This is a genomic window from Rhizobium anhuiense bv. trifolii, assembly GCF_024346605.1.
Classification (GTDB): domain Bacteria; phylum Pseudomonadota; class Alphaproteobacteria; order Rhizobiales; family Rhizobiaceae; genus Rhizobium; species Rhizobium anhuiense.
On the sequence record NZ_CP098803.1, the window covers coordinates 4,147,672 to 4,203,539 of the forward strand.

General features: G+C 61.7%; 57 protein-coding genes and 1 other RNA gene (2 of these 58 only partly in view). 36 read left to right on the top strand and 22 right to left on the bottom strand.

All coding sequences use genetic code 11. From position 1 onward, the window contains the following. From tolA to ybgC, 4 genes are all read right to left on the bottom strand, one after another. Positions 1-857, bottom strand: partial view of a cell envelope integrity protein TolA gene (tolA, locus tag NE851_RS29065; protein WP_047616750.1) — the 5' portion only. It extends 286 nt beyond the left edge of the window; only the first 857 of its 1,143 coding nucleotides appear in the window; the start codon lies at positions 855-857; its stop codon lies off the left edge, out of view. A gap of 8 nt (positions 858-865) precedes the next feature. Beyond that, positions 866-1,321 carry a protein TolR gene (gene tolR / locus NE851_RS29070; protein WP_003542730.1) on the bottom strand — a complete coding sequence of 152 codons (456 nt, stop codon included), beginning with the start codon at positions 1,319-1,321 and terminating at the stop codon, positions 866-868. Positions 1,322-1,339: 18 nt separating this feature from the next. Then, a complete protein-coding gene (gene tolQ, locus NE851_RS29075) occupies positions 1,340-2,059 on the bottom strand; it encodes a protein TolQ (RefSeq protein ID WP_047616526.1) in 720 nt (239 codons plus the stop codon). 376 nt (positions 2,060-2,435) lie between these two features. Further along, on the bottom strand, positions 2,436-2,891 hold the full coding sequence (gene ybgC / locus NE851_RS29080) for a tol-pal system-associated acyl-CoA thioesterase (RefSeq protein ID WP_012485098.1): 456 nt from the start codon (positions 2,889-2,891) through the stop codon (positions 2,436-2,438). 141 nt (positions 2,892-3,032) lie between these two features. Here ybgC and NE851_RS29085 point away from each other — a divergent pair, with 141 nt between their 5' ends. The 7 genes from NE851_RS29085 to NE851_RS29115 all read left to right on the top strand — a co-directional run bounded on the left by NE851_RS29085 (position 3,033) and on the right by NE851_RS29115 (position 9,308). Continuing rightward, positions 3,033-4,253, top strand: a complete 1,221-nt coding sequence (locus NE851_RS29085) for an NAD-dependent epimerase/dehydratase family protein (protein WP_047616745.1) — start codon at positions 3,033-3,035, stop codon at positions 4,251-4,253. 30 nt (positions 4,254-4,283) lie between these two features. Continuing rightward, positions 4,284-5,108: a glycosyltransferase gene (locus tag NE851_RS29090; RefSeq protein ID WP_254959517.1), complete on the top strand. Its 825-nt coding sequence runs from the start codon at positions 4,284-4,286 to the stop codon at positions 5,106-5,108. Next, a complete protein-coding gene (locus NE851_RS29095) occupies positions 5,105-6,022 on the top strand; it encodes an NAD-dependent epimerase/dehydratase family protein (RefSeq protein WP_254959518.1) in 918 nt (305 codons plus the stop codon). The genes NE851_RS29090 and NE851_RS29095 overlap by 4 nt, the downstream gene beginning before the upstream one ends. Before the next feature lie 59 nt (positions 6,023-6,081). Continuing rightward, positions 6,082-6,774 carry a hypothetical protein gene (locus NE851_RS29100; RefSeq protein WP_097543116.1) on the top strand — a complete coding sequence of 231 codons (693 nt, stop codon included), beginning with the start codon at positions 6,082-6,084 and terminating at the stop codon, positions 6,772-6,774. A gap of 118 nt (positions 6,775-6,892) precedes the next feature. After that, the gene (locus NE851_RS29105) at positions 6,893-7,480 is read left to right on the top strand and encodes a 5-formyltetrahydrofolate cyclo-ligase (RefSeq protein ID WP_254959519.1); all 588 of its coding nucleotides are present in this window, start codon (positions 6,893-6,895) and stop codon (positions 7,478-7,480) included. Positions 7,481-7,483: 3 nt separating this feature from the next. Further along, positions 7,484-8,308, top strand: coding sequence for a TIGR00282 family metallophosphoesterase (locus NE851_RS29110; RefSeq protein WP_047616512.1), 825 nt, complete (start codon positions 7,484-7,486; stop codon positions 8,306-8,308). A gap of 154 nt (positions 8,309-8,462) precedes the next feature. Then, positions 8,463-9,308, top strand: a complete 846-nt coding sequence (locus tag NE851_RS29115; protein WP_254959520.1) for an MBL fold metallo-hydrolase — start codon at positions 8,463-8,465, stop codon at positions 9,306-9,308. Between the two features lie 132 nt (positions 9,309-9,440). Here the strand turns inward: NE851_RS29115 and NE851_RS29120 are convergent, their stop codons facing one another. Beyond that, the gene (locus NE851_RS29120) at positions 9,441-9,944 is read right to left on the bottom strand and encodes a pyridoxamine 5'-phosphate oxidase family protein (protein ID WP_028756321.1); all 504 of its coding nucleotides are present in this window, start codon (positions 9,942-9,944) and stop codon (positions 9,441-9,443) included. A gap of 140 nt (positions 9,945-10,084) precedes the next feature. Here NE851_RS29120 and NE851_RS29125 point away from each other — a divergent pair, with 140 nt between their 5' ends. Then, positions 10,085-10,831, top strand: coding sequence for a YebC/PmpR family DNA-binding transcriptional regulator (locus NE851_RS29125; protein ID WP_047616509.1), 747 nt, complete (start codon positions 10,085-10,087; stop codon positions 10,829-10,831). 78 nt (positions 10,832-10,909) lie between these two features. On the opposite strand, the gene NE851_RS29130 is transcribed toward NE851_RS29125, so the two are convergent. Together NE851_RS29130 and NE851_RS29135 are read right to left on the bottom strand one after the other, a co-directional pair. Then, entirely contained in the window at positions 10,910-11,911 is a 1,002-nt protein-coding gene (locus NE851_RS29130) for an LLM class flavin-dependent oxidoreductase (RefSeq protein WP_063475354.1), read from the bottom strand. Positions 11,912-12,037: 126 nt separating this feature from the next. Beyond that, positions 12,038-14,353: a methyl-accepting chemotaxis protein gene (locus NE851_RS29135; protein WP_254959521.1), complete on the bottom strand. Its 2,316-nt coding sequence runs from the start codon at positions 14,351-14,353 to the stop codon at positions 12,038-12,040. Between the two features lie 241 nt (positions 14,354-14,594). Between NE851_RS29135 and ruvC the strand changes: the two genes are divergently transcribed. The 8 genes from ruvC (at position 14,595) to NE851_RS29175 (ending at position 19,582) form a co-directional block, all read left to right on the top strand. Then, the gene (gene ruvC, locus NE851_RS29140; RefSeq protein ID WP_028755540.1) at positions 14,595-15,104 is read left to right on the top strand and encodes a crossover junction endodeoxyribonuclease RuvC; all 510 of its coding nucleotides are present in this window, start codon (positions 14,595-14,597) and stop codon (positions 15,102-15,104) included. Between the two features lie 42 nt (positions 15,105-15,146). Then, entirely contained in the window at positions 15,147-15,761 is a 615-nt protein-coding gene (ruvA, locus tag NE851_RS29145; protein WP_028755539.1) for a Holliday junction branch migration protein RuvA, read from the top strand. 74 nt (positions 15,762-15,835) lie between these two features. Further along, a complete protein-coding gene (locus NE851_RS29150; RefSeq protein ID WP_028755538.1) occupies positions 15,836-16,120 on the top strand; it encodes an AbrB/MazE/SpoVT family DNA-binding domain-containing protein in 285 nt (94 codons plus the stop codon). Next, entirely contained in the window at positions 16,117-16,521 is a 405-nt protein-coding gene (locus tag NE851_RS29155) for a type II toxin-antitoxin system VapC family toxin (protein ID WP_049810847.1), read from the top strand. Before NE851_RS29150 ends, NE851_RS29155 begins: the two co-directional genes overlap by 4 nt. Further along, positions 16,518-17,558: a Holliday junction branch migration DNA helicase RuvB gene (gene ruvB, locus NE851_RS29160; RefSeq protein WP_003552548.1), complete on the top strand. Its 1,041-nt coding sequence runs from the start codon at positions 16,518-16,520 to the stop codon at positions 17,556-17,558. Before NE851_RS29155 ends, ruvB begins: the two co-directional genes overlap by 4 nt. Beyond that, the gene (locus NE851_RS29165) at positions 17,559-18,461 is read left to right on the top strand and encodes a metallophosphoesterase (protein WP_254959522.1); all 903 of its coding nucleotides are present in this window, start codon (positions 17,559-17,561) and stop codon (positions 18,459-18,461) included. It begins immediately after the preceding gene. A gap of 6 nt (positions 18,462-18,467) precedes the next feature. Continuing rightward, on the top strand, positions 18,468-18,980 hold the full coding sequence (locus NE851_RS29170; protein ID WP_047616500.1) for an NUDIX hydrolase: 513 nt from the start codon (positions 18,468-18,470) through the stop codon (positions 18,978-18,980). A 38-nt stretch (positions 18,981-19,018) separates the two neighbouring features. Continuing rightward, entirely contained in the window at positions 19,019-19,582 is a 564-nt protein-coding gene (locus NE851_RS29175) for a DinB family protein (RefSeq protein WP_097543112.1), read from the top strand. Positions 19,583-19,722: 140 nt separating this feature from the next. Here the strand turns inward: NE851_RS29175 and NE851_RS29180 are convergent, their stop codons facing one another. Then, a complete protein-coding gene (locus tag NE851_RS29180) occupies positions 19,723-21,105 on the bottom strand; it encodes a virulence factor family protein (RefSeq protein WP_028755534.1) in 1,383 nt (460 codons plus the stop codon). Next, positions 21,102-23,708 (bottom strand): bifunctional lysylphosphatidylglycerol flippase/synthetase MprF, encoded by a 2,607-nt coding sequence (gene mprF / locus NE851_RS29185; protein ID WP_063475351.1) that lies wholly within the window; start codon positions 23,706-23,708, stop codon positions 21,102-21,104. The genes NE851_RS29180 and mprF overlap by 4 nt, the downstream gene beginning before the upstream one ends. A gap of 235 nt (positions 23,709-23,943) precedes the next feature. Here mprF and NE851_RS29190 point away from each other — a divergent pair, with 235 nt between their 5' ends. Further along, complete coding sequence (locus tag NE851_RS29190; protein ID WP_028755532.1) at positions 23,944-24,321, top strand: DoxX family membrane protein; 378 nt, start codon at positions 23,944-23,946, stop codon at positions 24,319-24,321. Positions 24,322-24,325: 4 nt separating this feature from the next. Here the strand turns inward: NE851_RS29190 and NE851_RS29195 are convergent, their stop codons facing one another. The 3 genes from NE851_RS29195 to NE851_RS29205 form a co-directional block, all read right to left on the bottom strand. Next, entirely contained in the window at positions 24,326-26,440 is a 2,115-nt protein-coding gene (locus NE851_RS29195; protein WP_254959523.1) for a mechanosensitive ion channel family protein, read from the bottom strand. 204 nt (positions 26,441-26,644) lie between these two features. Then, a complete protein-coding gene (gene gnd / locus NE851_RS29200) occupies positions 26,645-27,676 on the bottom strand; it encodes a phosphogluconate dehydrogenase (NAD(+)-dependent, decarboxylating) (RefSeq protein ID WP_028755530.1) in 1,032 nt (343 codons plus the stop codon). A gap of 134 nt (positions 27,677-27,810) precedes the next feature. Next, positions 27,811-28,293 (bottom strand): SRPBCC domain-containing protein, encoded by a 483-nt coding sequence (locus NE851_RS29205; protein ID WP_028755529.1) that lies wholly within the window; start codon positions 28,291-28,293, stop codon positions 27,811-27,813. A gap of 68 nt (positions 28,294-28,361) precedes the next feature. On the opposite strand from NE851_RS29205, the gene NE851_RS29210 reads away from it, so the two are divergent. From NE851_RS29210 to NE851_RS29220, 3 genes are all read left to right on the top strand, one after another. Beyond that, positions 28,362-28,694 (top strand): ArsR/SmtB family transcription factor, encoded by a 333-nt coding sequence (locus NE851_RS29210; protein ID WP_028755528.1) that lies wholly within the window; start codon positions 28,362-28,364, stop codon positions 28,692-28,694. Positions 28,695-28,770: 76 nt separating this feature from the next. Continuing rightward, entirely contained in the window at positions 28,771-29,307 is a 537-nt protein-coding gene (locus tag NE851_RS29215) for a helix-turn-helix transcriptional regulator (RefSeq protein ID WP_028755527.1), read from the top strand. Between the two features lie 98 nt (positions 29,308-29,405). Continuing rightward, entirely contained in the window at positions 29,406-30,389 is a 984-nt protein-coding gene (locus NE851_RS29220) for an NAD-dependent epimerase/dehydratase family protein (RefSeq protein WP_254959524.1), read from the top strand. A 429-nt stretch (positions 30,390-30,818) separates the two neighbouring features. On the opposite strand, the gene ssrS is transcribed toward NE851_RS29220, so the two are convergent. The 3 genes from ssrS to NE851_RS29235 all read right to left on the bottom strand — a co-directional run bounded on the left by ssrS (position 30,819) and on the right by NE851_RS29235 (position 31,825). Further along, positions 30,819-30,977, bottom strand: a non-coding RNA gene (gene ssrS, locus NE851_RS29225) — 6S RNA. Between the two features lie 69 nt (positions 30,978-31,046). Then, entirely contained in the window at positions 31,047-31,424 is a 378-nt protein-coding gene (locus tag NE851_RS29230) for a cell division protein ZapA (protein ID WP_028755524.1), read from the bottom strand. A 125-nt stretch (positions 31,425-31,549) separates the two neighbouring features. Continuing rightward, positions 31,550-31,825 carry a DUF4164 domain-containing protein gene (locus NE851_RS29235; RefSeq protein WP_012758879.1) on the bottom strand — a complete coding sequence of 92 codons (276 nt, stop codon included), beginning with the start codon at positions 31,823-31,825 and terminating at the stop codon, positions 31,550-31,552. A 333-nt stretch (positions 31,826-32,158) separates the two neighbouring features. Here NE851_RS29235 and tkt point away from each other — a divergent pair, with 333 nt between their 5' ends. From tkt to NE851_RS29275, 8 genes are all read left to right on the top strand, one after another. Further along, positions 32,159-34,132 (top strand): transketolase, encoded by a 1,974-nt coding sequence (tkt, locus tag NE851_RS29240; protein WP_168332521.1) that lies wholly within the window; start codon positions 32,159-32,161, stop codon positions 34,130-34,132. 82 nt (positions 34,133-34,214) lie between these two features. Beyond that, the gene (gap, locus tag NE851_RS29245) at positions 34,215-35,225 is read left to right on the top strand and encodes a type I glyceraldehyde-3-phosphate dehydrogenase (protein WP_028755522.1); all 1,011 of its coding nucleotides are present in this window, start codon (positions 34,215-34,217) and stop codon (positions 35,223-35,225) included. Positions 35,226-35,454: 229 nt separating this feature from the next. Beyond that, on the top strand, positions 35,455-35,769 hold the full coding sequence (locus NE851_RS29250) for a hypothetical protein (RefSeq protein WP_028755521.1): 315 nt from the start codon (positions 35,455-35,457) through the stop codon (positions 35,767-35,769). Positions 35,770-35,859: 90 nt separating this feature from the next. Then, positions 35,860-36,039: a hypothetical protein gene (locus NE851_RS29255; RefSeq protein WP_028755520.1), complete on the top strand. Its 180-nt coding sequence runs from the start codon at positions 35,860-35,862 to the stop codon at positions 36,037-36,039. 493 nt (positions 36,040-36,532) lie between these two features. Beyond that, positions 36,533-38,407, top strand: coding sequence for a potassium/proton antiporter (locus tag NE851_RS29260; RefSeq protein ID WP_047616477.1), 1,875 nt, complete (start codon positions 36,533-36,535; stop codon positions 38,405-38,407). 69 nt (positions 38,408-38,476) lie between these two features. Then, complete coding sequence (locus NE851_RS29265; protein WP_254959525.1) at positions 38,477-39,676, top strand: phosphoglycerate kinase; 1,200 nt, start codon at positions 38,477-38,479, stop codon at positions 39,674-39,676. A gap of 224 nt (positions 39,677-39,900) precedes the next feature. Continuing rightward, positions 39,901-40,926, top strand: coding sequence for a class I fructose-bisphosphate aldolase (locus tag NE851_RS29270; protein ID WP_028755517.1), 1,026 nt, complete (start codon positions 39,901-39,903; stop codon positions 40,924-40,926). Positions 40,927-41,061: 135 nt separating this feature from the next. Beyond that, positions 41,062-41,985 (top strand): PhzF family phenazine biosynthesis protein, encoded by a 924-nt coding sequence (locus tag NE851_RS29275; RefSeq protein ID WP_063475343.1) that lies wholly within the window; start codon positions 41,062-41,064, stop codon positions 41,983-41,985. Positions 41,986-42,022: 37 nt separating this feature from the next. Here the strand turns inward: NE851_RS29275 and NE851_RS29280 are convergent, their stop codons facing one another. After that, positions 42,023-42,187, bottom strand: coding sequence for a hypothetical protein (locus NE851_RS29280; protein ID WP_088930352.1), 165 nt, complete (start codon positions 42,185-42,187; stop codon positions 42,023-42,025). A 173-nt stretch (positions 42,188-42,360) separates the two neighbouring features. Between NE851_RS29280 and NE851_RS29285 the strand changes: the two genes are divergently transcribed. From NE851_RS29285 to rcdA, 3 genes are all read left to right on the top strand, one after another. Beyond that, positions 42,361-43,659: an MFS transporter gene (locus NE851_RS29285; protein ID WP_097543103.1), complete on the top strand. Its 1,299-nt coding sequence runs from the start codon at positions 42,361-42,363 to the stop codon at positions 43,657-43,659. Positions 43,660-43,735: 76 nt separating this feature from the next. Further along, on the top strand, positions 43,736-43,927 hold the full coding sequence (locus NE851_RS29290; RefSeq protein ID WP_028755514.1) for a DUF1192 domain-containing protein: 192 nt from the start codon (positions 43,736-43,738) through the stop codon (positions 43,925-43,927). A 388-nt stretch (positions 43,928-44,315) separates the two neighbouring features. Then, positions 44,316-44,831 (top strand): protease adaptor protein RcdA, encoded by a 516-nt coding sequence (rcdA, locus tag NE851_RS29295; protein WP_028755513.1) that lies wholly within the window; start codon positions 44,316-44,318, stop codon positions 44,829-44,831. 207 nt (positions 44,832-45,038) lie between these two features. Here the strand turns inward: rcdA and rpmE are convergent, their stop codons facing one another. Beyond that, on the bottom strand, positions 45,039-45,260 hold the full coding sequence (gene rpmE, locus NE851_RS29300) for a 50S ribosomal protein L31 (RefSeq protein ID WP_028755512.1): 222 nt from the start codon (positions 45,258-45,260) through the stop codon (positions 45,039-45,041). Positions 45,261-45,453: 193 nt separating this feature from the next. Between rpmE and NE851_RS29305 the strand changes: the two genes are divergently transcribed. From NE851_RS29305 to NE851_RS29325, 5 genes are all read left to right on the top strand, one after another. Further along, positions 45,454-47,256 (top strand): ABC transporter transmembrane domain-containing protein, encoded by a 1,803-nt coding sequence (locus NE851_RS29305; protein ID WP_063475341.1) that lies wholly within the window; start codon positions 45,454-45,456, stop codon positions 47,254-47,256. Positions 47,257-47,400: 144 nt separating this feature from the next. Further along, a complete protein-coding gene (locus NE851_RS29310; RefSeq protein ID WP_254959526.1) occupies positions 47,401-48,393 on the top strand; it encodes a Bug family tripartite tricarboxylate transporter substrate binding protein in 993 nt (330 codons plus the stop codon). Positions 48,394-48,630: 237 nt separating this feature from the next. After that, the gene (locus tag NE851_RS29315; protein WP_028755509.1) at positions 48,631-48,819 is read left to right on the top strand and encodes a YegP family protein; all 189 of its coding nucleotides are present in this window, start codon (positions 48,631-48,633) and stop codon (positions 48,817-48,819) included. Positions 48,820-49,089: 270 nt separating this feature from the next. Further along, the gene (locus NE851_RS29320) at positions 49,090-49,428 is read left to right on the top strand and encodes a YciI family protein (protein ID WP_028755508.1); all 339 of its coding nucleotides are present in this window, start codon (positions 49,090-49,092) and stop codon (positions 49,426-49,428) included. Positions 49,429-49,435: 7 nt separating this feature from the next. Continuing rightward, positions 49,436-50,674, top strand: a complete 1,239-nt coding sequence (locus NE851_RS29325; RefSeq protein ID WP_254959527.1) for an RNA polymerase sigma factor — start codon at positions 49,436-49,438, stop codon at positions 50,672-50,674. Here NE851_RS29325 and NE851_RS29330 read toward each other — a convergent pair whose 3' ends face one another. The 5 genes from NE851_RS29330 to NE851_RS29350 form a co-directional block, all read right to left on the bottom strand. After that, on the bottom strand, positions 50,675-51,706 hold the full coding sequence (locus NE851_RS29330; protein WP_028755506.1) for a peptidoglycan -binding protein: 1,032 nt from the start codon (positions 51,704-51,706) through the stop codon (positions 50,675-50,677). 3 nt (positions 51,707-51,709) lie between these two features. After that, a complete protein-coding gene (locus tag NE851_RS29335) occupies positions 51,710-52,813 on the bottom strand; it encodes a hypothetical protein (protein WP_028755505.1) in 1,104 nt (367 codons plus the stop codon). 111 nt (positions 52,814-52,924) lie between these two features. After that, a complete protein-coding gene (locus NE851_RS29340; RefSeq protein ID WP_028755504.1) occupies positions 52,925-53,725 on the bottom strand; it encodes an inositol monophosphatase family protein in 801 nt (266 codons plus the stop codon). A 245-nt stretch (positions 53,726-53,970) separates the two neighbouring features. Continuing rightward, positions 53,971-55,068 (bottom strand): protein-glutamate methylesterase/protein-glutamine glutaminase, encoded by a 1,098-nt coding sequence (locus NE851_RS29345; RefSeq protein ID WP_028755503.1) that lies wholly within the window; start codon positions 55,066-55,068, stop codon positions 53,971-53,973. A gap of 120 nt (positions 55,069-55,188) precedes the next feature. Continuing rightward, positions 55,189-55,868 carry the 3' portion of a CheR family methyltransferase gene (locus NE851_RS29350; protein ID WP_028755502.1) on the bottom strand. It continues 175 nt past the right edge of the window, so 680 of the gene's 855 nt are visible here — the last part of the coding sequence; its start codon lies beyond the right edge, outside the window; its stop codon occupies positions 55,189-55,191.

Here is a 55,868-nt window from a genome sequence, read left to right on the forward strand (position 1 = left end):
CGGACCGCATCAATCTCGCTCTGGCTAAGTGCAGCGCCACCATTACTCTTCTTGTTGCCAAGCGATGCTTCCTGCGTCGAGCGCTTTGCACCGCCGGCGGAAGGGTCGGTCTTGTTCAGCAAGGCCGAAATCTCGTCGGCATTGAAATCGCTCTTCATCGTCGAGGCCGATTTCGCCACTTCCTGCTTCTTGTCGGCCTTCTTCTTGTCCGTCGGCTTTTCGGCAGCCTTCGGCTCGTCCGGAGTCTTTTCCGGCGGCTTCTCGGCAGGCTTCTCTGGCTCCGGCGGTTTTACCTGCGGCTTGGCGACAGGGGTCGGCACGTTGTCCGGCAGCGCCTCGGCATCCGGCTTCGGCGGCTCCTCAGGCTTGGCCTGCTCTTCCGGCGGCTTCTCCTCTGGCTTCGGCGGCGTCACTTCCACAGGCTTCGGCGGCGGAATGGAGGCGACCTCCTTCGGCTGCTCAACCTCGGTCTCTTCCTTGTTGACTTCCTTGACGTCGTTCGGCTTGGGATCAACCTGCGGCATCGGCTTTTCGCTCGAATTCGCTGCCGCAGCCTCGGTGGTGCTCGGCTTGGCGTTCGGGACCGGCGGCGTCTTCAGATCGACATTGTTGTCGCCGGCATTCTCGGCCGGCTGTGCGATCGGTGGCCGTGTCGTCGGCACGGGCGCGGAAGTCTCCTTCTTCGGAGCCTTCTTATCGCCCTGCTGCATCTGGGTGATGGATTCCACCGGCACGAGATCGACCGGCATCGCCTCGAAATCCTCCACCTTGAAGGATTCCGGGGCACTGAGCGACACCATCGCCCAGGTGAGCACCAGGCCATGCAAAACAGCAGATGTGATGACACTGGCCTTCATTTTGAGCGCTATTGGTCCTTCTTCTGCTGCGTCACGAGGCCGATATTCTTGAAGCCTGCGCCCTGAATACGGGCCATGACGTCGGCGATGACGCCGTAAGGCGCGGTCGCGTCGCCGCGCACGAAGATACGTTCGTTATAACCGGTGGTGGCGATCGCCTCGAGTTTGGCGGCGATCTCCGCGGCCGGGATCGGTGTCTCCTGCAGGAACACCTCGCCGTCGTTCTTGACGGAGATGGTGATCGGCTGCGTCTCGGAATTCAGCGCCTTGGCCTGCGTTTCCGGCAGGTCGATCGGCACGCCGACGGTCATCATCGGTGCCGCGACCATGAAGATGATTAGAAGCACGAGCATGACGTCGACGAGCGGCGTCACGTTGATTTCGGAGATCACGGCCCTGTTCCGACCGCCGCGACGGCGGCGTCCGCCGCCCCCGCCGCCATTGCCTCCAACAGCCATACCCATGTCAGAATACTCCGTTGGTTACTGAGCGGCAGCGCGCGGCTGCAGCTTCTCGTCGATCTGGCGCGAAAGTATGGCGGAGAATTCATCCGCGAAACCTTCCATGCGGCCCGAAAGCTTGCCGGCATCGGCAGAGAACTTGTTGTAGGCGATAACCGCCGGGATAGCGGCGACGAGGCCGATCGCGGTGGCAAGCAGCGCTTCGGCGATGCCGGGCGCGACGACCGCAAGGTTGGTCGACTTCGAACCGGCGATCGCCTGGAACGAGGTCATGATGCCGACGACCGTGCCGAAGAGACCGATGAACGGACCGGCCGAGCCGATGGTCGCGAGCGATCCGAGGCGGGCGCCGAGATATTCGGTCTCACGGGCGAGCGTCACGTCCATCGCGCGGTCGATGCGCATCTGCAGGCCGATCGGGGAGCGGGCGCCGCGTTCGAAGGATTTCTTCCACTCGCGCATGGCCGCCACGAAGATCGCCGCCAGCCCGGTATTGTTGCGTTCCGACAGCGAACGGTAGAGTTCTTCCAGCGATTGGCCCGACCAGAAGACCTGCTCGAACTTGTCGAACTGGCGCCGTGCGCGGCCATAAGCCAGGTATTTGTCGATGACGATCGCCCACGTCCACACCGAGGCCGCGATGAGCCCGAGCATGACGAGCTTGACGACGATGCCGGCCTGCATGAAAAGCGACCAGAGGCTGACGTCCGCCGTTGCTGCTGCCAATCCTACTTGTTCCATTGATCCAAAATCCCCGAATCCAAACGCCCGGTGCTAGACCGGGCGGCACAAAGTGATCTCGCAAGAAGTGTTCCGGCGGCCGCCGCCCAAAGCCCTGGTCAAACTTCCAAGCTCATCTTCCGCCTTCTTGCCGTCAAATTTGGTCAAAGGAAGGCGTGCACCGCACAAACTCTGACTTTCCCAGTAAGACACTATTATGGTTAATAGATCGTTAGTGCCGGACTGTGACAGTAAGCCTGGTTTTGGAAGATTTTCGTCCATGGATTACTTGACCGGAGCAAGGTCCGGCTGCCGAAAGAGCGCTCATCCTGCGGCGCGGGAATTCCTTCACATAAAGTTCAAGTTTTGACAAGCCTGAAATCTGGGCGATTCGTGGCTATAGCGGCGTGCTGCCTTCCAGGAATTTCGCCGCCAGTGTTTCCGGCAGTCGCCTCGGGCGCCCCCGAGCGTTGATGACGGCGATGATCACCTTGGCGGCGATCAGCAGCGTCTCGCCGGAGCGGATTTGCTGATTGAGCACCATCTTGGCGCCGCCGGCCTTTTCCGTGTGCGTCAGGATCGTCAGCACATCATCCATGCGCGCCGGGCTCTTGAAGTCGATCTCCATGCGGTGGACGACGAAAACGAGGCCCTCCTCATCGGCGCTGACGAGCTCGCGCTGCTCGACGCCGAGGCAGCGCAGATAGTCGGTGCGGCCGCGCTCCAGGAAATGCAGGTAACGGGCGTGATAGACCAGGCCGGAGAAGTCCGTATCTTCATAATAGACCCGCTGGACGAGGCGATGTCCGGCCTCCGTCAACTCTCCCGAAATGGAAAAAGGGCGTTCCGTCATAATTTTCTCCAAACTGAGGTGCCCTCTTTGGCGCAACGCTTCAAGACAGGCAAGCATTGAATGCCCGGCCGGCAGGCATTGAATGATTGTCATAATTCCTAACTATTCCCGATAATGAGCGACCGATCAGGAGACGATGTGATGAAGATTGCGGTTATGGGCGGAGACGGTTTCATTGGTTGGCCAACGTCGCTGCATCTCTCCGATGCCGGGCATGACATTCATATCCTCGACAACCTCTCACGCCGCTGGATCGACACCGAACTTGGCGTTCAGTCGCTGACCCCGATGGATTCGATCCAGGAGCGCACCCGCATCTGGCATGCCGAAACCGGACGCCGCATCCACTTCAATCTGATCGATCTCGCCAGGGATTACGAACTTCTGAAGAACTGGCTTTCCGAAAACCGCCCGGACGCCGTCATCCATTTCGCCGAACAGCGGGCCGCGCCCTACTCGATGAAAAGCGACCGCCACAAGAACTACACCGTCAACAACAATGTCAGCGCCACGCACAACCTGCTGAACGCGCTGACGGAACTTAACCTGGACGCCCATCTCATTCATCTCGGCACCATGGGCGTCTACGGCTATTCGACGGTCGGCGCGGCGATCCCCGAAGGTTACCTGCCGGTGGGCATCGAAACCACAGGCGGCGAGACGGCCAGCCAGGAGATCCTCTATCCCTCCAATCCCGGCTCGATCTATCACATGACCAAGTGCCTGGATCAGCTTCTCTTCCAGTTCTACGCCAAGAACGACGGCCTCAGGATCACCGATCTGCACCAGGGCATCGTCTGGGGCACACATACCGAGCAGACGCGCCGCCACGCGCAGCTCATCAACCGTTTCGACTATGACGGTGATTACGGCACGGTGCTGAACCGCTTCCTCATCCAGGCGGCGATCGGCTATCCGCTGACGGTGCACGGCACCGGCGGCCAGACCCGCGCCTTCATCCATATCCAGGATTCGGTGCGCTGCATCGAACTGGCGCTCGAGAACCCGCCGGCGCGCGGCGCGCGTGTCGAGATCTTCAACCAGATGACGGAAACCCACCGGGTACGCGACCTCGCCGAGATGATCGCCAGGATGAGCGGCGCCCAGATTGCCTGGCTGCCGAACCCGCGCAAGGAAGCCGCTGAAAACGATCTGATCGTCCGGAACGAAAAATTCCGCAATCTCGGCCTCGAACCGATCACGCTGGAAGCGGGCCTGCTCGGCGAGATCGTCGACGTGGCGAAGAAATTCGCCTATCGCGTCGACCGCTCGCGCGTTCCGGCCGTCTCCGCCTGGACCAAGGACATCGCCGCGACGATCAATCACGATCCGGAAGGCAAGCGACTGAAGTCGGTTTCATGAGCGGTATCTTTTGGTGAAGCCCCTGCAGCGATGACTTTTACCTCAAACCTCGCCTATGTCACCCTCGTCACCAATGCCGACTACGCCATGGGCGCCACCGCCCTGGCAAATTCGCTTCGTCGCACGGGCACAAGCGCCGACATCGTCGTCCTCCACACCGGCGGCGTCGATGCAGGCGCCCTCGCCCCCCTGAAAGCGCTCGACTGTCGCCTGATCGAGGTCCAGCACCTGCCGCTCTCCGACGCCTTCAACGAACGCCATGCGCATCGCCAGCTCCATTCCGCAGCCCCCTTTACCAAGGGCCGCAAGCCAGATTTCCATTCGCCGCTCGACAATTTCTGCAAGCTCAGGCTGTGGCAGCTCGTCGAATACGAGCGTTGCGTCTTCATCGATGCCGACGCCCTCGTGCTGAAGAATGTCGACAGGCTCTTCCTCTATCCGGAATTTTCCGCCGCCCCCAATGTCTATGAGAGACTCGCCGACTTCCGCCGCATGAATTCCGGCGTCTTCGTCGCCACGCCCTCGCATGACACATTCCGGCACATGCTCGAACGGCTCGACAGGCCGGACGCTTTCTGGCGGCGCACCGATCAGACGTTTCTTGAGACGTTCTTCCCGGATTGGCACGGCCTGCCGGTTTATTTCAACATGCTGCAATATGTATGGTTCACCATGCCGGAGCTTTGGGACTGGAAGAGCATTTCGATCCTGCATTACCAGTATGAAAAACCGTGGGAAAAGGATCATCCCAAGGCAGCGCGACTACAACCTTTGATCGATCTGTGGCACCGTTTCCACGATGACGATGATGTGCCTGAGATCACGGCGCTGAACAATCCGGAAGGGGCAGCATGAAGGTATTGGTATCTGGCGGAACGGGTCTCGTCGGCCGGTATGTCGTCGAGGAACTGCTGGCCGCCGGATATCAGGTGATCGTTGGCGGGCGCCGCGCGCCGCTGCCCCGCCTCTTCTCCCGCCCGGTCGAGTTCGCAGCGCTTTCGCTCGATCCCGACAAGGATCAGATCGACGCTTTCGACGATGCCTATTTCTTCGTCCATGCCGCCTTAAGCCATGTTCCGGGCAAATATCGCGGCGGAGAGGGTGACGACCCCAAGACCTTCCACAGATTGAACCTTGACGGCACCGTCCGGCTTTTCGAAGCCGCCAAACGCGCCGGCACGCGCCGCTGCATCTTCCTGTCCAGCCGCGCCGCCTATGGCGAACATCCCGTGGGAACCGAACTGGCGGAGACGATGCTGGCCAAGCCCGAAACACTCTACGGCCAGGTCAAGCTCGATGCCGAACGCGCACTCGCCCACCTCGCAGCACCCGGTTTTGCCGGCGTCAGCCTGAGGGCGACCGGCGTCTATGGCGATCTCTCGCCGAACAAATGGGACGGACTCATCGCCGACTACCTCGCCGGCCAACCGGTTGTCGCCCGCGTGGGAACGGAGGTTCACGGCCGCGACCTCGGGCGGGCGGTACGGCTGATGCTGGAGACGGAAAGCACCCGCATCTCCGGCGAGGTCTTCAACGTCTCGGACATCGCGATCGACACGCACGATATCCTTTCCGCTATTCGCCGCGAGACGAGCTGTCGACACGCGCCGCCGGCTCCTGCCGACAGGGCGGCGCTCAACCCCATGAGCACAGCGAAAATCCGCGCGCTCGGCTGGATGCCCGGGGGAACCTCTCTGTTCGAAGAGACGATGCAGCGGCTGGCCGCTGTATTGCCGACGTCCCGCAGACACAGGTCCACACAAGCCTGACGTTGCAGAATGCGCCGAATTGCAATCGGGAGCCCGAATTGAAAATCGGGGGATTGTCCATGCAGGTCGCAACCATGTCTGCCTCCATCATCTTGCGCGGCGCGTCTTCGACGGCAGCCACATCGGTCGCCGGAAGCGAGGCCGGTCAGGGTGTGCTCAAGCTGCAGCGCACCACTCAGGCGCTGCAGCAGATGCGCCAGACCCTGGCGAACTCGGGGGATGAAGCCAAGGCGAAGGCGCAACGCAAGCTCGAAGAGGCACAGCAGCAGTTGCAGATGCTGCGCAGTTCCAACATGCCGCCTGAGGTGGTCACCCGGCTGGCCGTCGAACTGGCGCGCAAGGTCGGCACCGCCGCCTCCGAATTCGCATCATCAGTCGCGACCGGCAGCCCGGCAACGGCGGTTCCGGTGGATACAGCGGCGGTCGCAACCAGCGGGACCGATGCCGCGCTGACGGATATCTCAGGAGACACTCGGACCGGCGAGACCGGCTCGCAGGAACCGGACGCCGCAGCCAACGCCCGCAAGGCCTATGAAAGCGTTGCCGAGGATGCCCCGAAATTCTCCAACATCTCGGCTGGTGATCGCGAAACGATGGAAGCGTTCAAGGCGGTTGTGCGCGAACTCAAACAACTGCTCGAAAAGGCGATGCGCGATCTGCAGCAGAACCGGCAGGCCGGGGTCAATGCCATTCCCGACATCGCTGGCTTCTCCATCGCCGCCGCGACGATACCGACAAGTATCGTCGTCTGACGATCCGCAGCCGCCGGCGGGCGAGGCGTGAAACCGGCGTGATGCTGTCGCATCCGGCATTTGCATCGGAGATCCAGCCGTCTATGCTCGGCCAAATCTCTCAGAACCGGCAGATCGAATGACCGCGAAAGAATTGAAGGCGCAGCTGCGCAACGAACGGCTGTCCGCACGCGACGCCATCCCCGCCGAAAAACGTGCCGCCAAAAGTCTCGCGATGGCCGATCATGCCGGCGAGGCCGTTGGTTTTGCGCTGGGTACGATCATCTCCGGCTTCCTGCCGATCCGTTCGGAGGCCGATCTCAGGCCGCTGATGGCACGCTTTGCCGTGCGCGGTGCGCGGCTCTGCGTACCGGCGATCCTCGACCGGCAGACCATCGTCTTTCGCGAGCTGACCGAAGATGCGCCGCTTGTCGATACCGGTTTCGGTACGGTCGGCCCCGGCGCCGATGCCGCCATTCTCGATCCCGAAATCATGCTGGTGCCGCTTTCGGCCTTCGATATCAGAGGCCACCGTATCGGCTATGGCGCCGGCCACTACGACCGCGCCATCAGCCGGCTAAGGCAAAAAGGCCTGCATCCGAAGCTGATCGGCATTGCATTCGACTGCCAGGAAGTGGCACATGTGCCCGCTGAGCCGCACGACATAAGCCTGGATGCCATCCTGACAGAAAGCGGCCTTCGCTTTTTTGCCTCTTGGATTGGATAGGGAATGCGGCTGCTTTTTCTGGGTGACATGGTCGGCAAGACGGGACGCACGGCGGTCTGGGACCGCCTCCCCGGCCTGATCTCCGACCTCAAGCTCGATTTCGTCGTCGTCAACGGCGAGAACGCCGCCGGCGGCTTCGGTATCACCGAGGACATTTTTCTGGAGACGATCAATGCCGGCGCCGATGTGGTGACGACAGGCAATCATGTCTGGGACCAGAAGGAAGCCGTTGCTTTTGCCGGGCGGCACGATCAATTCCTGCGGCCGGCCAACTATCCGCAAGGCACGCCCGGCCGCGGCTCCGGCCTTTTCTATGCCCGGAACGGCGCGCGTGTACTCGTCGCCAACGTCATGGGCCGGGTCTTCATGCATCCGGAGCTCGACGATCCCTTCAAATCGGCGGAGGCGATCCTCGACGCCTGCCCGCTGAAGGAGCAGGCCGATGCGATCATCTTCGATTTCCATGCGGAAGCGACCAGCGAGAAGCAGTGCTTCGGCCATTTCGTCGACGGCCGCGCCAGCTTCGTCGTCGGCACCCACACGCATGTGCCGACGGCCGATGCGCAGATCCTGAACGGCGGCACGGCCTATATGTCGGATGCCGGCATGTGCGGCGATTACGACTCCTCCCTCGGCATGGACAAGGAGGAGCCGCTCAACCGCTTCATCTCCAAGATGCCGAAGGGCCGCATGGAAGCAGCCAACGGCCCCGCGACGATCTGCGGCGTCGGTGTCGAGATTTCCGACAGCACCGGACTGGCCGAAAAGATCGCGCCGCTCCGGCTCGGACCGCGGCTGGCCGAGACGGTGCCGGAGTTCTGGCGGTAATTCACCCGCGACCAACACGCAATTGTGAGCATCCCCAGTCTAGACCCCTGCGACCACTTGCCGCATTCTCCGGCCGCCAATTCAAAGTGATCGAGCGTCGTTAGCGCGCCCTTCGGACGTGCGGCGCTCTCTGTGAAAGCGCCGGAGGGGTGGCATGAAGCCGCAATATCTTGTCCTCGCTATCGCATGCCTAGCAGCCTTCGCCGCGTCGGGTCCTGCCAGGACACAGGAGCAGCGAACGCCCGTCAGCCAATGCCAGGCGATCGCGCAGACTATTCCCAAGGCGACCTTTGCAAGCTTTTCCGGCGCCCCGCCGCCGATACCTGCTGTCTCCGAGGGCGAAGACGTCAAATTCACCTTCCTCGGCCATTCCACCTTCGAAATCGACACGCCCGGCGGCATCATCATCGCCACAGACTATAACGGCTGGTACAGGCCGGCGACGTTGCCCGATGTGGTGACCATGAACAAGGCGCACACCACCCACTTCACCTTGACTCCCGATCCCGGCATCAAACATGTTCTGCATGGGTGGAGCGACGTTCCCGGCGAAAAGGCCGACATCGATCTCGTCGTCGGCGATGCCTATATCCGCAACGTTCCGACGGATATCCGCTTCAGCTACGGCCTCGGCGGCTCGCAGGAGAACGGCAATTCCATCTTCATTTTCGAGATCGCCGGCCTCTGCATCGGCCATCTCGGCCACCTGCATTACGAACTGACGGATACCCATTATATCGAGATCGGCCGCCTCGATGTCGTCATGGTGCCGGTCGATGGCGGCCTGACCATGGGCGCCGACAGCATGAGCCGCGTCATCAAGCGGCTGCGCTCGTCGCTGATCCTGCCGATGCACCGCCGCGGCCCGCCGGTCGATGCCTTCGTTTCGATGTTCGGCAAGGATTTCGACGTCGGCTATGCGCCCGACGACAGCATCACCGTCTCGATGCGCACGCTGCCGAAAAAACCGCTGATCTATGTGCTGAAGGGTGTGCGGTAAAAGGCCCGGCGGTTTCCCTCCTGCAGCGCCGCGCGTCTTTTAGACGCGCAAAGGACGCTGTAGCACTGTGAATTGCTGCAATTTTATCCTTAAATCGGTTCCGATTTAAGAATTATGCAGGAGCCTTGCGCGTCAGGCAAATTGCAGATGACGCTTGATGCCGACATCCGGCATCTTGTCGTCGTCTAGATTGGCCTTGGCGATTTCCCAGCCGAATTTCAGCTTGTTGCCTGTGGAAACCCAGATCTCGGCATCGTCGACGTGGAGGGAAAGCATGGTGAGCTTGGGGTCCTTCTTGCCGCCGTCGTACCAGGCGGCAATGATCGAACTCCAGTACTCCTCGATCTTGGAAGGGTCGGGGCGCACTTCGATCACGCCGGCAAGGCAGGCGTGATAATCGTGATCCTTGCCGATGACACAGAAATGTGCGCGGCTGCCGGGCTTGATGGCGCGCACGATGTCGGCATCGGTCTTGGTATAGAACCAGATGGTATTGGTGGTGGGATCGGCATGCGGCGCCATCGGCTGCATGTGCATGTCCAGCCCCGAAATTCCGAGCATGCCGGCATGAACATCGTTGACCTGATCCCAGAGCTGACGTGCTGGATGTTCCTGCGCCTCGCTGAGACTTGCCATGACCGTTCCTTTCGTTGGGTGGAGTTCGATTGAAACGTCATCCCCTCGCCTTTGTTCCGAACTGCTTTTTCCTTGAACGGGTGCCGTTTCGCTCTTATAAGGCGGCCCATTCCGAACAATGAGACGTGAACAGGGGTGCCATGGCTGGCCATTCACAGTTTAAAAACATCATGCACCGCAAGGGCCGTCAGGACGCCGTGCGGTCGAAAATGTTCTCCAAGCTCGCACGCGAAATCACCGTTGCCGCCAAGGCCGGCCTGCCCGACCCGACGATGAACGCCCGCCTCCGCCTGGCGATCCAGAACGCCAAGGCCCAGTCCATGCCGAAGGACAATATCGACCGCGCCATCAAGAAGGCAGCCGGCGCCGACGGCGAAAACTACGATGAAGTCCGTTACGAGGGCTATGGCCCGGGCGGCACGGCGATCATCGTCGAGGCGCTGACCGACAACCGCAACCGCACCGCCTCCAACGTCCGCTCGATCTTCACCAAGGCCGGCGGCGCTCTCGGCGAAACCGGTTCCGTTTCCTTCTCCTTCGACCATGTCGGCGAAATCACCTACAAGCTTTCCGTCGGTGATGCCGACAAGGTGATGGAAGCCGCGATCGAAGCCGGCGCCGACGACGTCGAGACCGACGAAGACGGCCACTACATCACTTGCGGCTTCGAAGCCCTCGGCGAAGTGGCGAAAGCGCTGGAATCGAGCCTCGGCGAAGCCGAAACCGTCAAGGCCATCTGGCGTGCTCAGAACAACGTGCCGGTGGACGAGGAAAAAGCCCAGTCGCTGATGAAGCTCATCGACTCGCTCGAAGACGATGACGACGTGCAGAACGTCTATTCCAACTTCGAAGTCTCGGAAGAAGTGCTGGCGAAGCTCTCCGCCTGAGTTTCCTCAGACAGGTGTTAAATAAAACCCGGCCGCAACGCCGGGTTTTTTCTTGCGGGCAAGATCCTTGTGTAGATCCTAAGCGGCGGCTCGCATGAAGCTCCCCAGCCCCGCGAAGAGCTCCACCGATTTCAGCCGCGCCTCGATGTCATGGATCGGCATCGAGATGATCACCTCGTCGGCCTCTGTTTCCCGCAGAAACTCCGTCAGTTTCGCTTCGGCCGTCTTTGGCGAGCCGACGACGGCATAACGCAGCGTGTGTTCGACATTCATCTTCTCCATCGGCGACCAGAAGTCCTCCATATCGGCCACCGGACGCGGGAACGGCCCGCGGACATTGCGGCGCAGATTGACGAACTGCTGCTGGGCGGAGGTGAAATGGTACCGCGCCTCCTCGTCCGTCGCCGCCACCGCGCCCATGACGCCGACCATCACATAGGGCTTGTCGAGTGTCGCCGAAGGCTGGAAACGGTCACGGTAGATGGCGATCGCATCGAGCAGCATGTCGGGTGCGAAATGCGAGGCGAAGGCGTATGGAAGCCCGAGCATGGCGGCGAGCTGCGCACTGTAAAGGCTGGAGCCGAGCAGCCAGATCGGGATATGCGAGCCATTGCCGGGAACGGCGAGGATCGCCTGGTTCTCGACCGGTGTGCCAAGGAGTTGCTGCAATTCCACCACGTCGTTGGGGAAGCTGTTTGCGCCGGCTTCGAGGTTGCGCCGCAGCGCCTGTGCCGTGCGCATATCCGTTCCCGGCGCGCGCCCGAGGCCGAGATCGATGCGGCCGGGGAAAAGCGCCTCCAGCGTGCCGAACTGCTCGGCGATGACGAGTGGCGAATGATTGGGCAGCATGATGCCGCCCGAGCCGATGCGGATGCGCTTGGTCGCAGCCCCGACATGGCCGATGACGACTGATGTGGCGGCACTGGCGATCCCCGGCATGCCGTGATGTTCGGCGAGCCAGAAGCGCTTGTAGCCGAACTCCTCGGCCTTCTCAGCCATCCGCGCCGAACTTTCGAGGGACTGACGCACGGTGCTGCCTTCGGCAACGGGGGAAAGGTCGAGTATGGAGAAGGGAACCATGGAAAACCTGCCGGGCAGTTGAAGGATGCAGCCTATGTAGGTTCGCCCTCGCACCATTCCAAACCATGCGCGCAAACAAAAAGGGCCGCGCGAGCGCGACCCCTGCCAGATGCTGGAAGCGATAGCTTAGCGGTGACGGCGCAGCACATGCACCTCGGCGCTCGGCTGGTGGTGGCCTTGCGGCAGCGTGAAATTGCCGAGCTGGCGGTCCATTTCCAGGGCTTCCGTCGCCAGCCGGTGGATCGCCGCCGTCGTCTCCTCGACCATCGAGGCGTTCTGCTGCGTCATCGCGTCGAGTTCGGCGACAGCGCTATTGATCTCACGCAGCGTATTGGCCTCCTCGCGGGTCGCGCCCATGATCTCGTTGATCTGTCCGTTGATCGCCTCGACATGGGCGCCGATGCCCGTGAGAGCAACGCCCGCCCTTTCCACCAGCGTAACGCCGCTTTCGACCTCATGCGTCGATTTCTGCAGCAGGTTGGAGATCTCCTTCGCCGCGCTCGATGAGCGCTGGGCGAGCTCGCGCACTTCCATGGCGACGACGGCGAAGCCCTTGCCGGATTCACCGGCGCGCGCCGCCTCGACGCCGGCATTGAGCGCCAGGAGGTTGGTCTGAAAGGCGATGTCGTCGATGACCGAGATGATCGTGTTGATCTGGCGCGAGGAAGCCTGGATTGCCTCCATCGCCGCGATCGTCTCCTGCATGATCTGGCCGGAGCCCGTCGTTTCCTTCTTGGCGTCGCGAGCGATGCGCTCGGCCTGTTCGGCCCGCTCGATCTGCTGACGGACCGACTGGGTGATGGCGCTGATCGCATTCGCCGTTTCGGTGATCGAGCCGGCCTGGCGCTCCGTGCGCCCGGCAAGCTCGTCGGCGCCGGTGCGCATCTCCTCGGAGCCGGCGCGCACCGCCATCGAGTTGCCGCCGATTGCCGTCATGGTTTCGCTGAGCGTCGCCAGCGCTTCGTTGAAATTGACCCGCAGGCTTTCGAGCTCGTTCGGGAAGCGTGTATCGATCTGGTAGGCGAGATCGCCGTTCGCCAGATGATGCAGGCCCTCGTCGAGCGCCTCGACCACCTGCTGCAGCGTCTTCGCCTCTGCCTCGCGCTCGGCCAGATTCTGCTGGCGGTCGTGCTCGGCCTGCAGGCGCGTCTCTTCACTGGCGGCTTCGAGCTCGCGGCCTTCGATCAGCGACTGCCGGAAGCGGGCGAGCGCGTTGGCCATCGTGCCGATTTCGTCCTTGCGGTTCAGGCTGCCGATCTCGCTGTCGAGTTTGCCGTCCGCGACATCGCGGGTGACGCCGGCAAGCCGGGCAAGTGGCGAAAACAGGAAATTGGTGACGAGGCCGGTCGCGACCGCCATGACGACGAGCACGCCGATGCCGATCATCGTCAGCAGAGTGGCGATCTCGATCGAGCCGGCATTGAGTTCGCTGAGCAGCACGCTCTCGACCACCAGGAAGCGGTCGCCGCGATAGTCGATGCCGCGGACATAGGCACGGGCGGCGCCATCCGCCCGGTTGAAATCGGCAACCGTCATCGCCGAACTGGCAAGTGCGCTCTGGATGAAGGTGAAGGGTGTGGCATCGAGCATGGCAAGCTTGCCGGCCGCATCGAGACCGATAGCCGATCCATCGCCGGAGACGATCGCCGCCCGTGCCGTGCTGCCCTGGACGATGCCCTTGGCAAGGATGCCGGTGACGATGTCGTCGCGCACCTTGAAGAGGATGATGCCCTTGGCCGCTCCGAGCTTGATGATCGGCACGGCATAGAAGATCGCCGATTTGCCGCTGCCGGCATCGACGCGAAGGCCGGAGAAACTTGTCGGCGCGGCATCATCGGTCGCCTTGGCGGTATTCTCGATCGCCTTGGCGAAAGCGATGCCGGCGCCGGTTGCCTTCCAGGCGTCCGACTTCAGGTTCTCGGCGAAATCGTCCTCCTTCTTATAGGAATAGAGGACCGTGCCCTCGAGATCGGCGATCAGCAGGTCGCTGAAGGCGGTATCCTCGAGGTCGCGGGCGACTTCGCCCTGCGTCTTCTCATGGTTCGAATAATAAAAGCCGCTCGGCCCTTCCGGCTTCATAAGCTTCTCGCGCTGGTCGGCCGGGTTGGGATTGTTCGATATGAAAACCTTCTTCAGCTCGGCACGAGCGTCGCCCGAGGTCTTCTCGATGGTTTTCCAGCCGCTCTTCAGGCTGGTGATCGACATTTGCAGCGCCTCGATGCGCGCAATCGAGTTGGCCTGGTTTTCAAGCTGCGCCAGCTGGTCCTGCAGCATGTCGCCGCGGAAGATCAGCACGCTTTCCTTGGCCTTCAGCGCCTGCTCGTCGGAGATGCGGCTGCTGGCGAAATAGGCGAGTACGTCGATGACCGCGATCGACAGCACGGTCAGCAGAATGAATGTGACGATGACCTTGAAGGACAGGGATTGAAATCTCTGTGCCATGTACGACGAACCCCTTCTGAACGCGCTTGCCAGCCTGGCATGCAGCGCATGCCCGATCGACTGACCTGTAAACAGAACATCGGGGGCTTAATCTTCGTGAAAAGAAGCCCCTCTCGTATTGACGACTAGAATTCGGGCATCTGTTTTAATTCGCGGTAAATGGCGGGGCCTAAATCCGGGAGTGTTTTTGTTTTGTTCACATATCGATGGCACTTATTTCGCGATCGCTATAGGTTGAACCATGCAAAATACGATTCGCATTGTCGGTATTGATCCCGGACTTCGCCGCACCGGCTGGGGAATCATTGACACGCTGGGCAATTCCCTGCGGTTTGTCGCGTCTGGAACCGTGACCTCCGATGGCGACATGGACCTTGCCTCTCGCCTTTGCCAATTGCACGACGGCCTGGCGGAGATCGTCCATAGCTACAAGCCGGATGAAGCCGCCGTCGAACAGACCTTCGTCAACAAGGATGCGGTGGCGACCTTGAAGCTTGGCCAGGCCCGCGGCATCGCCATGCTGGTGCCGGCGCGTGCCGGCCTGCCGGTTTCGGAATATGCCCCGAACGCCGTCAAGAAGGCCGTCATCGGCGTCGGCCATGGCGAAAAGCACCAGATCCACATGATGCTGAAGATCCTGATGCCGAAAGTCGAATTCAAGGGCGACGATGCTGCCGACGCCCTGGCGATCGCCATCTGCCACGCGCATAATCGCGGCAGTAACCGGATGCGCCAGGCACTGGCCGGTTAATCTATACTTGACTTGTTCCCATCTGCTGAGAGACCGCGACCCATGATCGGCAAGCTGAAAGGCACCATAGACGAGATCGGCGAAGACTATGTGCTCGTCGATGTGCACGGCGTCTGCTACGTCGCCCATTGTTCGGCCCGCACCCTGTCCAAGCTCGGCTCGGCCGGCGAGGCCTGCGTGCTGTTCATCGAGACCTATGTGCGCGAGGACCAGTTGAAGCTCTTCGGCTTCATGAGCGCGCTGGAGCGGGAATGGTTCAACCTGCTCCAGAGCGTCCAGGGCGTCGGCGCCAAGGTGGCACTCGCCGTGCTGTCGACGTTGACGCCGGGCGAACTCGCCAATGCGATCGCCCTGCAGGACCGCGCCGCCGTCTCCCGCGCACCGGGCGTTGGTCCGAAAGTGGCGATGCGCCTCGTCACCGAGCTCAAGAACCGGGCGCCGGCCTTTGCCGGCGAAGCGATCAATATCGGCCTCAAACAGGAACTCGGCGAAGGTGTCGCGGCAGCACCTGTCGCCGATGCGGTTTCCGCACTGACCAACCTCGGCTATTCCCGCGACCAGGCGGCGAATGCGATTGCCGCAGCCATGAAGACGGCAGGCGATGGTGCAGACAGCGCCAAGCTGATCCGATTGGGATTGAAGGAACTGGCGCGGTAGAGTAGGATAAACTGTCGATTTTCCGACAAATGACAAATTTTCCGACTCACTCGCCAAAATAGGACTACTGATCGATGTGGGGAGAATTTACGCTTTCACCCAAGGGCCAAATAACGCTTCCGAAGGAACTGCGGGATGCTCTCGGTCTTCAGCCCGGCGATCAGCTTGTTTTCTCCATCATCGACGGAGAGGTCGTGATCACACCAAAATCGATCAACTTCAACGATCTCGCAGGCCTTCTCGGATCGCCTCCAAATGGACGTGCTTCGCTGGAGGAGATCGACGCAACGGTCACCGATGCTGCGGGCAGCGATGTGGTCGACGAAGCCACGCGGTCGAAATCGGATGTGGCCGCATGATTGCGTATGGTGTGGATACAAACGTCCTTCTGAGGCTTATTGTCGACGACGATCCGGAGCAAAGGGCTGCCGCGCTGAAGTTCGGTGAAGGTATCGGCAGGGACTATCGTGGATTTCTCTCGCTTCTGAATCTCTTGGAACTGGATTGGGCGTTGCGCGCCCGGTTCGGCTTCAAGAAAAAGGATGTTGTCGAGGCAATCGGCAAATTGACACGCGTCAGAGGATTGGACATCGAGAACCAGACCCTGGTGATCAAGGCCCTGAGGGCCGTGGAAACGCGAAACGCAGATTTTGCCGATGCCTTGATTGGCTACCGCGCCGCGGATGAGGGATGCCAGGCGACCAAGACATTTGACCGGCACGCGTTCAAGACTGTGCCAGGTATGGAGCTTCTGACATGAGCGAACCCGCCCGCCTGATATCACCGGAAAAGCGGGGCGAAGACCTTGATATCACCTTGCGCCCGCAATCGCTGGACGAGTTCACCGGCCAGGCGGAAGCGCGCGCCAATCTCAAGGTCTTCATCGAGGCGGCGAAAAACCGTGGCGAAGCGCTGGACCACGTGCTCTTCGTCGGCCCGCCCGGCCTCGGCAAGACGACGCTGGCGCAGATCATGGCGAAGGAGCTCGGCGTCAACTTCCGTTCGACGTCGGGTCCCGTGATCGCCAAGGCTGGCGATCTCGCCGCCCTGCTCACCAACCTCGAGGAGCGAGATGTGCTCTTCATCGACGAGATCCATCGTCTCAACCCCGCCGTCGAGGAAATCCTCTATCCGGCCATGGAGGATTTTCAGCTCGACCTGATCATCGGGGAAGGCCCTGCAGCTCGCTCGGTGAAGATCGACCTGTCGAAATTCACGCTGGTGGCAGCCACCACTCGCCTCGGACTGTTGACGACGCCGCTGCGCGACCGCTTTGGCATTCCGGTCCGCTTGAGCTTCTACACCGTCGAGGAGCTGGAACTCATCGTGCGCCGCGGCGCGCGGCTGATGAACCTGCCGATTACCGAAGAGGGCGCCCGCGAGATCGCAAGACGCGCCCGCGGCACCCCGCGCATCGCCGGCCGGCTGTTGCGGCGCGTGCGCGACTTTGCCGAGGTGGCAAGGGCAGAGGCCGTCACCCGCGAGATCGCCGACGAGGCGCTGACCCGCCTGCTGGTCGACAATGTCGGCTTTGACCAGCTCGACAAACGTTACCTCAACATGATCGCGGTCAATTTCGGCGGCGGCCCAGTCGGCATTGAAACCATTGCCGCCGGCCTTTCCGAGCCGCGCGACGCGATCGAGGACATCATCGAGCCCTACATGATCCAGCAGGGTTTCATTCAGCGCACGCCACGCGGCCGCGTTCTGACCGCAATCGCGTGGAAACATCTGGGAATGCAACCACCTAAGGATATGGAGGCTGCGCAGTTCCGGCTGTTTCAGGAGGATAACTGAGTGATCCCCCGCCGCGGATTTTTCAAGGTTCTCGGCGGCGGTGTCGCAGGCGTCATGTCACTCGGTGGTTATGCCTTCGCCTATGAACCGCTCGCGCGGCTCGCCATCACCCGCTACCGGCTGACACCGCCGGGATGGACACCGGGGCTGAAGCTCCGCATCGTCGCGCTCGCCGATCTGCACGCCTGCGAACCCTGGATGTCGGCAAGTCGCATTGCCGCGATCTGCCACAGGGCAAATGAACTCGAAGGCGATATGACCATTCTGCTCGGCGATTATGCCGCCGGCATGAACATGGTGACCCAATACGTGCATTCGGGCCAATGGTCGAAGGCGCTCGCCACCTTGCGGGCTCCTCTCGGAGTCCATGCGGTCATGGGCAACCACGATTGGTGGGAGGACCGCACCGCCCAGAAGAACGGCGGGATGGAAACATTCGGACACCGGGCTCTCGCCGATGTCGGAATCCCGGTCTATGGCAACCGCGCCGTTCGGCTCGAAAAGGATGGCCGCGGCTTTTGGCTCGCAGGCATCGAAGATCAGTTGGCGCTGCTGCCCGGCCGGAAGTGGGGCCGCACGCATATGCTCGGCCTCGACGATCTCGAGGGAACGATGGCTCAGGTGACCGACGATGCGCCTGTCATCCTGCTCGCCCATGAACCCGATATCTTCCCGCGCGTGCCAGAGCGCGTCTCGCTAACGCTATCGGGCCACACGCATGGCGGACAGATCCGGCTGCTGGGCCGTTCGCCGGTCGTGCCCTCGCGTTACGGCAATCGCTACGCCTATGGCCATATGGTTGAGGAGGGGCGTAATATCATCGTGTCCGGCGGTCTCGGCTGTTCCATTGCACCGGTGCGCTTCGGCGTGCCGCCGGAAATCGTCGTGATCGATCTTGGATAGAATGGCATGACCAAGCGCACTCTCATCCGCCTGAATGCGGGCGCCGAGCGTTTCAACTATCGCATCGCCGGCCTCGGTTTTCGCAATGGCCATGTGCTCGTTCATCGCGCCGTGCATGAACCCTTCTGGACCTTTCCGGGCGGCAGGGCGGAAATAGGCGAGACGTCGGAGGAGACGCTGAAACGGGAGATGATGGAGGAACTGGGCGTCGACGTCACCGTCTCCCGCCTGCTCTGGATCGTCGAGAATTTTTTCCACTATGAGCAGCGCGACTGGCATGAGCTCGGCTTCTATTATCTGATGGAGATCCCGCCGGACTTCCCCTTTCAGTCGCACGAAATCATCCATCGCGTCGAAGACGGTGACAATCATCTCGAATTCAAATGGGTGTCGGCGACGCGCACGGCCCTGACCGCGCTCGACATCCCGCCCTATTTCATCGCCGATGAAATCGAGAACCTGCCTGCCGCGCCCCGTCACCTCGTCTGGCGGGACGGCAATCTCGATGACGAGGACTGACGCAAACATTCCAGCACGTGTGAAGAGGAGATGTGCCAATGCCGACCTTCGATCCCGTCAGGCCGTTTCGCAAACTTGCCTATAACAATGCGCTTGCCAACCGCCGGCTGTTTCAGGCCTGCGCGGCATTGAAGCCCGGTGAATTCGAGGCCCCGCGCACCAGCTTCTTCCCCTCGCTCAAGGAAACCTTGAACCATATCATCACGGTCGATTGGTTCTATGTCGATGGCCTGGAAGGCGGCACGCTCGGGTTCCAAGCCTTCGAGGTCGACGAACCCTTCGATGACGTTTCCTCGCTGGCAGAGGCGCAGGCGAAGGTCGATCAGCGCCTGATAGCGCTTTGCGAGGCCCTGACGCCGGAGAAGCTGGCCTCCACCGTCCGCCTCCATCGCGGCGCTCGCATCCAGGAGGAGCGGATGGAAGACGTGCTCGCCCACCTCTTCCAGCATCAGACCCATCATCGCGGCCAGGTGCATGCGATGCTTTCCGGCACCAGCGTCGCTCCGCCGCAACTCGACGAGTTCATCGTCGCCGACGATGCGCGATTTCGTGGCACAGAACTCGCCGAACTCGGCTGGAGCGAAGAGACGCTGATGCGCTGATTATCAGCGTCCTTAGCGCGTCCTATCGGACGCGCTGGGCTTTAGAGCGGTTCGGTTTTTCGCAGAAGCGCAGAACCGCTCTAACTTTTGTTTACACAATTCCGGACGGAAAACCGCTTCGCACTTTTCCTGGAATTGCTCTAGTCCTGCAGTCGCCTCTTCAGACCGTCGATGATCGTCTTGGTGAGAAGGTCGTAATTCTCGTCGAAGTGATGGTCGCCGGGCAGTTCGATGACTTCGGCGCCGCTATCCTTCAGCGCCGGACAGGCGACATCGTCATCGTCGTCCTTGCCGTAGATGCATTGCACGAGCTTCGGATCGATGTTCTTCACATCGCTGACGGGATCGCCTCCCGCCCCTTCCGTCTTCTGGCCGAGCCAGCCGAGAACGGAAATGACATAGTCGACTTCGTGCGACAGCGACAGCAGCGATAGTTGCGCCACCGCCGACTTTTCAGCCGGCTTGAGGAGCTGATAAGTGGCGGGTACGACATCGGCGCCGAAGGAATAACCGACGAGCAGCACATGCTTCACCTTCCACTGCTTGCGGTAGAAGTCGATGATCTTCGAAAGATCGCCGGCTGTCTCCTCCGGCTTACGCTCGGACCAGAAATAGTGGAGCGAATCCACGCCGACGACAGGAATGCCTTCCTTCTGCAGCGTGCCGCCGACCTCCTTGTCGATGTCGCGCCAGCCGCCGTCGCCGGAATAGATCACCGCCATCGTATCGAAGGCGGGCGTCGCCTCGAGCACCGCCAACGGCAGGCCGAGCGGGTTGCCGAAGGCACCGGAGGCGGTGACGAGATCGTCGAGCGTATCGGCAAACACCGTCTGCGCATCATCGGTGGAATCGCGGATTTCTATCTCGGCATGGGCCTTCTTCAATGCCTCGGCATGCGCCCGGCCATCCTTGTTGGCATTAGGCGTGAAGACGGTGATCACAGGGTCCGGCAGAACGCCGTCGCTGAGTCCATAGACTGTGCGTTGACCAACCACCTGCTTGGAAGCCGGCGTGCAAAGTGCCTGGGTGAGCGGAATGCCGGCGACCGGATCGACGGCAAGCGTCTGGCCGATCGTCGCATCCGGCGTTTGCGCCGCGATCGCCAGCGCCAAGGCTCCGCCCTCGCCGATGCCGGCGACGATCGGCAGATGATAGGCGCTGTTGCCGGTCGCGCGCTGCACCTGCTGGCTCAGCGATTCGATATCCGAGACCATGTAGATGCAGCCGTCGTTGAGGCTGACGTCGTACCGGCTGAGCGCCTGGATGTAGGAGGGAAAGTCGACGCCGATGACGACGGCGCCTTCGGCGACCAGCCTGTCGGCCTCGGCCTTCTCATAGTCGCCCCAGCCGGCGGCATCCGAGATCAGCATCACCGTGCCTTTCACCTCTCCTTCCGGCAGGAAGATGTGCGGCGACGGAATGAGCCCGGTTTCGAAGCTCTGCTTGGTTTCCTCGGCGGCATTAGCCGGTGCGGCCGCGAGCATGCAGGCGCATGCCGTGGCAAGAAGGATTGTCCTGATCATTTTCTCACTACCCCTTTCAATCCGCCCCCGATCAGAAATGTCGCGTCCATCAACGCGATCATCGGATTGCCCCCTCCTGAGACCGCAAGATAGCGCGGTTGCCAGTGCGGATGAAACTTGGATTTGAATGCCCGAAGGCCTTTGAAGTTATAGAAGCGCTCGCCGTGTTCGAAAACAGTGCTGCCGATGCGGTCCCAGACGGGCGCCGCCTCGCGTTTCGACATGCCGGAAAGAGGCGCCATGCCGAGATTGAAGTGGGTGAAACCCTGTCCGCGCAGATATTCCATGATCTGCACGAAGAGAAAGTCCATCGAGCCCTTCGGTGCGTCCGGCGAGAAGCGCATCAGATCGATCGTGCTCTCCTCCCTGGATTCGGTGACAAGGATATTGGCGAAAGCGACGATCCTGCCGTCCTTTTTCAGGATGCCGACCGGCTGCGATGAAACGTAATCGGGATCGAAGGCGCCGAGCGAGAAGCCTTTTTCCTTGGCGTTGTGATGCTCGAGCCAGGCGGCGGAAACGGCGGCGAGATCATCGATGACCGAGGCTATGTCCTGCGGCTCGACGACGGCGAATTCCAGCCCGTCGCGCTGGGCGCGGCTTGCCGTCTGGCGAAGGTTCGCCCATTTGCCGCCCTTCATCTCGAAGGTCCTGAGATCGGCAACCGCCAGTTCGCCAAGCTTGAAGGCGCGAAGGCCTGCATCGGCGCAATGGGAAAGCAGCGCCGGTGAGATCTGATAGAACACCGCCCGGCAGCCGGCGGCGCGCGCCGCTTCGACGAAACGCCAGACGAGCTCCTGCACGGCGCGATGCTCGCCGACCGGGTCGAACAGTGCGATCCAGGAGCGGCCCTGCCGGCCATACATGATGAAGGCGTCACCTTTTTCCGAGAACATGATGCTCTTGTCGCCCATGCGCACCAGATTGGCGTCGGCATTGCCCTGCTTCATGACGATCTCGACGGCACGCGCCAGTGCCTCGTCCGTGGCCGGTTCCGGCCGGAAGGCCGCCGGCCGAAGCAGGCTGAAGATGGCGATCGCCGACGAGATGATGGTGATGCCGAGCACGGCGCGCAGCCCGCGCGGCGCCTCGGCGGTAAATTCGAACTGCCACCAGAGCTGGTTGCTGTATTCGACGTCACGATAAACGAAGAGCAGGATGACGACGGCGCCGACGACAATGACGGCAATCGCCATCAGCCAGGACGCCGTCAGCGCCTGGTTGAGCAGCGAGGCATGGCGGGTAAAGAGCCGGCGGCTGACGAAGAGCCCGAAGATGAGGAAGGCGAGAAAAGCGGCTTCAACCAGCGCGATCGCCTTCAACAGCGACAAGGTCAACGCGGCGACAGCCGAGAACACCGCCACCCACCAGGCGCCGTCGAGCCGCTGGCCGAGGCCGCGTGCGGCGACGACGAGCGCCAGCCCCAGCAGGCTGGAGAGGAAATGCGCCCCTTCGACCATCGGCAGCGGCAGATAGTTGGAGAGAAATTCGAGGTTCTGGTCCGGCGTCGGCGTGACGCTCGAAAACACCAGCATGACGCCGAGTAGCAGTGCGAGAGCCGACAGCAGCTGCGGCATCAGCCGTCCGCCGATGCGCCGCACGCTGGAGGCGGCCGGATGGTCGACGAAACGACGCAGCTCCGCCGCCGACACCGCGAGCACGGCGATCAGCAGCGGCAGCACATGGTAGACCAGCCGGTAGAGCACCAGCGATCCGAGCACCGCATCGATGTTCACCGCGCTGCCGAGCGACGCGATGATCACGGTCTCGAACACGCCGAGGCCGGCCGGAACGTGGCTGAGTACGCCGAGACCGACGGCGATGGCATAGACGGCGAGGAAGACCGGCCAGCCGATTGCCGTCTGCGGCAGCAGCACGTAGAGCACCGACGCCGAGGCGGCGATATCGAAGGCGGTGACGAGGAACTGGCGCGACCAGGTGCGCGAATCCGGCAGGCGGATTGCCACAGGGCCGAGATCGAGCACGCGCCCGTCACGGCCGATGATCATCACCGCGCCCAGGATGGCGACGATCGAACCGGCGATCAATCGCAGGAGGAAGGCGCTGACACCGATGAGCGGGCCGATCTCGTCGGCGATGATGATGAGGGCGATCGCCGCGACGCCCGCAAGCCCGAGACCGAAGGACAGCGTGACGAAGGCGATGATGCGGCCGATATCCTCCGGCGAGAGCCCGAGGCGCGTATAGGCACGGTAACGGATCGCACCGCCTGAAAGCGCGCCGAAGCCGGCGGTATTGCCAACCGCATAGGCGCTGAACGCCGTCAGCGCCACATGCGGAAAAGGCAGTTTCTTGCCGATATATTCGATCGCGTTGAGGTCGTAGAAGATCAGCGAGAGAAAACTCAGCCCCGTGAAGAACAGAGCAAGCAGGATGGCGCTCGGCCGGGTTGCCGCCAGCGCGTCGACGACGTCATCGTAGCGCACCTCGTTGGTCAGCTGCATGATCGCATAACCGACAAGGCAGAAGACCACGAGTGTCGCCGCGGCCGTCAGCGGCGTTCTGTACCGTCTGAATAGCCCGCGAAAAGAAAACCCGCCGTCCGATTCTTCTATATTTTCCAAATTGCCGTGACCCGACATCTCGTACCTGTCGCAACTGCTAGCGTGGCGGGAATCATTTTTGAAAGACGTAACATAGGAGGCATGGAAGCTCTATGAAGCCATGCCGCCGCTACCCCGCCCCGCCCTTTGCGCCTCAATCATCCTCAATTGGGGCGAATTTGCGCAGGCCGGCGTCGCGGCACATTGCATTTTCGTAAGCTTCGAAAGAACTTGGCCCTACGACGGGATTTGAGACCCGGGAGAACGGTTCGATATGCAGGATAGTCCGGCCCTCATGATGCTTGTCCTCGGACGCCTATTGCTGGGCGGCCTCTATGTCGCGGGCGGCATTCATCATTTTTTCGTCATCGTGCCGTTGACCGCGGCAATCGAAGCCCGCGGCGTTCCCTTTGCAAAATGGGTGCTGCTCTCGGGCAGCCTGTTCCAGATCGCGGCCGGCCTCCTGCTGATGCTGGGACTTTTCGTCGCGGCGGCGGCATTCGGCCTCATCGTCTTCACCCTTGCCGCCACCATCATGCTGCTGAATTTCTGGGACATGCAGGGTACGGCGCGCGACAGCGCGATCAATACCTGGAAAACCAACATGGCGATCATCGGTGGCCTGCTGATCGCAGCCGCCGGGGCGATGTGAGGGTTTACGCCGCCGGCTCGCTGCCCGCCCGTGCATGCGCGGCGTAGCGCGCCACGGCGGCATCGACCTCCGCGTCGCGATCGCCCGCCACCTGCACGGTCGGCACTGCGAATTCGATGTCGTTTTCCTTGAAGGCATTGCGGATCATCGCCAGCGCATTGCGGCGGATGACGAATTGCTCGCCGGGTTTCGTCATCATCGACAGCCGGATTTCGATTGCGAATTCGCCGAATTGTTCGACACCTTTCATCTTCAGCGTCTCGATGATGTGCGGACCGAATTCCGGATTTTCGAGCAGCGTCTGGCCGATCTGCTTGATCACCTTCTTCGCCTTGACGAGATCGGTGTCGTATTTGACGTTGAGGCTGATCTTGTCGATCGTCCAGTCGCGGTTGAGGTTCTTGACCGCCCCGAGTTCGCCGAACGGCACGGTGGTCAGCGGGCCGCGATGGTGCCTGAGCTTCACCGAACGCAGGCTGAAGGCCTCGACCACGCCCTTGTGGCTGCCGCTCTCGATATATTCGCCGATACGGAAGGCATCGTCCCAGAGATAGAACATGCCGCTGATGACGTCCTTGACGATCGTCTGGGCGCCGAAGCCGACCGCGACGCCGACCACACCGGCGCCGGCGATCAGCGGCCCGATCTCGATACCGAGGCCCGACAGCACCATCAGCACGGCGATGACGGCGATCACCACGGCAAGGATATTGCGGAAGATCGGCAACAGCGTATGTATCCGCGCGCGTTTGGCCTTCTCCTCATCCGTTGTTCCGCCATCCACGGATGAATCGAGCAGCTTGCCATTGATATAGGCCTTGATGACATGCCAGAGCAGGTCGGCGGCCAACAGGATGACGATGCCGCCGATGACGCCGCGAGCTATCTTGTCGACCATCGTGTCGCCCGCGGCCATCGTATCGGCGCCGACGCCGAGCATATGGCCAAGCCAGATGGCGGCAACGGCAATGATCAATGCCCGCACGCCCCGGTCGAGCAGCACCGTCGCAATCCGGCGCGTGGCCAGGAAACTTGCTTCGGTCTGCTGCAGCGATCTCACCGCAAGCGTCGAAACGGCGAGCACGCGCGGCAGCAGCAGCACATAGATGCCGAGCCAAAGCAGCCAGTTGAAGCCCGCAACCCAGATGCTCCACAGCAACAGGAAATAGACGGTGAGCGCCCAGGAGGTCCCGTGACCGCGCTTCTCGTCCTTGTGCGGCCGTGACCAGACCGCCTCGATCGCGATCAGCAACAGGCCGATGCCGAGGATATAGCCGACGAGGAGCCGGGCGCTCGGGGTATAGCCAAGCGGCTCCATCGACTGGATCGCCGCCCAGCCGAAGATGAAATAGATGACGAAGGTCGCACAGCGGCGATACCAGAAGAGCGCGACGTCACGTCCCGGCATGATCGGAGCGGTGATCCCCTGCCGTTCTTCGTCGGCCCGCGCCAGCCCGATGAGATCGACCAGCACGCCGCCGAGGCAGATCGTAAAGCGCTGGACGATGAGCGCGACGACGCAGACGATCGCGATGCTTTGGCTGAACGGCGGCCAGCTGAGGCTGAGAAGCGTGAGCATGGTCGCCGCCGCGAAGATCAGCGCCGGGATGACGCGCGGCGCCAGATGCATGCCCGCCATCTCAATCAGCCGGCGGCGACGGCGGCGGAAGGCATAACGGGCAATGCTTTCGACGATCGCGCCGAGCAGGAAAATCGCCAGGAATTGCGCCACCATCCGCGGCCAGCCGGTGACGGCGATTTCACCGAAGAACAGCGACGAGGCATTGCCGACCTGCGAGGGCAGCGTCATCGCCGCATCGGAGACCATCGAGACATGCCGGCGGGCATGCTGCAGCAGACCTGACAGAACCGACATCTGGTTTTCAGACGCTGCGTTGGCCGCAGGCGTCGCGGCCATCTGCGTCGACATCCACTGCTTGACCTCGGGCGTCTGCATGAGCTCCATCATGTCACGCACCTGCGCCGGCGGGGTGGCCGCGGCAGGCACTTGCGCCGGCGGCGTCTGGGAAAAGCCAGGCGAAACCGCCGAAAAAAGCGCAAGCAATGCCAATATGCCGAATAGGACGGCCTTCAAGCCCCCTGCCATGCCACGCTTCATGACCGCCTCCGATGAAAAGTCGGCCGCCTGGATGAAGCAGCCCCAACATTTTGCAATGGATACCCGCGACCGTTGCCGCCAGCAAGCAGTAGGAAAACCATACCGATGGCTAGGAGATACCGACATCGCCGCCCTCGAACGAAGCGCTGCGCTCGCTATGTCAGGATGACGGCTTTGTCGGAACGGCGAGTGAAACCGCCGGCCTCAGGATTTCGGGACCGGTTTTTCCACGTGGCCGCCGAAGCCCGCGCGCATCGCCGACAGCACCTTGTTGGCGAATTCGTCATTGTCGCGCGAGGAGAAGCGGCCATAGAGCGCCGCACTGAGCACCGGCGTCGGCACGCTTTCATCGATTGCCGCCATGATCGTCCAGCGGCCTTCGCCGCTGTCGGAAACGCGGCCTGCATATTTCGATAGTGCCGGATCGGCATGCAGCGCATCGGCCGTGAGATCGAGCAGCCAGGAAGTGATGACGCTGCCGCGGCGCCAGACTTCGGCAACGTCCTGCAGGTTCAGATCGTACTGGAAGTGTTCCGGATGGGCGAGCGGGGCGGTTTCCGCATCGACCTCGTGCGAGGCAGCGCCGATATTGGCGTGCTTCAGGATATTGAGGCCTTCGGCATAGGCGGCCATCAGACCGTATTCGATCCCGTTATGCACCATCTTGACGAAATGGCCGGCGCCATGTGGGCCGCAATGCAGGTAACCCTGTTCGGCGGTGCTGGCCGCCGCCGCTTTGGCGCTCCGGTTCGGCGAGGCTTCCGTCGTGCCGGGGCCGGGCGCCAATGTCGCGAAGATTGGGGAAAGATGCTGGACGATGCCCTTCTCGCCGCCGATCATCAAGCAATAGCCGCGCTCGAGGCCGAAGACGCCGCCGCTGGTGCCGACATCGACATAATGAATGCCCTTGGTGATGAGTTCGGCGCCGCGGCGGATATCGTCGTGGTAATAAGAGTTGCCGCCGTCGATGACGATATCGCCGTTCTCAAGCAGCGGCACCAGGCTCGCCAGCACCTTGTCGACGATCGCCGCCGGCAGCATCAGCCAGATCGCCCGCGGATGGGTGAGCTTCGAGACGAATTCCTCGAGAGAAGCACTGCCGGTCGCACCGAGGCCCGTGAGATCGGCGACGCTTTCCGGCCTGGCGTCGTAAACGACGCATTCGTGACCGCCTCGCATCAAGCGCTGGACCATATAATTGCCCATGCGGCCCAAACCAACCATGCCAAGCTGCATATGAATCTCCTGGAAACCGAAATGAAGTATCGAATCCGGAAATTAGCACCCGCAGTGTGACAGGCAAGCGAAGTCTCGGTGATATTGGCGGATGCGACGATTGCGCCGCCGATCTCCTGCAAACCAATGCTTCGTCAAGCGTCAGGTGCGCTGGCCGGCTCACCCTTCATTTCGCTGAGGAACATGCCCTCGCGCAGGTTGATGCCATATTCGACGAAGGCCTTCATGCAGCAAAGCATCTGCGTCCAGCCTTCGCAGTTGAGATAGGTGCCGCGCCGGCCGGCATCGTCTTCGCGCCAGCCGGTCTCGGCGATGGTCACCAGCGTGCCACCATCCTCCAGCGGCTTGAAGTTCATCTCCACCAGCGTCTTGTATCTTGCCTCATCCTCGCCGGTGCCGCCGTCCCATCGCAGCACGATACGGCTTTCCGGCACGAGTTCGATCACTTCGACTGGCGCATCCTTCCACCAAGTCACCGTCGTGCCCTGGACGAGCGGCGCGCTCGCCCCGCCGATCGTGGTGAAATAGCTGCTGAGTTTCTTCGGGTTGACGACGGCGTCGAATACCTCCGCCACGGGGCGGCCGATACGGCCGGAAATGCGGATTCCGAGAGACATGGCACTTCTCCTCTTCTCCATTGTGCTGTTCCATTGTACTTGGCTTCATTATGTTATAAAAATATAACATGTCAAGCGAATCAACCGACGACCCTGTTTTCAAAGCGCTGGCGCATCATCGCCGCCGCGAAATCCTTGATCTGCTCAAGGATGGCCCCCGCACCACGGGAACTCTCTGCGAGATGTTTCCTCAGATGGACCGCTGCACGGTGATGCAGCATCTGAAAGTGCTGGAGGAGGCAGACCTGGTCATCGCCAGGAAGGAGGGCCGCGAACGCTGGAACCACTTAAACAGCCTGCCGATCAAGCACATCTACGACCGCTGGATCAGCGCCTATGCCGGCCATGCGCTCTCTATACTCGACCGGCTGAGAAGCGATCTCGAAGGCCAGCCCGAATAAAATGCCGACTGTCCAACCGCCTTGTCGCCCGGCCCGCCACAGCCCTATGCTGGCGGCAAAGCATTGGACAGGACAGATGATGATAACAGGGGCCGGCATACGCCGCATGCGGCTGTTGCGCAGCATGAAGCAGGAACATCTCGCCGAACTCCTCGGCGTCAACCAGGCGACGGTCTCACGCTGGGAGCGCGATCAGCTCGCCCTCTCATCCGAACAGGCCGTCAAGCTGGAACGGATTTTCGCCGCGCCTCGACATGCGGCAGTCGATGCGGCGCTGAAGCGGCTGGTCGAGGATTCCGTTCGCCCGGTGCATCTGATCTGCGACCGGACCCACCGGCTGCTATCAGCCTCCCGCCCGCGGCAGGCGGAATGGCGGGCGCCGCTCGCTGCCTTTCTCGGCCGTTCCCTTTTTTCTTATGCTTCCGCCGAAATCGCCGCAGCCGAGCAGTCGCTGGAGGAGCGCGGCTGGCATGCAGGCAGGCTCTCGTCGCTGATTCTCGAGACCGGCGCCAACGGCAATGCGCTGCTGCCGATTGCGGCCGGGCACGTGAGCTGGGAAAGGATCATGCTTTCCGATGGCAGCGCCGGCCGCCTTGTCACGACCATCGGCTGAGCCTGCAGCTTTCCTGCATTCCCATGCATAATTTATGCGTTGTCCGGAAACCTCGGTCTTTATAGCGTCGGCCGCCGAAACGCTCAGGAGACGATGTGATGACGATACTGGTGACGGGAAGTGCCGGCCATCTCGGCGAGGCGCTGATGCGCACTTTGAGGGCGCAAAGCCGCTGGGTGCGCGGCATAGATATCAAGCCCTCGGCTTTCACCGATATGGTCGGCTCGATCGGTGATCGCGCCTTCGTCCGGCAGGTAATGTCTGGTATCAGCCAAGTCATCCATGCCGCAACATTGCACAAGCCGCATGTGGCGACCCACGACAATCGCGATTTCCTCGACATCAATATCGCCGGGACGCTGAACCTGCTCGAAGAAGCCGTCGCCGCAGACGTCGCAAGCTTCGTCTTCACCAGCACCACCAGCACATTCGGCGCGGCATTGACGCCGGCTGCCGGCGAACCGGCGGCATGGGTGACGGAGGACGTGCTTCCGGTCGCAAAAAACATCTACGGAGTCACCAAACTCGCCGCCGAAGGCGTGTGCGAACTCTTCGCCCGCAAATCCGGCCTGCCGGTTGTCATTCTCAGGACATCGCGTTTCTTTCCCGAAAACGACGACGATCCTGATATTCGCAACGGCTATTCGCCGGAGAATGCCCAGGCCAACGAGCTTCTTCATCGCCGCGTCGATATCAGCGATGTGGCCGGCGCCCATCTACTGGCGCTCGAAAAAGCTCCGGCCATCGGCTTCGGCCGCTACATCATCTCCGCCACAACGCCGTTTTCATCAGGCGATCTCACCGAGATCAGACGCGATGCGCCTGATGTCGTCGAACGCCTGTTTCCGGGTGCGAGCGCCCTCTATGCATCACGCGGCTGGAAGATGTTTCCGGCGCTCGACCGTGTCTATGTCAACGCGCGCGCAAAGCGGGAACTCGGCTGGCAGCCGCGATATGATTTCCGTTTCGTGTTGGATTGCCTACGCGAGAATAGGGAATGGCGAAGCCCTTTGGCGCTGGATGTCGGCTCGAAAGGCTACCATGACCAGGCCTTTGTCGAAGGGCCTTATCCGGTCCGATAGAACAACGATCTGGAATACGGATAGGCGAAAGCCCGGCATCCTCGCGGCATGGCCTTTTCGCCGAAAAGCGTCATCCAGATATTATGATCCCGTCATAGACCGTCTGACGGGGATGTGGGGCGACGAAATCCAAGGCGTGTTCTGCCATCGGGAAATCGAATCCAAGGCGGGGGTGTCATTTGAAGCAGTGTCCAGCCTGCGGGCTGAGCCCGTTTTGAGAGCGCTTTTGACCGAGAGGGTATCTCTATGAAGAATGTCAGACCATAGCATCGCGGCTGTTTGCCGTGGCTCTCGCGGCATCCGCCGCCATTCCGACCGTCGCAATGGCCGAAAATTCCGCTGTCGTCGGCGGCCTCACCTTCGTCAACAAGGGCCTGGTCGGCGTTCGCCCGCCGGATGCGACGTCCCTGCCGACGATGAAAGGGAAAGGTGCGATCCACGACCACCGATGGATGTTTACGATCCTGGGTGCCTACAAACGTAGGTGGGCGCCGTGTGTCCAGGCCCACGGGCCTGGCCAGGGACAGCTCCCTTTGGATCGAGTATGGCCCCAGGGATTGTGGTTCCTGTCGAGAGGCGCAGACCGCATCGCGATATATAAGGACGTTTGCGCTGCCGCGCCAGTGGCGGTGGCAGACCGTCCTGATTTAATTGAGATCAGTTCAGGTCCGGGGCGGAGCGGCCGTTCAGCTTGTCGGTGATGCCGCGGATGCGGCTCGAAACCTCACTGAGTGCTGCCGCAAGGTTTTCTTCGGTGCGCGCGGTGGCCGCAAGCACCGTGTCGCGGTTGCCGCGCAGCGACTCGAGTTCGGATTCCAGCCCGGCGACGCGGCGCGTCAGCTCGGCAATCTCGTCCATGACCATGATGCCGGCCATGACCGTGATCCTCAGATCGCCGATTTCACCGAACTGTCCCTTGAGGTGGCCGACATAGCCGTCGAAACGGGTGGCGAGATCGGACAGGTGCTCCTCCTGCCCCTCCTCGCAGGCCATGCGATAGGCCTTGCCGTCGATCGTTACCGTCACCTGCGCCATACCAAACTCTTTCTATAAGAGCATGATGCCGAAAAGTGTGAGCGGTTTTCGGACGACATCATGCTCTAACTTTTTAAATTAGAACAGGATTCAGATTTTGGGCCACAGCCCAAAATCATCCTGTTCTAGCGATCCAGAACCGCGCGGATCGTTTCCATGGCCGTCACCAGCCGCCGGGATACCTCGCGATTGACCTCTTCCAGCCGGTTGGCGCGGAATTCGGCCTGATCGAGCTCCTGCGCCAGCCGGGAGCGGTCGGCGTGCACGCGTCGTACCTCGCCCTCGATCTCACCCTGCTCGCGCTGCCGCTCGACGCGCATGTCGACGGCGTTTTCGAGGCTCGAAATCGCCTGTCTCAATTCGTTGAGCGCTGCTTCCATGGTTTTGCCTGTGGGCATCATGTCTTTCCGATTCCCGCACAGAATCCGCGAATCGGCACGCCGCGCCGATCCTGTGATTTCAAAAGGATATGCCGCTCGTAAACGGCCCGTCAATAAATCCTGTCACTTGCCCACCGGCCTATCCTGTGGATGAGCACTTTACACGTGCTCGCCGCAGCAGATTCGTCATTTGTACAATCGCGCGATCAAATGTCAAAAATCGCCGCTGTCCGCCCGGATTTAGCCTGCCATTTATTGACTTGCCCGTTCCAACTGCTATGTCTCTGCCGCTTTCACACGATGGTCTTGGAGGCTCGAGGCCATCCCCCGACACCCGGAACTTGCGGAAAAGCCATGACCTCTCCCGAACAACACGACCGGATGGCGAATGCGATCCGTTTTCTCGCCATGGACGCCGTCGAAAAGGCGAACTCCGGCCACCCGGGCATGCCGATGGGCATGGCTGACGTGGCAACGGTCCTGTTCACCAAATATCTGCGCTTCGATCCGAAGAAGCCGCACTGGCCGAACCGCGATCGCTTCGTGCTGTCGGCCGGCCATGGCTCGATGCTGCTCTATTCGCTGCTGTATCTGACCGGCTATCCCGACATGACGGTCGAAGATCTGAAGCAGTTCCGTCAGATCGGTTCGAAGACCGCCGGCCATCCGGAATATGGTCACGCGACCGGCATCGAAACGACGACCGGCCCGCTCGGTCAGGGCATTGCCAATGCCGTCGGCATGGCGATTGCCGAGCGCAAGCTGCGCGAGGAGTTCGGCTCCGACCTGCAGGACCACTACACTTATGTCATCAATGGCGACGGCTGCCTGATGGAAGGCATCAGCCATGAGGCGATCGCGCTTGCCGGCCACTTGAAGCTGAACAAGCTGATCCTCTTCTGGGACAACAATTCGATCACCATCGACGGTGCCGTTTCGCTGTCGGACTCCACCGACCAGATTGCTCGCTTCAAGGCCGTTCACTGGAACACCATCGAGATCGACGGTCACGATCAGGCCGCCATCGCCGAGGCGATCGAAGCCGCCCACAAGTCCGACCGCCCGACCTTCATCGCCTGCAAGACGATCATCGGCTTTGGCGCCCCAAACAAGCAGGGCACCCACAAGGTACACGGCAACCCGCTCGGTGCCGAGGAAATCGCCGCCACCCGCAAGGCGCTGAACTGGGATTACGAGCCCTTCGTCATCCCCTCCGACGTCCTCGACGCATGGCGCGCAGCCGGCACTCGCTCTGACAATATCGTCAAGGCCTGGGAGGAAACTCTCGCCAACGCCGCCGCCAAGGCCGAATTCACCCGCCGCATGGCAGGTGAACTGCCGGAAGGCTTCGACGCCGCGATCAGCGCATACAAGAAGAAGGTCGCCGAAACCAAGCCGACGGTTGCGACCCGCAAGGCTTCGGAAGATGCACTCGAGGTCATCAACGGCTTCCTGCCGGAAACGCTCGGCGGCTCCGCCGACCTGACACCCTCGAACAACACCAAGACCAGCCAGATGCACTCGATCACACCGACGGATTTCGCCGGCCGTTACGTGCATTGGGGCATCCGCGAGCACGGCATGGCCTCTGCCATGAACGGCATTGCACTGCATGGCGGTCTCATTCCCTATAGCGGCGGCTTTCTGATCTTCTCGGATTATTGCCGCCCGCCGATCCGCCTGGCGGCGCTGATGGGCATTCGCGTCATTCACGTCCTGACGCATGACTCGATCGGCGTCGGCGAAGACGGCCCGACGCATCAGCCGGTCGAACAACTCGCCGGTCTGCGCGCCATCCCGAATCTGATGGTCTTCCGGCCTGCCGACGCCACGGAAACAGCGGAATGCTGGCAGATCGCCATCAAGACGCACAACCGTCCTTCGGGCCTTGCTCTGACGCGCCAGAACCTGCTCGCCGCCCGTACCGAATACAGCGAAAAGAACCTCTGCGAACAGGGCGCCTATACGCTGGCCGGCAATGCCGACGCCAAGGTGACGATCTTCGCCTCCGGCTCGGAAGTCGAAATCGCCGTTGCCGCTCGTACGGTGCTTGAAGCCAAGGGCGTGACCGTCCGTGTCGTATCGGTTCCCTGCACGGAACTGTTCTTCGAGCAGCCGGACGCCTACCGCAAGGAAGTCCTCGGCAATTCGCCGGTCAAGATCGCTGTTGAAGCCGCTGTTCGCGAAGGCTGGGATGCGTTCATCGGACCGGAAGGCACTTTCATCGGTATGAAGAGCTTCGGCGCTTCCGGCCCGGTGAAGGACGTCTACAAGCATTTCGGCATCACCGCCGACGCCGTCGTTGCGGCCGCCGAAGCAAAGCTTTAATGAGGGCGCCTTGAGGCGCTCTCCATCTCCTCAATTCCAGGCCCTGCCTTATCGGGCCCTACTCTATCGGGAGTGAATGCACATGACAGTCAAGGTTGCCATCAACGGTTTCGGCCGCATCGGCCGTAACGTCCTTCGCGCCATCGTCGAATCCGGCCGCACCGACATCGAAGTCGTTGCCATCAACGATCTCGGCCCGGTCGAAACCAACGCCCACCTGCTGCGCTACGACTCGATCCACGGCCGCTTCCCGGCGACGGTGAAGGTCGAGGGTGACATGATCATCGTCGGCAACGGCAAGCCGATCAAGGTCACGGCGATCAAGGATCCGGCAACGCTCCCGCACCGCGAACTCGGCGTCGACATCGCGATGGAATGCACCGGCATCTTCACCGCCCGCGACAAGGCCGCAGCTCATCTGACGGCCGGCGCCAAGCGCGTCATCGTCTCGGCTCCTGCCGATGGCGCCGACCTGACGGTCGTCTTCGGCGTCAACCATGACCAGCTCACCAAGGAGCACCTGGTCATCTCCAACGCGTCATGCACCACCAACTGCCTGGTGCCGGTCGTGAAGGTTCTCGACGACGCCGTCGGCATCGACCACGGCTTCATGACCACCATCCACTCCTACACCGGCGATCAGCCGACGCTCGACACGATGCACAAGGACCTGTATCGCGCCCGCGCGGCCGCCCTTTCTATGATCCCGACCTCGACGGGTGCAGCCAAGGCCGTCGGCCTCGTTCTGCCGCATCTGAAGGGCAAGCTCGACGGCACTTCGATCCGCGTTCCGACCCCGAACGTTTCCGTCGTCGACTTCAAGTTCGTCGCCAAGAAGGCGACCAGCGTCGGCGAAATCAACGAAGCCATCAAGGCTGCTGCAGACGGCAAGCTGAAGGGCATCCTCGGCTACACCGACGAGCCGCTCGTCTCCCGTGACTTCAACCACGACAGCCACTCCTCGATCTTCGCAACCGATCAGACCAAGGTCATGGAAGGCAACTTCGTGCGCGTCCTGTCCTGGTACGACAATGAGTGGGGCTTCTCCAGCCGCATGTCCGATACGGCCGTCGCCTTCGCCAAGCTCATCTAAGAGCCTGACGATTGACTATTGTAAGCGGCCCGGGAAACCGGGCCGTTTTTTTGCTATACATGCTCACGCCGCATCATTTCCCATTTCCAGCACCGGATCTGGTAGGATGAGCGGCCTTGGGCATTCGATATGCACAGGCCGTCAGTACCGGCTCGGTTCCCAAGCCGGCACGGCGTCATCCATAACCCCTGCAGCCGCATCGTCGTCTCGGGGAGATAAAGAGAGATGAATGGATTACTTTACCGTTGAAATCGCCGGCCGTGCCGTTGCCAGTTTCCGCTCGGAAAACAGTGAGGAAGCGACGCATTTCTTCGAGGCGGAAGACTTTCGCGACGACCTGACCATCCTGGAATCCGAAGGCAAGCCTCTTTGGGACCGCAAAGCGGCCCTGAGCTTGCGCAAGGCGACAGCCGAGGAAGCAAGCGAGGTCGAGCACGCCTATGAATTCGACGACGATCCTGAACGGACGATCGAGGACGAGTTCGTCGTATTCCTGGTCCCGGTCGCGGATCTGACCGACGAGGGCGAGGACACAGAAGACTGAGCGAGTTGGCAATCCGCTGGCTTGGCGTGCTAGATTGAGGAAATGCGTAGCGCTGCACAATGGCTAGAATGAGCCAAGTGGAGGTGATCAATGGCAGAAGCACAAAAACGCTTGTCCCACACCAGCCTCAAACGGCGGCAGCGGTTTCACCCCAAGCGGGACGTCAGGCCTGCCGTGCTGGCAAAGGCCAATCGTCTGGTCATCTGGGTTGCCGCGTTCATTGGCCTCTCGTTTCTCGCCATCGTCATACTTCAGGCAACGTTGGGATAGCAGAGCAAGAGCCGGCGCTTCTGGCACGAAACGACAGCCGGCTGCTCTCGCTGGGCGGCCGGCATTTCCACCCGATATCGAAAAATCTCCGCGTTCAATTTCCCCGCTCTCCGCATTCGCGCCTGCAATCCATTCTTCCCGTCATTGGACAGCGCAAACGGGCCGCGTGAAAGGAGGGAGCGTGTCTTATCCTGTTGCCATTCGCAGATGCCGGCAGGAAAAATCCGTGCCCAGCTCTTTTGCCCTGCTCTCGCCTGATTTTCCTATACATTCTTTATAGAGAGTTTCTCCCGTAGCATTCCGTATCGGTTGGCCGTCCGGCAACAGTTCAGCAGCATGATGCAGCATCGCGACGAGGTTAAGCCGCAAGGCCTACCCTTCTCTGGCGTTTTGCCGTTTACTGATGGATCGCCGCGCGTGTGGAGGGGTTGAAACGGGACGGATCGGTCCGGGGTGGCCGTATTCGCGAAGCAGTCGATGGAAAGGGGTGGGCATGGAAGCGTTCTATATCGTGGTGCTAGTCTCGACGGCGCTCGTGCTTCTTGCCGCTTTTTCGAGCTTGCTCGCCTTCCGCTTCGGCGCCCCCCTGCTGCTGCTCTTCCTGATGATCGGCCTTGCCGCCGGCGTTGACGGCCTCGGCATCGAGTTCAGCAACAATTATCTCGCCTATATTCTCGGCTCCATCGCGCTGGCCGTCATCCTGTTCGATTCCGGCTTCGGCACCCCGATGCAGGCCTTCCGGCTGGCAGCCGTGCCCTCTCTGGCGCTCGCCTCGGTCGGCGTGCTGATCACCGCCTCGCTCTTTGCCGTTGCCGCCATGTGGCTTTTGAACTTCACCTGGCTGGAAGGTCTGCTGCTCGGTTCGATCGTCGCATCGACGGATGCCGCCGCCGTCTTCTTCCTGCTGCGCATCGGCGGCATCAACATCCGCGATAAGGTGCGCTCGACGCTGGAAGTCGAATCCGGCACCAACGATCCGATGGCGATTTTCCTCACCATCGCCCTCGTCGAGGTGCTGGCGAGCGGCGAGCGTTATGCCGGCATCAATATCGGCATGCTCGCCATGTTCGTGCAGCAGATGGGCCTCGGCGTCATCCTCGGCCTGCTCGGCGGCATGATGATCGTGCTGATCGTCAGCAAGCTCGATACCGATCGCGGCCTGACGCCGATCTTCGTGCTGGCGCTCGCCCTTCTCGTCTTCTCCTTCACCGGCGCGGTCGGCGGCAGCGGCTTCCTCGCCGTCTATGTCGCCGGCATTTATGCCGGAAACCGCAAGATGCAGGCGATCGGCACCATCAAGCGCTTCCAGGACGGCATGACGTGGCTGGCGCAGATCATCATGTTCCTGGTGCTCGGCCTGCTCGCCACGCCATCGCAATTTCCGGTCATCATCGTGCCGGCCATCCTGCTCGCCCTCTTCCTGATCTTCGTCGCCCGGCCATTGGCGGTCTGGCTGTCGCTGCTTCCCTTCGATTACACGCAGCAGGAAATCGGCTTCGTCGCCTGGGTCGGTCTGCGCGGCGCCGTCTCCATCCTGCTCGCCATCATGCCGATCCTCGGCGGGCTGGAAAACGGCCAGATCTATTTCAATACCGCCTTCATCATCGTACTGGTCTCGCTGCTCCTGCAGGGCTGGACGATCAAGCCCGTCGCCAAGAAGCTCGGCCTGATCATTCCGCCGCGCATCGGCGCCGTCGACAAGGTCGAGGTCGACCTGCCGGGTGCTGCCAACCACGAACTGCTCTCCTACCGCGTCATCAAGGATAGTCCGGTGCTGCGGGGCGAGCGTATTCCGCGCTGGGCGACACCCTCGCTCGTCATCCGCGACGGCAAGTCGATGCGATATCAATATGCCGGGCGGCTGCGCGAGAACGATCTCGTCTATCTCTTCATCGTGCCGAGCTATTCCCGCCTGCTCGACCGGCTCTTCGCCAGCCGTGCGCCTGTCGATGAAGACGATGCCGAATTCTTCGGAGCCTTCGCACTCTCCCCCGCCCGCCCCGCCGCCGATCTCGACGCCGCCTATGGACCCGGCCTGCTCAATGAATCCGAAAAGGGCCTGACGATCGCCGAATTGATGCGGCAGCGCCTGGGCGGCAAGGCCGATTATGCCGACCGCGTCCGCCTCGGCTCGATCATCCTCATCGTCCGCGATCTCGACGAGCACGACCACATCACCTCCGTCGGCATGTCGCTCGAAGCTGTGGAGCCGGCGATCACGCTGCCAATCTTCATCAATCTCAAGGACATCATCCAGCGCATCCGCGACCGGCTGAACGGGCGCCGGAACCGCGAAACCAAGGCCGCCGAAAGCGCGCCGAAAGCGGCCGCCAGAGGCGACGAAGGCACACGCGAAAACGGCCGTTGAACGCCTTGCGTCTCGAATGATCCTTGCTATGGTCGGCGCAACTTCCGCCAACCAAGACTGGATCTGCCCATGCCTTCTTTCAAGACCCTTGACGATCTCACTGACATCCGCGGCAAGCGCGTTCTCGTCCGCGTCGACCTCAATGTTCCGGTCAAGGACGGCAAGGTCACCGATACGACCCGCATCGAGCGTGTGGCGCCGACGATTCTCGAACTGTCTGAGAAGGGCGCCAAGGTGATCCTGCTGGCCCATTTCGGCCGGCCGAAGGACGGCCCTTCGCCTGATCTCTCGCTGTCGCTGATCGCCCCTTCGGTCGAGGAAGTGCTTGATCATGCCGTGCTGACGGCCTCCGACTGCATCGGCGAGGCAGCCGCCTCCGCCGTCGCCGCGATGAATGACGGCGATATCCTGCTTCTGGAAAACACCCGCTTCCACAAGGGCGAAGAAAAGAACGACGCCGACTTCACCAAGGCGCTTGCCGCCAATGGCGATATCTATGTCAACGACGCCTTTTCCGCCGCCCACCGCGCCCATGCCTCGACCGAGGGCCTTGCTCACCACCTGCCGGCCTATGCCGGCCGCACCATGCAGGCCGAGTTGGAGGCGCTGGAAAAAGGCCTCGGCGATCCCGCTCGTCCTGTTGTCGCGATCGTCGGCGGCGCCAAGGTCTCGACCAAGATCGACCTCCTGATGAACCTCGTGAAGAAGGTCGATGCGCTCGTCATCGGCGGCGGCATGGCCAATACCTTCATCGCCGCCCGCGGCACCAATGTCGGCAAGTCGCTCTGCGAACATGATCTCGCCGAAATCGCCAAGCAGATCATGATCGAGGCCGCGACCGCCGGCTGCGCCATCATCCTGCCGGAGGATGGCGTGATCGCCCGCGAGTTCAAGGCAGGTGCTGCCAACGAGACGGTCGATATCAACGCTATTCCCGCCGATGCCATGGTGCTCGATGTCGGCAAAAAATCCGTCGAGGCCATCAACGCCTGGATCGAGCGCGCTGCAACCCTGGTCTGGAACGGCCCGCTCGGCGCCTTCGAGATCGAACCCTTCGATGCCGCAACCGTTGCTGCCGCGAAATACGCCGCGGGGCGCACCGCCGCCGGCAAGCTCACCTCGGTTGCCGGCGGCGGCGACACCGTCTCAGCCCTGAACCATGCCGGCGTTGCCGACGACTTCACCTATGTCTCGACCGCCGGCGGCGCCTTCCTCGAATGGATGGAAGGCAAAGAGCTTCCCGGCGTCGCCGTCCTCAACGGCAGATAATCGCAAAACCTGATTTGACAGGTTTTACATGTGGATAGACCGTGGAGGCCAAGCGCTTTCCGCGGTCTTTTGCTCAGCGCGCGGAAAAAATCCCAGATTTTCAAACGATTGAATTGATTTCAATCGTTTCAATGACTTAGCCTTCCATTTTCCTCTCTATAAACTTCTGTTATCGCCGTCCTATATTCTTAATCGCCGATGTTTAATGCTGTGGAGAGAACGAGATGAGCGAACGACTGGAAGACATTGCAGTGCAGATGGTTACGGGCGGCCGGGGACTGCTCGCAGCTGATGAATCGACCTCCACCATCAAGAAGCGTTTCGACACGATCAATCTCGAATCGACCGAAACGAGCCGTCGCGACTACCGGGAGATGCTCTTCCGCTCCGACGAGGCGATGAAGAAATATATCTCCGGCGTCATCCTTTACGAAGAGACGCTCTTCCAAAAGGCCGCGGACGGCACGCCGTTCGTCGATATCATCCGCGCTGCCGGTTCCATTCCCGGCATCAAGGTCGATACCGGCGCCAAGCCGATGGCCAAGTATCCTGGCGAAACCATCACCGAAGGCCTAGACGGTCTCGGCGAGCGCCTTGCCCGGTATTATGAAGCCGGTGCCCGCTTCGCCAAATGGCGCGGCGTCATCGCCATCTCATCGACGCTGCCGACCCGCGGTTCCGTCCGCGCCAACGCTCAGGCGCTTGCTCGTTATGCCGCACTCTGCCAGGAGGCCAGGATCGTCCCGATCGTCGAGCCGGAATGCCTGATGGACGGCAAGCCGGGCGACCACACTATCGACCGCTGCGCCGAAGTGACCGAATCTACGCTGCGCATCGTTTTCGAGGAACTGGCCGATGCCCGCGTCAGCCTCGAAGGCATGATCCTGAAGCCGAACATGGTGATCGACGGTAAGAATGCCCGCAAAGCCTCGGTCGCGGAAGTCGCCGAACGTACCGTGCAGGTGCTGAAGCGCACGGTTCCGTCAGCGGTTCCCGGCATTGCCTTCCTCTCCGGCGGCCAGTCGACCGAAGAGGCGAGTGCGCATCTTTCCGCCATCAATGCCACAGCCGACCTGCCCTGGTTCGTTACCTTCTCCTACGGCCGCGCCCTGCAGGACAGCGCGCTCAAGGCCTGGAACGGCAAACAGGAAAACGTCGCCGCCGGCCAGCGCGAGTTCACCCACCGCGCCGAGATGAACAGCCTCGCCGCCAAGGGCAGCTGGAAGAAAGACCTGGAAAAGGCAGCCTGATTTTTCAAGCTTGAGATTTGGGCAGGGAGCGGCAAACACAGCTTCCTGCCCTCTCATTGTCACGGCGACAAGAAACCGCTTCGTTCCTTGAAAAACCGTGATTATTCATAGCGGCCTGCCACAACGGGAGCCGCAATGAACACCCTCTCCTACATCACTGTCGATGTCTTCACCTCCACCCGTTTCGAGGGTAACCCGCTTGCCGTCATTTCCGATGCGCGCGGTCTCAGCGATGCGGTGATGCAGAAGATCGCCACCGAGTTCAACTATTCCGAAGTCACCTTCGTGCTGCCGCCGGAAGACCCGCAAAACTCCGCTCATGTGCGCATCTTCACCCCGACGATGGAAATACCCTTCGCCGGCCATCCGAATGTCGGCACCGCCTATGTGCTCGGCCAGCAGGCGAAGATCTTCGGCAAGCCGGTCGGCGATACGCTGCGCTTCGAGGAAAAGGCCGGCATCGTCGAGGTCAGCCTGAAACGCAGCGGCGGAAAGGTTGTTGCTACCGCCATCCGCGCACCGCAATTGCTGACGATCGGCGATACCATTGCCGCAGAAACCATTGCACGCTGCGTCTCGATCGATCCCAGTGTCATCGTCAGCACCACCCATGCCCCGGTCTTTGCGTCCGTCGGGTTGAACTTCGCCGTCTCAGAGCTGAACGGGCTCGAAGCACTGGCCGCTGCCCGTCCGGACCTTGCCGGTTTCCAGGGGGCGGCTGGCCGCCAGGCGACGAACGGCCACGATTTCTCGCTCTTTCTTTATGTCAGAACATCCGATGATCCCTGGCATATCCGCGCCCGCATGTTCGCGCCCCTCGACAACGTGCCCGAGGATCCGGCGACGGGCAGCGCTTCCGCCGCCCTTGGCGCCTATCTCGTCTCGCTTGCGCCCGATCGCGATATGAATGTCCGCATCACCATCGAGCAAGGTGTCGAAATGGGCCGCCGCAGCATCATCGCCCTCGATGTGGTGAAATCAGGCGGCATCGTCACCGATGTCGTCATCTCGGGAAGCTGCGTTCCCGTCATGCGCGGAGAAATCGGCTTGCAAGACTGACGGTCGCAGATCGTGCCGTACCCCAGCTAACCAGGGATTACATCAGGAAGTCGCGCGAAAGCAGTGCCAATGCCCAGACGGCAAAAGCGATCAGCGCGATCTTCCAGAAATCCATCCGTCGCCTCAGGCCTGGAAGCCCGAGCGGCTTGATCAGCTGTATCGCCATGGCAAGGATGAGCAGCAAGGCTATCAGCTTTGTCATGCTTTATTTTTTCCGTTTTTCGGAATGTCACAGGACGGACATTTTTCCGCGCGAACAAGAGAATCTCGACACGCCGTAAAGACATTCCGGGGCACAATCAATCATCTTGAGGCTGGGCTGACGCCGCTCCTGCCTTATGTCCATGCAAATCGCTTAAGACCGAGTCTGGGGAAATGAAGAGAAATCTGCTGTCCGTCGCTGCGCTGCTCTTTGGCACGCTCTTCCTTTTCATGGGCAATGGCCTGCAGGGCATCCTGCTTCCCGTGCGCGGCAATCTCGAAGGTTATGCCACGACGACGCTTGGTCTGCTCGGTACGTCATGGGCTGGGGGCTTTGTCATCGGCTGCCTGGTGGCGCCGAAATTGGTGCGCCGCGTCGGTCATGTGCGCGCCTTTTCCGGCTTCATCTCGATCATCGCCATCATCGCGCTGGTCAGCGGCATCATCATCGATCCGATCTGGTGGGTGATCCTGCGCGCCGTCACCGGCTTCTCCACCGCCGGCACCTCGATGATCATCGAAAGCTGGCTGAACGAGCGCGCCAGCAACGAGAGCCGCGGTGCGATCTTCTCGCTCTATATCGGCATCACATTGCTCGGCGTCGTCGGCGGCCAGATGATGATCCCGCTCGAGGATGTGCGCACGCCTGTCTTGTTCATGATCTGCGGTATCTTCTATTGCATCGCCATGCTGCCGACGACGCTATCGACGGCCGCTTCGCCGCAGCCGTTGAAGGCGGTGCGCCTCGATCTGCCGGCCCTCTATCGCAACTCGCCGGTCTCCTGCCTCGGCATCCTGCTCGTCGGCATCGCCAACGGTGCCTACGGCACGCTCGCTCCTGTATTCGGCGCCGGCGCCGGCCTCTCCGACACCAGCATCGCCATCATGATGAGCTCCACCATCTTCGCCGGCGCCATGATGCAGCTGCCGGCCGGCCGGCTTTCCGACCGTATCGACCGGCGCTACGTGCTCGCCGCCATGTCCGGGATCGCCGCCCTTGCCGGCCTGCTGATCTTTTTTCTCCACCCGACATCCGCCGGCTTGCTGATCGGGCTCGTTGTCCTTTACGGCGCGGTGGCCAATACGCTCTATCCGATCGCCGTCGCCCATGCGAACGATTTCGCGGCGTCGGAGGACTTCGTCAAGGTCTCTGGCGGCCTGCTGCTGCTCTACGGCATCGGCACGGTGATCGGCCCGACGATCGGCGGCCCCGTCATGTCGGTGATCACCCCGCATGCGCTTTTCCTTGTCACCGCCATCGCTCACGTGCTGATCACCGTTTATGCCATCATCAGGAGCCGTATCCGCGCCGCCGTCCCCGTCAGCGACCGCGACGCCTATACGACGATCCCGACCGGCACCTCGCCGATGCTGACACCACAGAGCATGTCGCTTGCCGATCGCGGCGCCGGCAAGGCTGCCGACACCGGAAAGTCTCCCGAAAGCGGCGATCCTGCTGTAAAGTTCGGTTAGAGCAGTTCCAGCAAAAGTGCGCAGCGGTTTTGCGTCCGGAATTGCTTTGACAGAACAGCAAAACGGAGGACGAACCATGAGCTTCATCGATGACGACCGGCCGCAGAAGAAACTCGCCCATGAGATCGGCGCCGATCTCTCCATGCTTTCGGTGGACGAGTTGAAGGCGCGGGTGGAATTGTTGAAGACGGAGATCGCCCGTCTCGAAGCCGAAGCCGCGCGCAAGGCTTCCGGGCGGCAGGCGGCGGAAAGCTTCTTCCGCTCGTGATCCGGTAAACCCCGAAAAACAAGGCTATAGGCGGATAAATGAGCCTGCCTCAAGTCTTACTTCGGTACAGTGTTAATAAAATATTAAGCTTTATAAGGTATTACTATATTCATCCGGATTTTCTCTGGATCTCAGACAGTTTTCCAAGCGGTGAATTGGTCTGATTTTTCTCCCTGTTTTACCTTGAGAGCCGCTTTTGCGGCTCTTCTTTTTCCTATGCCGGCGCGTTTCCACGAAACTGTGGAGATTAACCCTTTCTTAAGAAACGGCTTGCGCATTTGGGCTAATGATACCATCTTAAAGTCATAAAGACCGGGCCTGGAAACTTTTCCGTCGGTGTCGGCGTTACCTGAATATAAAGTAGCTGCGTGCAACAGGGACTATTGCGATGTCGGAAGTTGGATTGAACACGATCAGTTTTGCGGGCCGCGCCGCTGCATCCTCGCAGTTCAAGGCACTTTATGCGGAAGGCATGTCGCTAGTCGAAGAGACCGCCGCCTATCTCGACGGCCAGGGCCGCGCAGCCTCCAAGGTTCTGCCGCGGATGGCCTCGGTTCTTTACGCCGCGGAATCGATGCGTCTCACCACCCGCCTGATGCAGATGGCCTCCTGGCTGCTGTTGCAGCGCGCCGTCAACAATGGCGAAATGTCCCGTGACCAGGTGCTGGCCGAAAAGAACAAGGTCCGCCTCGACGGCTTCAACGTCGACCGCACAGCACCCGGCTGGGGCGACCTGCCGGAATCCTTCCGCGATCTCGTCGAGCGCTCACTGCGTTTGCAGAACCGCATTGCTCTGCTCGACCGCGAGATCTACCGCCCATCCGAAGCCGTGATCGTTCATGACAACCAGAACAGCGTCCAGGCTCAGCTTTCCCTGCTGCAGACCGCCTTCGGCAACAACTGAACGGATCTGCGAGAATCGATAGAGACCGGCTGCGTCCTGCGCGGCCGGTTTTTTGTTGTCGTCGAACGCCGGCATGCCGACTGCATAATTCAAACTGTTCCAGCGCCGTTTGCGCGTCTGGCAAGACGCGCGGCGCTGTAAGCCACTGCACACGCAAAAAAGCCCGGCGAAACCGGGCTCTCTTCGAATTCCGTCGGGCAGAAGCGATTAGAGGCCGAGGCCGCCGAAACGCTTGTTGAACTTGGAGACGCGGCCACCGCGGTCCATGAGCTGCTGGCTGCCGCCGGTCCAGGCCGGATGCGACTTGGAATCGATTTCAAGGTTCATGACAGCGCCTTCCGAACCCCAGGTCGAGCGGGTTTCGTATTCGGTGCCATCGGTCATGACCACCTTGATCATGTGATATTCGGGATGGATGCCTGCCTTCATAACAATCTTCCTGCGATACCGGAGTTCAATTTGCCGCATGCAGTTGCGGCCAACGAACCGATTGAATAAATGAAGCCGCAGTCGTGATGGCTACGGCTTCCCATTAGGATGCGGTGCCTATACATGAAGGACGCCTAGATAACAAGAGCCAACAGGCCGCATTGCGCGGGTCCTGCGGGCGATCGGAGACGATTTGGCAGAGCAGGCACGGGCTGAAGAAAACAAAAGTCGGTCGCTGCGACCGCTCGGCAGGCTGACGCCCTATGTCATGCGTTATCGCGCCATGGTGGCCGGCGCGCTGATGTCGCTGGCGCTTGCCGCCGTCACCTCGCTGGCGCTGCCGCTTGCCGTGCGCCGCATGATCGATCACGGCTTCACTCATTCCGACGGCCGTTTCATCAACAGCTACTTCGCCATGCTTATGGTCATGGCCATCGTCCTCGCGGTCGCGAGCGCGCTGCGCTATTATTTCGTCATCACCATCGGCGAGCGCATCGTCGCCGATCTACGCCGCGATGTCTTCTCCCATGTGACGAGGCTGTCGCCCTCGTTCTTCGATGTCAACCAGTCCGGCGAGATCGTCTCGCGCCTGACTGCCGATACGACTCAGATCAAGTCCGCCGTCGGCGCCACCGCTTCGGTGGCGCTCAGAAACCTCATCCTCTGTATCGGCGCCATGGGCATGATGATCGTCACCTCGCCGAAGCTTTCGAGCCTCGTCATCGGAGCGATCCCGCTGATCGTCTTCCCGCTCGTCGCCTTCGGCCGCTCGGTGCGCAAGCGCTCGCGCGCCGCCCAGGATACGCTCGCCGACGCCTCCGCCTTCGCCAACGAGACGATCGCCGCGACCCGCACCGTCCAGGCCTTCAACGGCGAGGATGCCGCAGCGACGCGTTACGGCACCGCCGTCGAATCCGCCTATGACGCCGCCCGGGCAGCCATCCGCTCGCGCGCGCTGCTGACGGGGATCGCCATTACGCTGATCTTCGGCAGCGTCGTCGCCGTGCTCTGGGTCGGAGCCCATAGCGTTCTTGCCGGCACCCTTTCTGCCGGCACGCTCGGCCAGTTTCTGCTCTATGCCGTCATCTCCGCCGGTTCGCTGGGCGCGCTGTCGGAGGTCTGGGGCGAACTCTCGCAGGCAGCCGGCGCTGCCGACCGGCTGACCGAACTTCTCGACGAGGTTTCGCCGATTGCCGCCCCCGCCACTCCGCAGCCGCTTCCGTCCCCTGGCCGCGGCCGCGTCGAATTCGCAGACGTGCATTTCGCCTATCCCTCACGCCCCGGCAAATCGGCGCTGCATGGCTTAAACTTCGCCATCACGCCGGGCGAGACCGTTGCCATCGTCGGCCCTTCCGGTGCCGGCAAGAGCACCGTCTTTTCGCTGCTGCTGCGCTTCTACGATCCGCAGCAGGGCAGCGTGAAGATCGACGGGGTCGACGCCCAGCTGACCACGCCCGACGAGCTGCGTCAGCGCATCGCCATCGTGCCGCAGGACGTCACCATCTTTGCCGCCTCGATCCATGACAACATCGCCTTCGGCCGTCCCGGCGCCTCGCGTGACGAGGTCCGCGCCGCAGCCCTTGCCGCCCAGGCTGACGAATTCATCGCCCGATTGGATAGGGGCTACGAGACGGAAGTCGGCGAACGCGGCATCACGCTCTCCGGCGGCCAGCGCCAGCGCATCGCCATTGCCCGCGCCATCCTGAAGAACGCGCCCGTGCTGCTGCTCGACGAAGCGACCTCCGCCCTCGACGCCGAAAGCGAGACGCTGGTGCAGAAAGCCCTCGACGGCCTTGTCGACGGCCGCACGACGCTGGTCATCGCCCATCGCCTGGCAACGGTTCTGAAAGCCGATCGCATCCTGGTCATGGATCAGGGCCGCGTCGTCGAGGAGGGCACGCATAAGAGCCTGATCCGCCATGGCGGTATCTATGCGCGGCTGGCACGGCTGCAATTCGACGCCGCCAACGAGGATGTACTCGCCGCCGCCAAATAGCCGGCGCGCATCTCTCCTGCCAAAAGCGACTAAAGTCTGAACCTCGCAGCACCTCTCCGCGGTTGCCTTTCGCGCGGTCTGCTCTACCCTCTTCATTCCCCGGGGTGGGGATATCGCTGTAGAAATTCTTGGGAGGAGATGGGAATGGCGCTTTCCGATATGACGCGACGTGCGGGCCTTGTGCTCGGTTTCGGTGTGCTTGCGGCCTTTGCCGCCGGCGCAACTGCCGCTGCCGCGGATTTTCCTGATCGCGCGATCACCATGGTCGTGCCCTTCGCGGCCGGCGGCTCGACCGATGTCGTTGCCCGCATCGTCGCGCAGAAGATGTCGGAGGATCTGGGCCAGCAGGTGATCGTCCAGAACGTCGCCGGCGCCGGCGGCAATCTCGGCGCCGGCAATGTCGCCCGCGCTGAACCGGACGGCTACACCATTCTGATGGGCACGGTCGCAACCCACGCCCTCAACCCGCTGATCCTCAAATCGACCCCATACGATCCCGAGAAGGATTTCGCGCCGGTCTCGCTGCTCGTCATCGTGCCCAACGTTCTGGTCGTCAATCCGGAATTGCCGGCAAAGACCGTGCAGGAGTTGATCGCGCTGTTGAAGGCCGAGCCCGACAAATACAGTTACGCCTCGTCGGGCAACGGTACGCCGCTGCATCTTTCCGGCGAACTCTTCAAGTCCATGGCCGGCGTCAGCATGCAGCACATCCCCTATAAGGGCGCCGGCCCGGCATTGAACGACGTCATCGGCAACCAGGTGCCGATCATGTTCGACAACCTGCCCTCTTCATCGAGCCACATCAAGGCCGGTACGCTGCGGGCGCTGGCGGTGACCACAGGCCAGCGCGCCCCTTCCTTCCCCGAGGTGCCGACGGTCGCCGAGTCGGGCATACCAGGTTACGAGACCTATACATGGAACGCCCTTTTTGCCCCGGCCAAAACGCCGGACGAGGTGATCTTGCGTCTCAACGCTTCGGCCAAAAAGGCGCTCGCCGACCCGGCCGTTGCCGAACGGATGAAAGAATTCAGCGCCACCATCGTCGGCTCGACGCCGGAAGAACTTGCCACCCATGTGAAGGCCGAACTCGCCAAATGGGGACCGGTCGTCAAGGGGGCGAATATCCAGATGGAGTGATGTCGGAGCATCATGCCTCTTCCATCGCGAACAGGATTCGGATTTTAGGCCGGCCCGGCCTGAAATCTCTTGTTGTCGCGGCGAAGCGTCCGGCCTCTCCTTTGCTAGCGTCCAATGGAAATGGTGACAATTGGACGCTAAGCAATTCAATTCAAATTAAGGTAGTGGAAAAGCTCGCCATTTTGATCTAGCCTCCGCTACGCTGATGGTTGCAATTCAGCGTTTCGGGAGACATCCATGTATAAATTCGAAGTTTATAAGGATAAGGCCGGCGAGTTCCGCTTCCGCTTCAAGGCATCGAACGGCGAAGCCATGTTCTCGTCCGAGGGCTACAAGGCGAAGGCGTCGGCCGTGAACGCCATCGAATCCATCAAGAAGAACGCACCCGGCGCCGAAATCGTCGATCAGACGAAGGCCGAATCCTGATCAGATCGGCAGGGGCGGCGTCAACGCAGCTCCTGCCCTTTCGCGCCCTTGAGCAGCGCCGGCACCCTTGAGTCTGCCCGTTTGCTGGTGATTTTTCGGCGCCATTTTCTTTTTCGCATATTTTTTGAAAACCATGTCGAAACGACCGATGGCCGCGCCTCATTGTTTTGGAACGGCCCTCCGCTCCGCCGGGCTTTACAGCTCTCGGGATATCGGTCCCCGATATCGGCATGCCCGGATCAACGCCAACAACGAGATCAGGAGTTTTCCATGCAATATGCTCTCATCATTCGCGAAGCCGCCGAGGATTTCGAGCGCCGCAGCGATCCGGCCTATCGAGATGGCTGGGTCGCCTACAGCAAGGCGCTTGCTCAGGCAGGGATCATGACCGGCGGCGCCGGGCTGACCGGCCCGGAGACCGGCACGATCGTACGCCGCAAAGGCGGGGAACACGATGTTCAGGACGGCCCCTATCCGGAAGGCAAGGAACAGCTCGGCGGCTTCTATCTGATCGACGTCCCCGACATCGACACCGCGCTTGAATGGGCGACCCGCGTTCCGATCTCCGACAAGGGTTCTGTCGAGGTGCGCCCGCGCCTGCAGATGTGAGGCGACGATGCCGCCTGATGCCGGACGCGCTGCCGAAAAGGTGGCGCGTCAATCCTACGGCAAGCTGATCGCTTTCCTCGCCGCCCGCTCGCGCGACGTGCCGGCGGCGGAAGACGCATTGTCGGAAGCGCTGGCCTCGGCCCTTCGCGTTTGGCCAGAGCGCGGCATTCCCGGCAATCCGGAGGCCTGGCTGCTGGTGGCTGCACGCCGCAACCTCATGCAGGCCACCCGCCACCGCACCGTCGAGGCCAAGGCGCAAACGACGATATTGATCGCCTTCGAAGAAGCGGAGGAACGCATGAACGAGGCCGGCAAAGCCATCTTTCCCGATGAACGGCTGAAGCTGCTCTTTGCCTGTACCCATCCCGCCATCGACAGCTCCGTGCATACGGCGCTGATGCTGCAGACCGTTCTCGGCATCGAGGCGCGAACCATCGCGCGAACCTTCGTCGTTTCGCCGGATACGATGAGCCAACGGCTGGTGCGGGCCAAGGCGAAGATTCGCGATGCCGGCATTCCGTTCGCCGTTCCGCCGCGTCCCGCCTTGCCCGGGCGGCTCGCCGCGGTGCTCTCGGCGATCTACGCCGCCTACGGCCTCGGCTGGGACGGCCTCGACGGCGAAGAAGAGCGCCATTCGCTCGCCGGCGAAGCGATCTGGCTCGGCCGAGCGCTTCTGGCGGTACTGCCGGACGAACCGGAGGCAATCGGCCTCCTCTCGTTGATGCTTCACTGCGAAGCCCGTCGCAACGCCCGGCGCGACAGCGATGGTCGATATGTGCCGCTAGACGAACAGGATACCGCTGCGTGGAACGCAATCATGATCGCCGAGGCGGATTCGCTGCTACGCAAGGCCGGCAGTTTCAACCGTTTCGGCCCCTTCCAGTACCAGGCGGCGATCCAGTCCGTGCATGCGGCGCGCCGGCTGTCGGGAAAGACCGACTGGCAGGCGTTGACAACACTCTACGCGGCGCTGGTGATGATGAAACCCACGCTGGGTGCACATGTCAGCCAGGCTGCGGTGATCGGCAGGGCGCTGAATGCGGCCGCTGGCCTGAAACGGCTCGACCAGCTCGATCCGCGCGCTGTCGCCAGCTACCAGCCCTACTGGGCGGTGCGCGCCTTTCTTCTGTCGCAGGCCGGCGACGATACCGCGGCGGCCGACGCCTATATGACAGCGATCGGCCTCAGTGACAGCCCCGCCGTCCGCGATTTTCTCGCCGGCCGGCTGAAGGAGGCGCGGCTGTAATCATTTCTCAGTGAGCTTCAGCTCGATGCGGCGGTTGGTGGCGCGCGCGTCCGGCGTATCGCCTGGCGCGATCGGCTGAAACTCGCCGAAGCCGGCGGCAACGAGCCGGTCGGCCGGCACGCCCTGCGCGATCAGGAACTTGACGACCGAGATCGCGCGCGCCGAGGAAAGTTCCCAATTGTCGCGATAGCGGCCCGTTCCGCCAAGCGGCACATTGTCGGTATGGCCGTCGACGCGCAGCACCCAGTTGATCTCCGGCGGAATTTCCTTGGCGAGATCGAGAAGGGCGGCGGCGAGCTTTGCCATCTCCGTCTGCCCCTCCGGATTGAGATCGGCGCCGCCCGAGGGAAACAGCACTTCCGACTGGAAGACGAACCGATCGCCGACGATACGGATATTCTCGCGATCCGAAAGGATCTCGCGCAGGCGGCCGAAGAAGTCGGAACGGTAGCGGTTCAGTTCCTGCACGCGCGCCGCGAGCGCGACGTTCAGGCGGCTGCCGAGGTCGGCGATCTTGGTCTGCGAGACCCGGTCTTTCTCCTCCGACGCCTGAAGGGCAGCTTCGACGGCGGCGATCTGGCTGCGAAGCGCTGCAATCTGCTGGTTCAGCAGTTCGACCTGGCTGAGCGCCCGCTCGCTCACCTGCTTTTGCTCGTCGAGCTCCTGCGTCATCGCACCGATCCGTTTCTGCGCTGCATCCTGACCGCCCGAACCGGCATTCAGCAGCGCCTGCAGCCGCGAACGGTCGCCTTCGGCACTGGCAAGCGAGGCCTGCAGATTGGCGACCGAATCCTGAAGATCCTGGTTGCTGCCCTTTTCGAGCGCGAGTAGCTGCGTCAGCTCGTTGATCTGGCTGTTGAGGCGATTGAGCACCTCGTCGCGCCCGGTGATCTCGCGGCTGAGGATGAACTGCCCGACGACGAAGACCGTCAGCAGGAACATGATCGAGATGAGCAGCGTCGACAGCGCGTCGACGAAACCCGGCCAATAATCCACCGTGCGTTCGCGGCGGCGGTTGCGGGCAAGAGCCATGGCTTACTTGCCCTCGCTCTTTTCTGTCTGGCTGGCGCGGTCGCGCGTGCGCTCGCCTCTCTCGCCTGCGCGCTCCTGCACGCCGATGCGTTCGGCCAGCCGGTCAAGCGTGCGGCGCATCGCCTTCGCCTCGTCCTGCTGCGCCTCGATCCAGTCGCGCAGCATCTGCTGTTCGTTGCGCATGTTCTTGACGAGGCCCTGAATGCCTTCGGCAAGGCTCGCCATGGCGGCGACGGAGCGCTGGCTGCCGGTGCCGCCCTCTTCGGAGACCTTGCGCAGATAATCGGAGAGCGCGCGCATGTCGTCAGAGGAGGCGCCGGAAACGGCGTCGAGGGCCGGGGCAAGATCGGAGCCGACATCTGTGACCGAGGACAGCCAGTTTTCCAGTTCCATATAGAAGCGGTTCTGCGCGCGGCCGGCCTGCAGATCGAGGAAGCCGAGAATGAGCGAACCGGAGAGGCCGAGCAGCGAGGAGGAGAAGGCCTGGCCCATACCCGAAAGCGGCATGGAAAGCCCTTCCTTCAGCGCCGACAGCACATCCCCCGTGCCGTTCGAGCCGGCATCGAGCGACTGGATGACGATGCTGATCGAACCGATCGTGCCGATGAGGCCCCAGAAGGTGCCGAGCAGGCCGAGGAAGACCAGGAGGCCGATCAGGTAGCGCGAAACGTCGCGCGATTCGTCAAGGCGGGTGGCGATCGAATCGAGGATCGAGCGCAGCGCCGTCGTCGACAGCGCCACCGAGGTCTTGCGGCTGCCGATCAGCGCCCGCATCGGCGCAAGCAGCCGCGGATTGCGGCTGACCTTGTCGGCGCTACCGGCGGCGCGGAACGAGTTGAACCAGCGCACTTCGGGGCGAAGCGCCAGCACGTGATTGAAAACAAGGATGATTCCGACCGCGAGAACGCCGACGATCAGGCCGTTGAGGCCTGGATTGTGCATGAAGGCGGTCTGCGTCTGCCGGAAGAGGATGGCGGCGATAAAGCCGACGATGACCAGGAAAAGCAGCATCGTCCAGAGGAAGGGCATGGGGCTCGAAAGCCTGTAGGCATAACCGCCGGCCGTCTTTTCGGTGGAGCCGATCTCCGCCACATTCACATTTTCCATAGGGTCGCTGCCTCCGGAGTCATTGCTGGCGGAGACTAGAGCAACATTGTGCCGAATTGAAGTATGCCGGGGCGAAAACCGTGACTTTACAACAGCCGGATTTTCGTTCGCTTACTTGGCGGGGATCGGTCGCTTGACGACTTCGATCAGCGCCTTGTGGATGAGTTCGTTGCCGGCGACGATCGCGCCGCTCTCCAGAATGGCCGCCCCGCCGTCCCAATCGGTGACGAACCCGCCGGCTTCACGGATGAGCAGGATGCCGGCCGCCATGTCCCAGGGCGCAAGCTCCGCTTCCCAGAAACCGTCGAAGCGCCCGGCGGCGACATAGGCGAGATCGAGCGTCGGCGAGCCCAGGCGGCGGATGCCCGCCACTTCGCCCATCACGTGGCGAAGCTCGACCAGAAACTTGCCGTGATTACGCTTGCCGAGCGCCGGCACACCGCAGCCGATGACGCAATCCGACAACACGCGGCGCGCAGCGACGCGCAGGCGCCGGTCGTTGAGGAAGGCGCCGCCACCGCGCTCGGCTGTATAGAGCTCGTCGGTCGCCGGATTGAAGACGACGGCGGCAACGATCTCGCCGTTGCGTTCGAGCGCGATCGAAACAGCGAAGGCCGGAATGCCGTGCAGGAAGTTCGTCGTGCCGTCGAGCGGGTCGACGATCCAGCGGTGCGCGCCGTCCGTGCCCTTGATCTCGTCGCTCTCCTCGCCGAGAAAGCCATAGGTGGGACGCGCCTTGAGCAGTTCTTCCCGAACGATCTTTTCGGCCTTGCGGTCGGCAGTGGAAACGAAATCGCCGGGTCCCTTCACCGAAACCTGCAGGTTCTGCACTTCGCCGAAATCACGTCCCAGCGATTTTCCTGCCTTGAGGGCAGCCTGAACCATGACATTGAGAAGAGCTGAACGGGCCATCGGCGCATTTTTCCTTGGGACTGATACGGGGCGCGCACTGCCAGGGGCGGGAAATGTCCCTGAACATGCATGACAGGCAGCGCTGCAAAGATTGGCGGCCTCAAGACCACAAAATCAGGGAAATTTCAAGGGGAGGCGCGCATGGCTGCCCTGCGACACCGGAAACCGCCGATTATGCTGAACGGATTAAATCCGCGCCATCTTCCGGGACCGCCCGTTTTACGCAGTTTCCCTCGAAACTCATCTCAGAATTTCTGCTGCGTTATCAGCACTTCGCGAGCGATCTGATCGAGCGGCAGGATACGGTCGACACCGCCCTTGGCGATCGCCTCCTTCGGCATGCCGAAGACAACCGAACTCGCCTCGTCCTGCGCCACCGTGTAGGCGCCGGCCTGATGCATTTCCAGCATGCCGCGCGCGCCGTCGTCGCCCATGCCGGTCATGATGATGCCCATGGCATTCGAGCCGGCCGAGCGCGCCGCCGAGCGGAAAAGCACGTCGACGGAAGGCCGGTGGCGCGACACCAGCGGTCCGGTCTTCACGCTCACATAGTAGCGCGCACCCTGGCGTTCGAGCAGCATGTGTTTGTCGCCTGGCGCGATCAGCACATGGCCGCGCAGCACCGGATCGCCATCGACGGCTTCCTTGACCTCGACCTCGCAGAGCCCGTTCAGCCGCTTGGCGAAGGCGGCGGTGAATTTCTCCGGCATATGCTGGACGATCACCATGCCGGGTGCATTGGCCGGCAGTTCCTCCAGGAATTCGCGCAGCGCCTCGGTGCCGCCTGTGGAGGCGCCGACGCAGACGACCATCTCCGTCGTCTTCGCCATGGCCCGCCCCGTCGGCGGCGGCAGCATCACGTCCGCCGTCAGCTTCTTGGCCGGCCCTTCCGCCGAAGCCGAGCGGATGGTTCCGGCGGCGCGACGCACCGTGGTAAGCCGCGCATGCGAGGCGCTCTTGACGACTTCGCGAATGCGCATCGCATCGTCGGCAAGGCTGTCGGCGGCGCCGATCTTCGATTTCAAGATGACGTCGACGGCGCCGGCCTCCAGCGCCTGGATCAGCGTTTCCGAACCCGCTTCCGTCAGCGACGAGCACATCACGACGGGGATCGGCCGCTGCGACATCAGCTTGCGCAGGAAGGTAATGCCGTCCATGCGCGGCATTTCCACATCGAGCGTGATGACGTCGGGGATCTCCTCCAGCAGCTTCCGCGCCGCCACGAAGGGGTCGGATGCGACCGCCATGATCTCGATATCGGGATCCTGCTCCAAGACATGGGTCAGTGTCTGACGGACGCTGGCAGAATCGTCGATGATCAGAACGCGGATTTTTTTAGCCATGAATGCTCCTAGAGCATGATGCCGAAAAGAATTGGCAATTTTCGGACGACATCATGCTCTAACTCTTTAGTGACACAAAGAGATAGAGCACGCCCGTGATTGGAAGAAAACGGACATGCTCTAGATGCGCTGAAACACCGTATTCGAGACCTGTTTCAATGGCAGGTCGAAGCCGGTAATCGATTCGGAATGACCGATGAACATGTAGCCGCCCTTCGCCAGGCAGTCGCAGAGGCGGTTGAGCACGCCGGCCTGAGTCTGCTTGTCGAAGTAGATGAGCACGTTGCGGCAGAAGATGACGTTCATCGCCTCGCCGATCGGGTATTTCTCGTCCATCAGGTTCATGCGGGCAAAACCAATCTTGCTGCGCAATTTCGGCGTGATGCGCACCTCCCGCCGATCCGGCTGCTTGGCCGTCAGCACGTATTTGCGCTGCAGGTCACGCGGCACAGGCGCGATGAGGTCTTCCGGGTAGATGCCCCGGCGCGCCGTCTGCAGCACGTCGGTGGAAAGGTCGGTGGCAAGCACGCTGTAGGAGACGTCGTTGCGGCCTTCGGTGAATTCCGCCAACACCATCGCCATCGTATAGGGTTCCGCCCCTGTCGAGCAGGCCGAACTCCAGGTGCGGATGGTCCGCACGCCGCTATTGGCGATCGCCGGCAACGCCACGCTCTGCAAGTAATCGAAATGCTTGGCTTCGCGGAAGAAGTCGGTCTTGTTCGTCGTCACCACGTCGATCAGGTAGACGGTTTCCTGGGCGAGGCCGTCGTGATTGAACAGGAAGTCGCAATAATCGTCGA

Coding starts and splice junctions, on each gene's coding strand:
- NE851_RS29170 (WP_047616500.1), top strand. CDS start 18,468: ATGACCAAGCGCACTCTCATCCGCCTGAATGCGGGCGCCGAGCGTTTC.
- NE851_RS29250 (WP_028755521.1), top strand. CDS start 35,455: ATGGATTACTTTACCGTTGAAATCGCCGGCCGTGCCGTTGCCAGTTTC.
- ruvA (WP_028755539.1), top strand. CDS start 15,147: ATGATCGGCAAGCTGAAAGGCACCATAGACGAGATCGGCGAAGACTAT.
- rpmE (WP_028755512.1), bottom strand. CDS start 45,260: ATGAAGGCAGGCATCCATCCCGAATATCACATGATCAAGGTGGTCATG.
- NE851_RS29335 (WP_028755505.1), bottom strand. CDS start 52,813: ATGGAAAATGTGAATGTGGCGGAGATCGGCTCCACCGAAAAGACGGCC.
- NE851_RS29190 (WP_028755532.1), top strand. CDS start 23,944: ATGCAGGATAGTCCGGCCCTCATGATGCTTGTCCTCGGACGCCTATTG.
- NE851_RS29125 (WP_047616509.1), top strand. CDS start 10,085: ATGGCTGGCCATTCACAGTTTAAAAACATCATGCACCGCAAGGGCCGT.
- tolR (WP_003542730.1), bottom strand. CDS start 1,321: ATGGGTATGGCTGTTGGAGGCAATGGCGGCGGGGGCGGCGGACGCCGC.
- NE851_RS29260 (WP_047616477.1), top strand. CDS start 36,533: ATGGAAGCGTTCTATATCGTGGTGCTAGTCTCGACGGCGCTCGTGCTT.
- NE851_RS29230 (WP_028755524.1), bottom strand. CDS start 31,424: ATGGCGCAGGTGACGGTAACGATCGACGGCAAGGCCTATCGCATGGCC.
- NE851_RS29095 (WP_254959518.1), top strand. CDS start 5,105: ATGAAGGTATTGGTATCTGGCGGAACGGGTCTCGTCGGCCGGTATGTC.
- NE851_RS29265 (WP_254959525.1), top strand. CDS start 38,477: ATGCCTTCTTTCAAGACCCTTGACGATCTCACTGACATCCGCGGCAAG.
- NE851_RS29290 (WP_028755514.1), top strand. CDS start 43,736: ATGAGCTTCATCGATGACGACCGGCCGCAGAAGAAACTCGCCCATGAG.
- NE851_RS29150 (WP_028755538.1), top strand. CDS start 15,836: ATGTGGGGAGAATTTACGCTTTCACCCAAGGGCCAAATAACGCTTCCG.
- gnd (WP_028755530.1), bottom strand. CDS start 27,676: ATGCAGCTTGGCATGGTTGGTTTGGGCCGCATGGGCAATTATATGGTC.
- NE851_RS29345 (WP_028755503.1), bottom strand. CDS start 55,068: ATGGCTAAAAAAATCCGCGTTCTGATCATCGACGATTCTGCCAGCGTC.
- NE851_RS29195 (WP_254959523.1), bottom strand. CDS start 26,440: ATGAAGCGTGGCATGGCAGGGGGCTTGAAGGCCGTCCTATTCGGCATA.
- NE851_RS29325 (WP_254959527.1), top strand. CDS start 49,436: ATGCCGCCTGATGCCGGACGCGCTGCCGAAAAGGTGGCGCGTCAATCC.
- NE851_RS29110 (WP_047616512.1), top strand. CDS start 7,484: ATGCGGCTGCTTTTTCTGGGTGACATGGTCGGCAAGACGGGACGCACG.
- NE851_RS29310 (WP_254959526.1), top strand. CDS start 47,401: ATGGCGCTTTCCGATATGACGCGACGTGCGGGCCTTGTGCTCGGTTTC.
- NE851_RS29210 (WP_028755528.1), top strand. CDS start 28,362: ATGTCAAGCGAATCAACCGACGACCCTGTTTTCAAAGCGCTGGCGCAT.
- NE851_RS29205 (WP_028755529.1), bottom strand. CDS start 28,293: ATGTCTCTCGGAATCCGCATTTCCGGCCGTATCGGCCGCCCCGTGGCG.
- NE851_RS29220 (WP_254959524.1), top strand. CDS start 29,406: ATGACGATACTGGTGACGGGAAGTGCCGGCCATCTCGGCGAGGCGCTG.
- NE851_RS29090 (WP_254959517.1), top strand. CDS start 4,284: ATGACTTTTACCTCAAACCTCGCCTATGTCACCCTCGTCACCAATGCC.
- ybgC (WP_012485098.1), bottom strand. CDS start 2,891: ATGACGGAACGCCCTTTTTCCATTTCGGGAGAGTTGACGGAGGCCGGA.
- NE851_RS29255 (WP_028755520.1), top strand. CDS start 35,860: ATGGCAGAAGCACAAAAACGCTTGTCCCACACCAGCCTCAAACGGCGG.
- NE851_RS29320 (WP_028755508.1), top strand. CDS start 49,090: ATGCAATATGCTCTCATCATTCGCGAAGCCGCCGAGGATTTCGAGCGC.
- NE851_RS29270 (WP_028755517.1), top strand. CDS start 39,901: ATGAGCGAACGACTGGAAGACATTGCAGTGCAGATGGTTACGGGCGGC.
- gap (WP_028755522.1), top strand. CDS start 34,215: ATGACAGTCAAGGTTGCCATCAACGGTTTCGGCCGCATCGGCCGTAAC.
- tkt (WP_168332521.1), top strand. CDS start 32,159: ATGACCTCTCCCGAACAACACGACCGGATGGCGAATGCGATCCGTTTT.
- NE851_RS29135 (WP_254959521.1), bottom strand. CDS start 14,353: ATGGCACAGAGATTTCAATCCCTGTCCTTCAAGGTCATCGTCACATTC.
- tolQ (WP_047616526.1), bottom strand. CDS start 2,059: ATGGAACAAGTAGGATTGGCAGCAGCAACGGCGGACGTCAGCCTCTGG.
- NE851_RS29120 (WP_028756321.1), bottom strand. CDS start 9,944: ATGGCAAGTCTCAGCGAGGCGCAGGAACATCCAGCACGTCAGCTCTGG.
- NE851_RS29100 (WP_097543116.1), top strand. CDS start 6,082: ATGCAGGTCGCAACCATGTCTGCCTCCATCATCTTGCGCGGCGCGTCT.
- NE851_RS29235 (WP_012758879.1), bottom strand. CDS start 31,825: ATGATGCCCACAGGCAAAACCATGGAAGCAGCGCTCAACGAATTGAGA.
- NE851_RS29315 (WP_028755509.1), top strand. CDS start 48,631: ATGTATAAATTCGAAGTTTATAAGGATAAGGCCGGCGAGTTCCGCTTC.
- NE851_RS29275 (WP_063475343.1), top strand. CDS start 41,062: ATGAACACCCTCTCCTACATCACTGTCGATGTCTTCACCTCCACCCGT.
- ruvC (WP_028755540.1), top strand. CDS start 14,595: ATGCAAAATACGATTCGCATTGTCGGTATTGATCCCGGACTTCGCCGC.
- NE851_RS29155 (WP_049810847.1), top strand. CDS start 16,117: ATGATTGCGTATGGTGTGGATACAAACGTCCTTCTGAGGCTTATTGTC.
- rcdA (WP_028755513.1), top strand. CDS start 44,316: ATGTCGGAAGTTGGATTGAACACGATCAGTTTTGCGGGCCGCGCCGCT.
- NE851_RS29105 (WP_254959519.1), top strand. CDS start 6,893: ATGACCGCGAAAGAATTGAAGGCGCAGCTGCGCAACGAACGGCTGTCC.
- NE851_RS29330 (WP_028755506.1), bottom strand. CDS start 51,706: ATGGCTCTTGCCCGCAACCGCCGCCGCGAACGCACGGTGGATTATTGG.
- NE851_RS29085 (WP_047616745.1), top strand. CDS start 3,033: ATGAAGATTGCGGTTATGGGCGGAGACGGTTTCATTGGTTGGCCAACG.
- NE851_RS29215 (WP_028755527.1), top strand. CDS start 28,771: ATGATGATAACAGGGGCCGGCATACGCCGCATGCGGCTGTTGCGCAGC.
- NE851_RS29180 (WP_028755534.1), bottom strand. CDS start 21,105: ATGATCAGGACAATCCTTCTTGCCACGGCATGCGCCTGCATGCTCGCG.
- NE851_RS29280 (WP_088930352.1), bottom strand. CDS start 42,187: ATGACAAAGCTGATAGCCTTGCTGCTCATCCTTGCCATGGCGATACAG.
- NE851_RS29130 (WP_063475354.1), bottom strand. CDS start 11,911: ATGGTTCCCTTCTCCATACTCGACCTTTCCCCCGTTGCCGAAGGCAGC.
- ruvB (WP_003552548.1), top strand. CDS start 16,518: ATGAGCGAACCCGCCCGCCTGATATCACCGGAAAAGCGGGGCGAAGAC.
- NE851_RS29340 (WP_028755504.1), bottom strand. CDS start 53,725: ATGGCCCGTTCAGCTCTTCTCAATGTCATGGTTCAGGCTGCCCTCAAG.
- NE851_RS29175 (WP_097543112.1), top strand. CDS start 19,019: ATGCCGACCTTCGATCCCGTCAGGCCGTTTCGCAAACTTGCCTATAAC.
- mprF (WP_063475351.1), bottom strand. CDS start 23,708: ATGTCGGGTCACGGCAATTTGGAAAATATAGAAGAATCGGACGGCGGG.
- NE851_RS29115 (WP_254959520.1), top strand. CDS start 8,463: ATGAAGCCGCAATATCTTGTCCTCGCTATCGCATGCCTAGCAGCCTTC.
- NE851_RS29285 (WP_097543103.1), top strand. CDS start 42,361: ATGAAGAGAAATCTGCTGTCCGTCGCTGCGCTGCTCTTTGGCACGCTC.